This is a genomic window from Actinocatenispora rupis (genome assembly GCF_016861975.1).
Classification (GTDB): Bacteria; Actinomycetota; Actinomycetes; order Mycobacteriales; family Micromonosporaceae; genus Actinocatenispora; species Actinocatenispora rupis.
On sequence record NZ_BOMB01000012.1, the window covers coordinates 113,078 to 168,749 of the forward strand.

Below are 55,672 nucleotides of genomic sequence, written 5' to 3' on the forward strand. Positions count from 1 at the left end.
CGCCGCCTCAGTACGGTGCTGCTCGCGTGCGTACCGCTGGTGGACCTGGTGCTCCTGCTGACCACGGCGGTCGACCTGGTCGGGCGGCACGCGGTCGCCGGCGCCGGACACGGGCTCGCCGCGGTGTACCTGGGGTTCACCGTCGCGTTCGGGCACTCGATGATCCGCTGGGCCGACCAGCGCTTCGCCCACCGGTTCGCCGGCGGACCCGCACCCGTGAAACCACCCAAGTCCGGACCCCGCCGCGCCGCGTACGAGTGGCGCGAGTGGGGCAAGGCCGTACTCGCCAGCGCCATCGCCTCGGTACTCCTGCTGGGACTGGCCGCCGTGATCGGACACCGCGGCGACGCGCTGCTCACCTGGCTGCCACGCCTGGGCGTACTGCTCGCGATCTGGTTCATCTGGCCGGTCACCAGCAGCCTCGGCGCCCTCCGCCGCGAGCGCCCGCGCTCCTGAACCGCCTGCGTTGTCGAGGCGCTGGCGATCCCGCGTCGCCCGCGGCTCTGTCGCTCGCGTTGCCGAGCCGCGGACGTACCCGCGTCGCGTGTTCCCGCCTGCGTTGTTGAGCTGCTGGCGATGATCCCGCGTCGCGGGCGGCCTTGGCGTCGCTCGCGTTGCTGAACCGCGGGCGTACTCGCGTCGCGTGTTCCCGCCTGCGTTGTTGAGCTGCTGGCGATCCCCCGTCGCCGGAGTCCTGGCGTCGCTCGCGTTGCTGAACTGCCGGCCGCGGGCGTTGCTGACCCTTGCGATGCGGGGGCTTCCCGCGGCGGGCGCCCACGCCCCGCGTCGCTGAGCCGCGCGTCCCGTCGCGCGCCTCAGGCGTTGCTGCGTCGCGGACGTTGCTTAGCCACGGACGTTGCCGAGCCAGGTGCAGTGCTGAACCGCGGGCCGCGGGCGTTGCTGCGGCGCGGGTTTCCCTTGCCACGGGCGTCTGAGCCAGGTGCGGTGCTGAGCCGGCTGGCGTTGCTGGGGCGTACCGGGGCGGTCGAGGTGGTGCGGCGAGCGGGATGGCCGGGGCGGGCGGAACGTGAAGGAAACTTAGGTCGCGATGCGTGTTTGTCTGAACTTTCCTCCCATAGCGTCTTGATTGTGGTATCGATCACCTGCAAGGGTCGTATCCACAAAGGACGGTGCGACGGGCCGAGCCCACCCGTCGCGGGAGGAAAGGACGCCATCCATGACCGTGCCCAGACACGCGGTCCGGCGGGCAGTACGCGCGACGAGTGTCGCCGTCGCCGCGGTCGTCGCCACCCTGCTCGTCGGCGTCGGCACCGCGCACGCCGCAACCCCCAGCTACGTCGCCCTCGGCGACTCCTACTCCTCCGGCGTCGGTACCCGCAGCTACATCGACGACGGGACCAGCTGCCAGCGCTCCACCTACGCGTACCCGGAACTCGCGGCGTCCCGGCTCGGCGCGAACCTGACCTTCGACGCCTGCTCCGGCGCCAAGACCGCCGACGTACTCAACAACCAGCTCGGCCACCTCACCGCCGGCACGAGCCTCGTCACGATCTCCATCGGCGGCAACGACGCCGGGTTCAGCAACGTCATCACCAAGTGCGCGTACCCGTGGCCGTACAACTGCACGAACGACATCAACAACGCCATCAGCTTCATGCAGAACACGCTGCCCGGCCGGCTCGACAGCGTGTACTCCGCGATCCGCAGCCACGCACCCAACGCGCGCGTCGTGGTCGTCGGGTACCCGCGCCTGTTCAACGGCCAGACCTGCAACGCGCTCGCCCGCATCTCCGCCACCGAGGAAGGCCAGCTCAACCACGCCGCCGACGTACTCGCCGGGGTCATCTCGGCGCGCGCCTCGGCGCACAGCTTCTCGTTCGTGGACCCGCGCAGCGCGTTCTCCACCCACGAGATCTGCTCCAGCTCCGAATGGCTCAACGGACTGTCCGACCCGGTCAGCGAGTCGTACCACCCCAACCGGTCCGGCCACGTCGGGTACGCCGACCTCGTCACGCCGGCACTGTCCGCCGCACTCTCCCGGTCCTGACGTACGTGAGTTCCGGCGCCGCGGCTGGGTTGGGTCGCGGCGCCGGTGCACATCTGGGGGACTTGGAGTTAGTACGTGACGACTTTCCGGCACATTGTCCAATTGTCTCATTGTCCAATTGTTGAACTGTTGAACAATGAGACAGTTGAACAATCGGGCTCTCAGTCAGCGACTAGCCACGTTCCGCATCCACTCTGCGGCGCTCTGCCCCGCGACAGGCTGCCCCCAACCACCCCGCGATCGACACCGCACCCTCAGCGCGCCGCGGCTCGCACCCCACCCTCAGCGCGCCGCCGCCCGTACCGCCCGCGTCAGCTCCGCCAGCCGCCCAACGAGCGCAGCGGACCGCGAACGCTGCGCCGCGTACAGCACCCCGTACCCGAATGAGCTCTCCCCGGCGGCGTCGGCGTCGGCAGCGAGCCGCCGCAGCAGTTCGCGCGCGACGACGGTGTCGTGCTGGTCTCCGAGTACGTCCTGGATGGCGGCGAGTCGGCGCAGCAGTGCGGGATCCCCGGCGGTGGCCTCGACGGCGTACCGGGCTCGTTTGGTGCCCTTGCGGGCCCGGTGCAGCGCCTCGTCGTCGGTTCCGCGGCGCAACCGCCGGTCGAGTGCGGCGATCGCCCGGTCGACCCGGTGGGCCACCGCGTCGTCGTGCGGTGTACCGGACCAGGGGTCGGCGACGAACGTGTCGAGCCGGTCGACGAGCCGGGCGTACGCGGGGTCGGTCAGGGCGGCGACGGCGCGCCCGCGTCCTTCGGCGGTACCGCGGGCGAGGGTGGTGTCGATGCGGGTGCGGACGTCGGGTGGCAGCAGGTCGGCGGGTTCGGCGGCGAGGGCGGCGGCGAGCACGTCGGCGAGTACTTCGTGGTCGCGGAGGTCGGCGAGTTCGCCGGCGAAGGCGCGGAGTTCGTCGGCGAGTCCGGCGGGGGCGGCGAGCAGTGGCCGGAACGTACGCAGGGTGGCCCGCAGCCGGCGTACGGCGACGCGCAGCCGGTGCACGGAGTCGGGCGCACCTTCCGGTACCAGTGGCGCGGCGGCCCGGACGGCGTCGCGTTGGGTGCACAGGTACCGCGTGACGCGGTCGGCTGCCGTCCCCATCGCCGCCTCCCGTACCCGGGGATTCCATCGTCGCGTACGCGCGGGCGCGGGGCCAGCGCGGCGACGGCGCTCCCGGCGGGTTCCCAGGTACGTCACAGCCTCGCTCCATCCACGCTCGGTAGCGTCGGGGTCCGGACGACTCTGTCGGGGGTGTCGCGATGGGACTGCGGGAGCGACTGCGCCGGATGTTCGGCGCGCCGGCGGCCGGCGGCATCCGGACACAGGGGCAGATCCGGTCGCGGCGCGGCGGGTACCAGTCGATGTTGGACCGCGAGGCGACGGTGCGTGATCTGGACGAGCTGCGGGCGTTCGCGGCGACGCGGCTCGGGGTGGAGTTCTACCTGGAGCCGGAGACGACCGCGACGGACACCACGGTCGCCGCGGTGGCCACGGACGGTGAGTGGATCCGCCGCCGGGTCGGCTCGCCGAAGGTCGCCGGTCAGCTCGCCGACGAGCTGGGCCTCCCCCTGTACGACGCCGGTACGGTCGGCTATCCGGCTGCGATGCGGCGGTACCGCCGGACCTGACGGACGTCGCGCCGGTTACCTCCCTGGGTCGGCCCGATGTCGTTCGGTGTCGGCTTTCTCGCGCGGAGCCGGGTGGGGCCGCGCAACGACTACGATCGATGGGTATCCCACAGATCCGTTGTGGCGCCGCCGTGCCCACCCGTGCCCGGTGGCGTCCGGGCACGGCGGAGGTGATGGATGACCCGGGGCAGCGCGGAACCAGGTCCGGGCGTGGCGCAGCGGCACGCGGACCCGGTGGCGGCGGCGATCGTTCTGGCCGCGGACCCACCACCCGGCGGCCGACCGGGGGCGCTGGTCCGGGTCGGCGGCCCGACGGTCCTGGCCCGCGCCATCTCGGTACTCGGATCCGCGGGCGTGCCGCGGGTGCTGGTGACCGGCGGCCCCGCCGTACTGGATGCCGCGCGCCGGCTCGGCGCCTCGGCGTACGTGCCGGGCGGTCCGTTGCCCGCTGGACGGTACCTGCTGGTCGCGGGGGACGCGCTGTTCGACGCGGAGACCGTACGGTCGCTGGCGGACCACGGCGGCGACGTCCGCTGCACCGACGCGGCGCTGGCGGTGGTGGACGCGGCGACGGCGACGGCCGCGGCGGACGCCGGCTCGTTCGCGGGAGTACCGGAGGGGCCGCTGGCGCCGGCGGCCGGCTTCGCCACCACCCTCGCCGGGCCGGGCGACCTGCGCCGGGTACGACGCGCGCTGTGGCAGCGGTACGGGCCGAAGCCGACCGACGGGCTCGTCTGCCGCTACCTGAACCGGCCGCTGTCGCGCCCGGTGACGTTGCTGTTGACCCGGATGCGGATCGGGCCGGATGCGTTGACGCTGGCCAGTTTCCTGGTCGCGGTGGCCGGCGCGGCGGTCGTCGGGTTCGGCGGGCGGTGGTGGACGATGCTGCTCGGCGGCGTCCTGATCCAGGCCGGCAACGCGCTCGACGGGGTGGACGGCGAGGTCGCGCGGATCGGCCTGCGCTCGTCCCGGCGCGGCGCGCTGCTCGACACCACCCTCGACCGCTACGCCGACCTCGCCGTACTCGCCGGGCTCGCGCTCGCCGCCGGTGGCCGCCCCGCCGACTGGATCTGGGCGTTCGCCGCCGCCGCCGCGAGCCTGCTCATCTCGTACATCAACGCGGTGGCTCCGCGGGCGCCGCAGCGGCTGCTCCGCCGGGACGTACGGCTGCTGGTGTGTGCGCTGGCGGCGGCGCTGTCCCTGCCGCTGTGGGGTCTGGTCGTGGTCGCCGTACTCGGCAACCTGGACGCGCTGCGCGTGTTCGGCCAGGTCATCCGCCGCGCACCCGGCCCGCGCTGATTCCTGTCGTACCCGGGTGGGAGGGTGACGGCCGGTCGACGTACGGGGAGGACGCGATGGGGACGCAGCGGGACCGGGTGCTGGCGGCGTGCCTGGCGCAGCCGGAGGCGGCCGAGGGCTACCCGTTCGGCGACGAGGCGGCCGTGTTCACGGTGTGCGGCAAGATGTTCGCGCTGGTGGCGTTGGGCGGGCCGGTCGGCTCGGTCAGCCTCAAGTGCGACCCGGAGCTGGCCGTCGTGCTGCGCGAGCAGCATCCCGGTGTCACCGCCGGCTACCACCTGAACAAGCGGCACTGGAACACCGTTGTGCTCGACGACGCGGTCGCCGACGACGAGCTCGTCGAGTGGCTCGACCGGTCGTACGACCTGGTCGTGCGCGGGTTGCCGAAGGCGGACCGGCAGCGCCTCGCCGCCGGCTGACCCGCGGCACGACGCCGTACGGCGGCCCGCCGGCAGGTGCGCCGGGCGGACCGCCGGGGGCGGTCAGTGTCTGAAGACGCCGATGCCGTTGGCGACGGCGCGTTCGGCCACGCCGGCCGGGTGGTTGTTGACGACCGTCACCCCGTCGGTGCCGGGGAGTACGACGGCGCAGGTGGTGGAGCCGCCGCCGTCCAGGTTGATGCCGTCGGCGGCGCCGAGGTCGGACAGCAGGATGGCCAGTCGGGCCAGGGTGAGGCCGCTGCCGGCCTCGGCCTGCCCGTCCAGCGCCACCAGGTAGAGGCGCCGGCCGTCCGCGGAGATGCCCGCCGCCGTACGGGTCGCGGACACCTTGTCGTCGACGCCCGGGAGTACGGCGCCGTCGCGCAGGATCGGGGCGCCGCCCACCGCGACGCGGAACGGTACCCGTCCACCGGTCAGCCCGTACTGCACGCTCACCGGGTCGCCGACGTGCAGCGCGCGGAGCGTGTCGGCACCGGCCTCGCGGCCGACGAGCACGGTGGTGTCGGCCGGGATCGCGCCCGCACCGGGCGTGTCGGCGACGGCGGCGACGCGACCGTGGCGTACGGAGATCTCGGCGGTGTCGGTGGCGCAGGGGTCGCCGCGCCTGACGTCCGAGCCGCAGACGGCGCGCTGCCGGGAGACGGTGCCCCAGTCGGAGGTGAACGCGTCGATCCCGTTCTGCGCCACGGCGTACTGGTTGAGTCCGGCGAGCGGGTGGCTGTCCGCGCCGATGCGTACGGTGCCGGCCAGGGTGAGCGTGCCGAGCCGGGCGCGGCCGTCGACGCCGACGCCGATCACGTCGCGGGTGGACGTACCGGGGGCCATGGCGGGGCCGAACCGCTGCGAGTCGGGTACGGCGGCCTTGAGGGCGCGGCCGTGCGTGATCTCGGGCCCGTTGGACGAGCCGGTCGCGGCGACGCCCGGGTGCTGCGACTCGTCGATGTTGAAGAAGTCGGCGTTGACTCCGGCCACCGCGTGCGCGTCGGCAACCATGTCCGACACCTTCTCGCGGGCGGCGACGTCGGTCGGGTGCAGCAGGTCGACCGACACGTGCGGGTCGGCGAGGTCGACCGTGACCACCTCGCCGGTTGCCGTACCGGTGGCGGTGGCGACCTGCCAGTGGTCCAGTTCGACACCGGGCGCGAGCCGCGTACCCGTGGCTGGCGCGGCACCGGCGGTCGCGGCGCCGGCCGTACCGAGGAGGGTGACGGCGGTCGCCGCCAGTGCCAGCAGCAGCCGGCGGGGGGTTCTCGTCATGTTCGGTGCTCCGTCCGTCTCGTCCGCGAAGCAGCGTGCAAGTGGATCATTGGGTAGCACCGACCGGACGATGAGGTCAATACCAACAAGCGGTGACGATCCGGTGCGGCGGTACGGCCGAGGCGGGACAATATCCACGGATAACCGCAGGTCAGGAGGTTTCGTCGATGATCGGCATCCAGGACATCGCGCAGTGGAAGGGCGCCCCGGTCGTCGACCGCGACGGCGGGAAGATCGGCACGCTGGAAGCCGTCTACGTGGACGCCGCGTCCGACGAGCCGGTGTTCGGGGCGGTCAAGCTCGGCCTGCCCGGCTTCCACAAGATCGCCCTGGTACCGCTGGACGGCGCCGCGGTGGGCCGCGACGACCTGCGCGTCCCGTACGAGAAGGCGATCGTCAAGGGGTCACCGACCATCGGCGTCGGTGACGAGCTGCCGGCCGATCAGGAACCCGCGATCTACGCGCACTACCAGCTGTCGTACGTGCCGGCGCCGACCTCGTCGGGCCGCCGCCTCGCCCGCCGCTGACCCCACCCGCTTGGCCCGACCGCGGAACCCGCCCACTGGGCCCACCGCTTGGCCCGATCGCGTAACCAGCCCACTGGGCTCGACCGCGAAGCCCGATCATGGAGCCTGCCCGCCGCACCCGACCGCCGGGCCCGACCGTGGGGCCCGGTGGACGCGCCGGCGCCCGCGGTCGGTACCGCGGGCGCCGGTCGTCAGGACCCGTACGCGATGGTCGCGGACGGTCTGTGGAAGTGCTTGATCGGCTGGCCGCGCAATGCGGAGAGCATCGTCTTCGCGACCGCGATGTCGACCGAGCTGGAGATCCCGGCGCCGACCGAGTCCCACGGGTTGTCCGGGGTGCAGGCGGTGCCGGCGACGGCGATCTGCGGGGTGAACCCGACGAACGACTCGGTCGCGTTGGTCTCCGAGCTTCCGGTCTTGCCGGCGACCGGGCGGCTGCCGAACATGGCGCCGACCTCGTTCGCGGTGCCGCCGTCGCACTTGTGGTAGAAGCCCTGCGTACCGACCGGGCAGCGGGCCGCGTCGGTGGCCGCCCGCGCCACGTCGGCCCGCAGTACGCGGTGGCAGGACGGCTTCGCGGCCGGTGACGCCTTGCCGGTGGCGTCGGTGATGGACGTGGCCGGCAGCGGCTTGCAGTACATGCCCTGCGCGGCGACCGTCGCGTACGCGTTGGCGAGTTCGAGCGGGGTCACGTCGGCGACGCCGAGGGTGAACGCGCCCCAGCCGTGCGCGCGGCCCGGCTTCGACAGCGCCTCGTCGGTGGACGCCCGGAACTGGATGCCCAGCCGCTTGGCCATGTTCACGGCCTTCTCCGCGCCGATCTTCTGCTCCAGCCAGACGAAGTACGTGTTGACCGAGCGGCCGTACCCCGTCCACATCGTGCGGTAGCCGTCCATCCACGGCGGGTTGTCGTTGACCGGGCAGTAGTAGCCGCCGCAGCCGCCCGACGACACGGGATAGCCGGTGGCGAGCCGGCCGGGCGCGTTGAACCCGGTGTCCAGCGAGTAGCCGGACTCCAGCGCGGCGAGCATGGTGAACATCTTCATCGTCGACCCGGTCTGGTACCCGACGATGTCGCCGCCGCCGGCGATGAGCTGGTCGACGGTGTTGGGCCGGTTGGCCCAGCCGTTCGGGTTGCTGGCCAGGCTGTAGTTGCGGTTGACCGCCATCGCGACGACCCGCCCGGTGCCGGGTTGGACCGCGGCGATGGGCAGCGCCTTGCTGTTGTCCTTCGAGTACACGGCGGTGGAGGCGCGCTCGGCGGACCGTTGCACCCGCGGGCTGAACGACGTGACGATCTTGTACCCGCCGGTGCGGAGCTTCATCTCGCGCTCCGCGGTGTTGGCGCCGAACGCCGGCTGCTGGTCCCACCACTGCACGAACCAGTCGCAGAAGAAGCCCCAGTCGGGGTGGTTGCTCGGCACCTCGGTGCAGCCGTTCGGCACCGAGCCGGACTTGAGGCCGATCGGCGCCTTCTTCGCCGCGGCGTCCTGCGCGGGGGTCAGGTAGTGCAGCTTGCGCATGGAGTCCAGCACGTACGTCCGGCGCGCGAGCGCGGCCTTCCGCCCGTCCACGCCGCTCTCCGGGTCGAACGCGTCCGGCGACTTGACCACTCCGGCCAGCAGCGCGGCCTGCGGCAGCGTCAGCTTCTCCGGCGTCGTGTCGAAGTAGATCCGCGCCGCCGCCTTGATCCCGTACGCCTGGTGCCCGAAGTAGATGATGTTGAGGTAGCGCTCCATGATCTGGCTCTTGGTGTACTTGCGCTCCAGCGCCAGCGCGTAACGCATCTCGCGCAGCTTGCGGCCCATCGTCTGCTCGGTCGCCTGCTGCAACTGCTCCGGCGTCTGCGCTGAGTACATCAACACGTTCCGCACGTACTGCATGGTCAGGGTGGACGCGCCCTCGGAGACGCGGCCGGCCTGCCGGTTGGCGAGCAGGGACCGGACGATGCCGCGCGGGTCGACGCCGTGGTGCTGGTAGAAGCGGGTGTCCTCGGCGGCCACGATGGCGTGCTGCATGACCGTCGGGATGTGCGCGATGTCGGTCGGCATCCGGTCGTCGGCGTAGAACTGCGTCAGCAACGTCTTGCCGTCGTTGGCGTAGAGCGACGAGTTCTGCGGGGGCTCGGGGATGCTGAGCTTGTCGGGCGTCTTGCCGAACACGTCGGAGCCCGACTTGAGTGCCAGGCCGGTCAACCCGAAGCCGGGGAACGCCAGCAGCGCGACGACAACCCCGGCCAGCACACCGCACAACAGTAGGGAAGCCAGATCCGCCAGCAGGGTGTGTTGACGTCGCACCCGCACCACCTCTTCGGACTCGGGATCCGGCCGGATGATCTCCCGTCAAGAATGACACAGAAGTGGATCAGTCAGGACATCCACGCGCCGGTCATCCTTGATGATCGATGCTCGTACCGGGTCGCGTCCTCAGATCGCGGAAACTTGCCGGTTCGTCGGCCCGGCGGGCAGGGTCAACCGCGCCGTGCATACTGTTCGGCAGCGCCGCGGAGCCCCTCGGACCCCCTACCCAGCTCTGCTTGCGGCGTGTGGCGTCTGGCCCGGACGACACGTCTCGACAATCGTGCCGGAGGCCACGATGACAAGGTCGTACCCGAAACTGCTGACCGCTCCCGAGCCGCCGCCCGCGCAACGCGGCAGCGACTACGCCGAACTCTCCCGCCGGGTCCGCAGCGCGGGTCTGCTCCGCCGCCGCACCGGGTACTACGCGGTCAAGATGGCCGTCAACGCGGTCCTGTTCGCCGCCGGCTGGGTCGCGGTCTTCCTCCTGGGCAACTCCTGGTACCAGCTCATCGTCGCCGGCTTCCTCGCGGTGGTGTTCACGCAGATCGCGTTCGTCGGCCACGACGCCGGCCACCACCAGATCTTCGCGTCGCACAAGCTGAACAAGCTGGCCGGCATCATCCACGGCAACTTCGCCATCGGCCTGTCGTTCGGCTGGTGGATCAGCAAGCACAACAAGCACCACGCCAACCCCAACGACGAGGACCACGACCCGGACGTCGAGCCCGGCGCGCTCGTGTTCGTCGAACGCCACTCGGAAGGTCGCCGTGGCTTCGCCAACTGGCTGACCCGATCCCAGGCGTACCTGTTCTTTCCGATGCTGCTGCTGGAGGGCCTGAACCTGCACGTGGCCAGCATCAAGGCGTTGCTGCGTCCGTCCGGCCGGCTCAAGGCCCTGGAGGTCGCGCTGTTCGTGCTGCACGTCGCGGGGTACGTGACGGTGCTGCTGTTCGTGATGTCGCCGCTGCACGCGCTGGCCTTCGCCGCCGTCCAGCAGGGCCTGTTCGGCCTGTACATGGGGTGCAGCTTCGCGCCCAACCACAAGGGGATGCCGACGCTGCGCAAGGCCGACAAGGTCGACTTCCTGCGTCGCCAGGTGCTCACGTCGCGCAACATCCGCGGCGGCCGGCTCACCGACTTCGTCCTCGGCGGGCTCAACTACCAGATCGAGCACCACCTGTTCCCGAGCATGCCGCGGCCCAGCCTGCGGCGGTCCCAGCCGGTGATCCGCGAGTTCTGCACCGAATACGGCATCTCGTACTACGAGACCGGACTGTTCCGTTCGTACCGGGAAGCGCTGGACCACCTGCACGCCGTGGGGGCCCCACTGCGCCGACCGGTCGCCGACGCGGCCTAGCCGGACACCCGCGCCGGCCCGACGGGCAACGGGCCGGCGTACGGCGGCGCCAGCGCGGCCCGCCAACTGAGCCGGCTGGGCGCGCCAGCGGACACGAAACGGCCCCGGTCTCGGAAGACCGGGGCCGTGCCGTGTTGGTTCAGACCAGCTCAGATGCCGCGAACGCGCTCGGCCTGCGGGCCCTTCGCGCCCTGCGTCACGTCGAACTCGACGCGCTGGTTCTCCTCAAGGTTCCGGTAGCCCGAGCCCTCGATGGCAGAGAAGTGGACGAAGACGTCCGGCTCGCCGCCGTCAGGCGTGATGAAGCCGAAGCCCTTGTCCGGGTTGAACCACTTGACCGTGCCCTGTGCCATGACTCTCCTTGTGGAACGGACCGCGTCCACACCGCGTGGCCGCGTTGTTGCGGCGGGAACCATCGACCCTTCGGAGAGATCTTCCCGAAAAACGAGACGCCCCGCTGTCACAAATCCCGCGTGCGCATCCAAACGTTCGGGGAAACAGACGACTGCAACACCGGAAGAATACACGACACCGGGCCGGGCGGGGTCGACCTGCTGTGACTCGGGCAACGGCGCGTGCCGCAAGTCGGGCGGACGGCGCCGTTCCCGCCGCTACGCTCGTACGAGAGGTCGACCGGTGCGGACCGGTTCCGCCCGCCTCGCCCTCGAAGGCCGGCATGGCCGCCAACAGGTGGCCGCTCCACCAGGGCGGGTGGCGCTCGATCGCCCGCCATGCTCCCCGGGGGCCTGTCCCCCGGCCGACGCGCGGGAAGGGCGGACTGATGCCTGATGTGGAGATCGAACTCGTCGGCGGACCCCGCGACGGGGAACGCATCACCGTACCGTTGGACGGCCGGATCCCGGCCCCCCATCTGGAGATGACCACCGTCGACAGCACCGTCGACGGCCTGCCCGACATCTGGCGGCTCAACTACCGCCGCGACGACCAGCCGAGCGACGACGGCGCCCTGTGGCGCTACCGGTTTCTGTCCACCCAGAAGGGTTGAGCCCGACGGTCAGGCCGCGACCGGTTCCTCCGCGGACCGGCGCAGCCGGGCCAGCTCGGCGCCGACCACACCGAGCATCACCAGGTCCACCAGTACCGAGACGGTCGCCGCGAACTGCGTCACGTCGAACTCGAACACCCGGGTGAACAGCAGGTTCACCAGCAGCGCGCGGTGGAACCGGAGGAACCCGCGGTACCGGTCGCTGCGCAGCAGGCGCAGCCCGGAGATCACCAGTACCAGGCAGGCGATCGTGGACGCGAGGCCGAGGGCGAGCGGGATGGGGCCGGGGGGCAGGTCCCACGGGCCGGGGCCGGGCGGCGCGGTGATGCGCGTCAACAGCCGGACGCCGAACTGGGCGCCGGAGTACGCGATCTGGACGAGCAGGACGACACAGGTGATGGTGGGCAGAACCCGGGCCAGCCGACCGCGGCCGTGCACCTCCCGGCGCAGCCGTACCACCAGTCGGTGCGGGTTGACCAGGCGCAACGGGTCGAACAGCTCGACCGGGTCCGCCGGGATCGCCGCGATCAGGGCGGCGGCCTCGGTGGTACCGGCCGCGTCGCCGGCCTGGCGGAGCTGCCGGCGGGCGGCGGCCCGGCGGGACGGCGTGAACCCGCCGACGACCCCCGCGACGGCCTGGTCGACCGCGCCGGCCAGGTGTTCCGACGGGTGGTGCGGGCGCCGCCCGTGCACCGCGTGGATGACGAGCACCAGGCACGCGAGCACCACGTACATGATGGCGGTGGCGGGGCGGTAGAAGTAGTTGTTGTCGCTGGTGACGAACTTGCCGACCTCGTCGATGAACAGTCCGATGCCGATGCCGGCGAGCACCGCGGCGAGCGGCCGGATCACCGGCCCGGCGAACGACAGCAGCAGCACCAGGCCGACCATCATCAGCAGCCCGCCCCACAGCACGTGCGCGATGTGCAGCCCGCCGCCGCCGACCTGCGGGTACCCGGCGAGGGCGAGGCCACCGCGGACCAGCAGTACGGTGCTGACCGCGGCGACGAGCATCGCGGTCAGGTGCGGCGACGCGGACGGGTCCCGCGGCAGCCCGCGCACCAGCAACCAGCGCGACACGGGGTGACGGGGAAGGTTCGACAGCGCCATGCCGGACACCCTAAAGGTGCGCCGCACCGCCGCCACGCAGCCGGTACGCGGGCGTCAGCGGCGGGTGAACCAGATCATCGGGTTGTGCCGCCCCGGGTGCACCGGGTCACCGAGCCCGAGGTCGGCCCGGCACTCCTGCACCAGCCGGTACGTCTGCGGCGCCCGCTTCGCCGACGCGGTGAACCAGCCCGTGTCCGCCGCGCGCAGCCAGCGCAGCAGCACCGAGCCCTCCGAGTACGGCTTGGCGCGGCGGCCGTGGAAGACGTCGTGCACGCTGACCGGCGTACCCGGGTCGAGGGTGGGCAGCAGCGCCCGGGTGTACCAGCGGGCGAAGCGGGCCGAGTGCGCCGCGTCCAGGAACAGGTAGTCCACAGTGGACGGGAGCCGCCGGGTGCGTACGTCGCCCTGGGTGAACGTCCAGCGGTCGGCCAGCTCGTCCGGCACGTTGCGCCGCGCGTGGTCGACGATGTCGTACGTGTGCAGCGCGCCCGCGCCGTTGTCCCGCAGCGCGCGCAGCTGCCAGCTCGTCGACCAGCCGTGCAGCGACCCGATCTCGACCACCGTGGTCGGCCGCCGGTCGCGCAGCAGCAGGTACGTCACCTCCGCCTCGATGTCGTCGAGCTGCGCGCGCATCCCGGGCCGGGCGCGCAGCAGCGCGCGCTGCTCCTCCCGTACCTCGCGCAACTGCTCGTGGTGCTTGACGTACAGCTGGGTCACGTCGTCGACGGTGAGCATGGCCCGTCCTCCGGTACTCGTCGATCAGGTCGAGGCGGAAGCTACGGGCCCGGCCGGTATGTCCCCATCACACGACGGAGCCAGGTCCGACCCCCTACCAGAGGCCGACGGGAGTCGTCCCGTAGGTGGAGCGCTGATGTTGACACGACCGGCTATGTTGGCCCGAAAACATGCGGGAGGGCGTCGATGCGTTGCGAGTCTGACCTGGTATCGGTCAGCGTCCGGACCCGTCCCCCGGCGGCGGCCCGATGACCGCCCTCGCCTCCCCTCGCACCCCGGTCCTCGCCTCCGCCCGCCGCGGTTTGTCCGCCCGGGCCGGGAGTACGCCGGGGCGGTTGACGGGGTTGCTCGTCGTGGCGCTGCTGCTCGGGCTCGGCTTCGGGGTCGCCGCGGTGAGCGGGGTGCTCCAGCGGTCCGGGCTGGTCGACGACGTACGCACCCGCAGTGGCCCGCTGACCGTGCAGTCCCAGCAGCTCTACCGTGCGCTGTCGGACGCCGACGCCACCGCGGCCACCGCGTTCCTGTCCGGCGGGATCGAGACGCCGGCCGCGTCCCGGCGGTACCAGAAGGACATCGCGGCCGCGTCGAAGGCGCTGGCCACCACCGCCGGCTCGGGTGGCGCGGACGCCGACGCGGTCGAGCAGCTCACCACCCAGCTGCCCGTCTACACGGGCCTGGTCGAGACCGCCCGGGTGTACAACCGGCAGGGGTTGCCGCTCGGCGCGGCGTACCTGCGGGAGGCGTCCGGGCTGATGCGCGAGAAGCTGCTGCCCGCCGCGCAGCGGCTGTACCGGGCGGAGACCGCGCAGCTCGCCGACGACCGGGACGGCGCGGCGCTGTTCCCGTTCGTGGCGGTGCCGCTCGGGTTGCTGCTGCTCGCCGGGCTCGTGGTCGGCCAGGTCTGGCTGACCCGGCGCACCAACCGCCTGGTCAACCCGGGGCTGCTGGCCGCGTCCGTCGCCGCCGTACTCGGCCTGCTGTGGCTGACGGTCTCGTGGGGCGCGCTCGCCGCCGACCTGCGCGACGGCGAGACGCACGGTTCCGCGCAGGTGCAGACGTTCGCGCAGGCCCGGCTGCTCGCGTTGCAGGCACGGGCGGACGAGTCGCTGACCCTGGTCGCCCGCGGCAACGGCGCGTCGTTCGAGCGGGACTTCCAGCGGCGGATGACCGACCTGGTCGGCAGGGACGGCAAGGGCGGGCTGCTCGGCGCGGCGTACGACGGGGCCGACGCGGACATGCGGCGGGCGCTGGACGGCGCGGTCGCCGACGTCGCCGCGTGGCGGGGCGCGCACCGGCAGGTCCGCGCGCTCGACGACGGCGGGCGCTACCCGGAGGCGGTCGACCTGGCGATCGGCGCGGAGAAGGGCAGCGCGGCGACCGCGTTCGGTGCGCTGGACGACAGGCTCGGCGGCGCGATCGACGCGGCCAACGGCAGGTCCGGGCGCGCCGCCGACGCCGCCGACGGTACGCAGACCGGCGCGGCGGTCGGGCTCGGCCTGCTGACCGTGGTGGTCGTGGTCGGCGCCGCGGTGGGGATCCAGCGACGTGCGGCGGAGTACCGATGAACGGGCGGGTGACGGTGCGCAGGATCGTGGCGGCACTGGGCGTGGCGGCGCTGCTCGCGGCGGCGGCCGGCTGCGGGTCGACGGAGCTGCCGACGAGCCGGCAGGCGGCCGGTCCGCCGCGGCCCGCCGGCGTGCAGGACCCGGCGAAGGTACCGGCGGCGCCCGGCGACGACACGTCGTGCGGTGACCCGCTGGCCAGCTACCGGCCGGGGTCGCTGCCGTCGCCGGGACACATGCCGGCCGGCAGCACGATGGAGCGGATCCGCAAGCGCGGCCGGCTCGTCGTCGGCGTCGACCAGAACACGTACCTGTTCGGGTTCCGGGATCCGGCCACCAACAAGATCCAGGGCTTCGACGTGGACATGCTGCGCGAGGTGTCGCGCGCGATCTTCGGCGACCCGGACCGCATCCAGTACAAGACGATCACGTCGGCGCAGCGCATCCCGGTGCTGCAGAAGCACGACGTGGACCTGGTCGCGGACGTCATGACCATCAACTGCGAGCGGTGGAAGGACGTCGCGTTCTCCACCGACTACTTCGACGCCGGCCAGCGGGTACTGGTGCTGAAGGACTCCACGGCGACGAAGCTGGGCGACCTGGGCGGGCGGAAGGTGTGCGCGGCCAAGGGTTCGACGTCGATCCGGGCCATCGCGGCCGACCCGGCGAAGCCGGTGCCGGTGGCCGTCGACGACTGGACCGACTGCCTGGTGATGCTGCAGCAGCGGCAGGTCGCGGCGATCTCCACGGACAACGCGATCCTCGCCGGGCTGGCCAAGCAGGACCCGAACACCAAGGTGGTCGGCCCGCGCTTCACCAGCGAGCCGTACGGGATCGCGGCGAACTCGGCGGACACCGACCTGGTGCGGTTCGTCAACGGGGTGCTGGCGAAGATACGCGGCGACGGTACCTGGAAGTCGATCTACGACCGGTGGCTGACGGTGCTCGGGCCGGCGCCGAGCCCGCCGGCCGCGCGGTACCGGGACTGAGCCGTGCCCGTTCAGCCCATCCCGCGCGAGAGGGCCGACCAGCTGCTCGCCGACGCGGGCACCGCGTACGACAGGCTCGCCGGCACGATGTACGCGATCGACGCCCACCCGGCCGTACTGCTGCTCCGCGGCGGCACGGTGACCGGCGTGACCCGGCGCCGCCGGGACGCGCTCGAACCGCGGATCACCGTGCTGTGGGCCCATTTCAGCGCGGTCGGTGACCTGCTGGAGGCGGCCCGCGGGGTGCGCGGACGGCGCGGCCGGCTCGGCGACGACGACCTGGTGGAGCTGACCGCGCTGCTGCGCGAACCGGTCATCCCGCTGGACGCCGACGGCCTGCCCGCCGACGGTACGGGGCGGCCGGTGCACGAGCGGGTCTGCCTGGTCGACATGCTGCCCCGGCTCACCACCGAGGCGGACGCGCTGCTGGCCGAGCTGTCCACAGTGGACGCCGCGGCCGCCGCGCTGGCCACCGCGCTCGCCCCGCTGTCCGACGAACTGGGCCGGATCCGTTCCACCGCAACCGATCTGGGCGAGCCGGGGCTGGTCGCCGGCCCGGCCGCGGCGTACGAGGCGCTGCGCGACGAGATCCTGTCCGACCCGCTCGGCGCCGCACCGGACGGCACCCCACCGGCGTCGGTCACCGACCGGATCACCGCGCTGCGCACGGAACTCCACTCGGTACGGGCCGCGGTGGAACAGCTGGACGCGCTGCGCGCGGGGTACCCGGCGGAACGGGCCCGGTTGACCGACCTGCTGGCGACCGTGGCCGAGGCGGAGACGGCGGCGGGCGGGGCGTACCGGGTGGTCGCGGAGAAGATCGCGGACCCGGGGCTGCCCGCGGCGCCGGCGTCGGCGGGGCCGCTGGGATCCCGCTTCGACGAGCTGGACCGGTTGCACGCGACCCGGTCCTGGCGCCGGCTCGGCGCGGCGGCGCGCGGGCTGGAGCGCGACATCACCGAGGCGCGTACCCGGGCGGCGGAGTTGCGGGCGGCGGCCGACGGGCTGCTCGCCCGGCGGGACGAGCTGCGCGGCCGGCTCGACGCGTACCGGGCGAAGGCGGCGCGGCTGGGGTTGCTGGAGGACACCGACCTGGCCCGGCGTCACACCGCCGCGCAGACACTGCTCTACACCGCGCCGTGCGACCTGCCGGCCGCGACACGCGCGGTCTTCGCGTACCAGCAGGCGCTGTCCGCACCGAGGGAGGCCACATGACCGGAACACCCTGCCAGCGCGGCGGCTGCCCGGGGCGGTACGACGCGGACGGCTACTGCGACCAGTGCGGGCACAAGGCGCCCGCGGTGCCGGCCGCCGGACCGGTGAGCGTGGCGACGGGGCCGATGACCGCCGGGTTCTCCGGGCGTACCGGGGCGGGGTTGGGTGGCACGGCGTCCGGCCTGACCGGCACCCGGAGTACGCGGAGCCGGGCGTCGGCGCGGGGTCGGCTCGGCGCCGGGCTGGTGGACGTGCCGCCGGTGCCGCTGCGCAACCCGACGACCGCGGTGATGAGCGACCCGCAGGTACCGGAGCCCCGGCGGTACTGCGGGAAGTGCGACGAGCCGGTGGGGCGCGGGCGGGACGGGCAGCCGGGCCGGCCGGAGGGGTTCTGCCCGCACTGCGGGACGCAGTTCTCGTTCGTGCCGCGGCTGGCGACCGGCGACCTCGTCGACGGGCGGTACGAGATCCTCGGCTGCCTGGCGTACGGCGGGCTGGGGTGGATCTACCTGGCCCGGGACCGGCACGTCAGCGAGGGCGGCGCGGACCGCTGGGTGGTGTTGAAGGGCCTGATCAACACCGGCGACCCGCACGCGATGGAGTCGGCGATGGCGGAGCGCCGGTTCCTGGTCGAGGTCGACCACCCGAACATCGTGAAGATCCACGACTTCGCCCGGCATCCGGACCCGAAGACCGGCGAGCTGGTCGGCTACATCGTCATGGAGTACGTGGGGGGACAGTCGCTGAAGGATTTGGCGCTGGCGCACCGCGGGCCGACCGGGCAGCGCGAGCCGCTGCCGCTGCCGCAGGTCCTGGCGTACGCGCTGGAGGTGCTGCCGGCGATGGGCTACCTGCACGACCGCGGGCTGGTGTTCTGCGACTTCAAGCCGGACAACGTGATCCAGGCCGAGGAGCAGCTCAAGCTGATCGACCTGGGCGCGGTGCGCCGGATCGACGACCAGACCGGCGCGATCTACGGCACCCCCGGCTACCAGGCGGCGGACGTGGCGACCCGCGGCCCGTCGATCGAGTCCGACCTGTACACGGTGGGTCGGGCGATGGCGGTGCTGAGCTTCCAGTTCACCGGCTTCTCGTCGAAGTACGCGGACTCGATGCCGGCGCCGGCGGACGTGGACCTGTTCGTCCGGGAGCCCTCGTACCACCGGCTGTTGACGCGGGTGACGCACCCGGATCCGTTGCGGCGCTTCGCATCCGCGAGCGAGATGGCCGACCAAGTGCTCGGCGTGCTGCGCGAGGTACTGTCGGCGGCCGACGGGGTGCCGCGGCCGTCGATGTCGGCACTGTTCACCGCCGAGCGGCGGGCGTTCGGGACGGCGGCGGGTGCGGTGCCGGACGACGGGCGCACCCTGTCGCCGCGCGAGGTGGTGACCGCGCTGCCGCTGCCGCTGGTCGACCCGACCGACCCGGCGGCCGGCTTCCTCGCCACGTTGAGCGCGGCGAACCCGGCCGAGGTCGTGGCCACCCTGCGCGCCGCGCCGAACCGTACCGCGGAGGTGACGTACCGGCTGGTCCGGGCGCTGGCGGAGGCGGGTGACGCGGCGGAGGCGCACACCGAGCTGGGCACTCTCGCGCCGGCCGACGCGGACTGGCGGCACGGCTGGCACAGCGGGCTGATCGGTCTGGTCGCGGGCCGGCCGCAGGAGGCGCTGGCGGCGTTCGCGTCGGTGGCGGAGGCGCTGCCGGGTGAGCCGGCCGCGCAGCTCGCGGAGGGTGTCGCGGCCGAACTGGCCGGGAACGCCGACCTCGCCATCGCCCGGTACGCGCGGGTCTGGCGCGTCGACCACGGGTACGTGAGCACCGCGTTCGGGCTGGCCCGGCTGCTGCTCGCGCGGCACGACCGGGCCGGCGCGATCGGCGTACTCGACGAGGTGCCCGACTCGTCGAGCCAGCACGTACCGGCGCAGATCGCGGCCGTGCGGGCCCGGATCGGCGACGCCGGCGCGGTGTCCGAGGCCGACCTGGTGGACGCCTCGACCCGGCTGGAGCGGCTGCGCCTCGACCCGGGCCGGCACGCGCACCTGTCGGTGGAACTGTTCACCGCCGCGCTGCGCTGGCTCGGCGTACCGCTGGAGGCGCGCGGGGCGACCGGCGCGCCGCCGCGGACCGGTACGGGCCGGCTGCTCGGCCGCCAGCTCACCGAGCGCGAGCTGCGGCTCGGGCTGGAGACCGGCTACCGTGCCCTGGCCACGCAGGAACGTGACGCGTTCGCCCGCTACGCGCTGGTCGATCGCGCCAACGCGGTGCGACCGCGCACCCTGGTATAGGAGAGCGACGTGCCGACCACCCCCGACCACCCGCTGCGAGGACCCCTGCCGGACATCCGCCCGACCACCCCTCCCCCGCCACTGCCGACCGGGTTCCGCGCCGGTCTCCGGCCCCTCGTCTAGGAGTACTGACGTGCCCACCAACCCGGCGACCGTGCGTACGGTCGACTGCCCGCGCTGCGGCGCGCCGGCGCTGTCCTCGTTCCGGTTCTGCGAGGCGTGCGGCGCCGCCCTGCGCGACGACGCGCCGCCCGCCCGGCGCGGCACCGACTGGGTGTCCTCGACCGCGCCGCCGGAGGAGTGCCCGGCCTGCGGCGGCACCGCGTTCAGCCCCGAGGGGTACTGCGAGGGCTGCGGCCAGCGCGGCCCCACCGGCCCGGACCGCTCGGCGTACGACCTGGGTCTGCTGGCCGGGGTGAGCGACATCGGCCACCGGCACCAGCGCAACGAGGACGCCATGGCCCTCGGCGTACTGCCGGGCACGGCGCTCGCGGTGGTGTGCGACGGGGTGTCGTCGTCGTCGCGCGGTGACGCCGCCTCGCACGCCGCGGTGGACGCCGCGCTGCCGGTGCTGCGCGACGCGGTACGGGACGGGGCGGGCGCGCAGAAGGCGATCGAGCTGTCCGCCGAGGCCGCCCGGGTCGCCGTCGCCGCCGCGGCCGGCCCGGAGACCGGCAACCCGCCGAGCTGCACGTACGTGGCGGCCGTGGTGACCGCGGGGACGGTGACCGTCGGCTGGATCGGTGACAGCCGCGCCTACTGGCTGCCGTACGGGGCGGCCCCGGTGTGCCTCACCACCGACGACTCGCTGGCCAACGAGCTGATCGCGGCGGGCACCCCGCCGGCGGACGCGTACGCGGCGCCGCACGCCGGGGCGCTCGTCCGCTGGCTGGGCGTGGACGCCGACGACGGCCCGCCGAAGGTCGTGACGATCGCGCCGGAGACGCCGGGCCGCCTGATCGTGTGCAGCGACGGCCTCTCCCGGTACCGGTCGGCGCCGGCGGAGCTGGCCGCGTCGACCCCGCCCGGCGCGCCGCTGCCGGTGGCGCACCACCTGACGAAGCTCGCGCTGGACGCCGGCGGCGTCGACAACATCACCGTCGTCGTCGTGCCGTACCCGCCGGCGCAGTCCGGTACGACCCCGCAGCCCGACGCGCGCCCGGCCGAGCCGCGCTGACCCACCGAGATCGAGGGGACCGCAGATGACGCAGCCCGCGTTCACCGCCGACGTCTACCAGAACCAGTACCTCGCGGCCGGCGCCACCACCGTGGACGCCATGGTCACCGTGACCGCGACCGGCGACGGGACCGGCGCCGTACCGGCGGGTGGTGCGCCGAGTGCCGCCGAGGTCATCATGATCGACTGCTCGGGGTCGATGGGATACCCGCGCAGCCGCATGACGGAGGCGATCAAGGCGACCGGCGTCGCGATCGACACCCTGCGCGACGGGGTGCTGTTCGCGGTGGTCGCCGGCCGCAGCATGGCCACCCAGGTGTTCCCGGGCAACGGGATGGTGGCCGCGTCCCCGGAGACGCGGGCGGCGGCGAAGCAGGCGGTCGGCCGGCTCACGCCGGAGGGCGGCACCGCGATCGGCTCCTGGCTGAGCCTGGCCAACCGGCTGTTCGCCGGGGTGGACGCGCAGGTCAAGCACGCGATCATGCTGACCGACGGGCGTAACCAGCACGAGAGCCACGAGACCCTGATGCAGGTGCTGCGTACCTGCGAGGGGAAGTTCACCTGCGACAGCCGGGGCGTCGGCGGCGACTGGGTGGCCGACGAGCTGCGCGCCGTCGCCTCCGGCCTGCTCGGTACGGCGGACGGGTTGGAGGATCCGGCAGAGCTGCCGGCCGCGTTCCGGTCGATGACCGAGTCGGCGATGGGCAAGGCCGTCGCGGACGTACGGCTCCGGCTGTGGACCCCGGCCTCGTCCACCATCCGCTTCGTCAAGCAGGTGTACCCGCAGGTCGAGGACCTGACCGCGCGCCGGGTGGACGTCAGCCCGCGGATCGGCGAGTACCCGACGGGGTCGTGGGGTGCGGAGAGCCGCGACTACCACGTCTCGGTACAGGTGGCGCAGGGTTCGGTCGGCGAGGAGCTGCTGGCCGCGCGGGTCAGCCTGGTCGACGGCGACACGGTACTGACCCAGTCGCTGGTGCTGGCCAACTGGACCGACGACGAGGCGCTGTCCACGCAGATCAACGACCGGGTCGCGCACTACACCGGGCAGGCCGAGCTGGCGTCGGCGATCCAGGAGGGTCTGGCGGCGCGCGAGGCCGGCGACGAGGACACGGCGACGGCGAAGCTGGGCCGCGCGGTGCAGCTCGCCACCGAGTCCGGGCACGAGCAGACCGCCAAGCTGCTGAACCGGGTGGTCGACGTCGTCGACGCCCCCACCGGTACGGTCCGGCTGCGGCGCGACGCGTCGAACGTGGACGCCGAGCTGACCAACGTACGGTCGGTCAAGACGATCCGCGTCAAGAAGTCCTGACGGCGCGCGAGAGGGGTTTGAGCGAGATGCCCATCTGTCCGAAGGGACACACGTCCACCGCCGCGGACTACTGCGACGACTGCGGCGCCCCGATCGGCGGTGCCGCGGCGCCGGCCGCGACGCCCGTGCCGGAGCCGGCCGCCCCGGCCGGCGGCGGGCCACAGACCTGCCCGCAGTGCGGGACGGCGCGGACCGGCCGGTTCTGCGAGGTCGACGGGTACGACTTCGTCGCCGCCGACCTCGGCGGCGGACCGTCCACAGTGGACCCCGCCGACGAGGCCACCGGTACGCCGGGGCCCGACGGCCCCGAGCCCGAGTCCGCTGGGCCCGACCCGGACGACGCGGGATCCGACCCCGACCCGGGTACGGGCAGCGACGAGGCGGCGGCCACGCCCGCGGCGGGTACCGGGTGGCAGGTCGCGGTGACCGCGGACCACGAGTACCACAAGCGGGTGCTGTCGATGGGCGGGCCGGACGCCGACGCGATGGTCTTCCCGCAGTTCTTCCCGGAGCGGCGGTTCCGGCTCACCGGCGGCCAGGTGCTGATCGGGCGGCACAGCCGGTCCCGCGGGATCGATCCGCAGATCGACCTGTCCGGACCGCCGGAGGACCCGGGCGTGTCGCACTCGCACGCGCTGCTGGTCGCCGGCGAGGACGGCTGGTCGGTGGTCGACCTCGACTCGGCGAACGGCACGTACCTCAACGACGGCGCCGACCCGATCGAGGCGAACGTACCGGTGCCGCTGCACGACGGCGACCGGGTACACGTGGGTGCCTGGACGACGCTGACCGTCGCCGCGTCGTGACGGCGCTGGCCGGGCGGTACCCGCGGCTGTTCGCGCCGACGCACTGGGCGTGGGGCGGTATCGACGCCGCGTTCACGGTCACGCCGATGCCCGACGAGCTGGTCACGAACGTGCACCTCGTCGGGTTCGTCGGCGCGGACGTGGTGATCTGCCGGGACGCGCCGGGCCACTGGTTCCTGCCCGGCGGTACCCGGGAGGCCGGTGAGACGGTCGACGCGTGCCTGGCGCGCGAGCTGGTCGAGGAGGCGGGCGCCGAGCTGGCCGGACCGGTGCGGATCCTCGGCGCGCACGACTGCCACGACCCGAAACCCGAGCCGTACCGGCCGCACCAGCCGCATCCGCGCAAGGCGTGGCTGTGGTGCGCCGCCGACGTACGGCTGGTGGGTCCGCCGACGGTGCCCGACCACGACGCCGAACCGGTCGAGGAGGTGCGCGCGGCCCCGCTCGCCGAGGCCGCCGCGCTGCTCGCCCCGGGCGGCGACTGGCTGCCGGACCTGCTCGCCCTCGCCGCCGACACCCGCCCCTGACGTCCGCGCCCCGCAGCGGCGACCGCGTCAGGTACGCGGGTAGGTGCGGCCCTTCCACGCCGCGTTCCGGCCCCGGGCGTACTGGAGCGCGGAGTCGACGGTCATCGCGCCGTACAGGGTGGCGATGAGCGGGAGCAGCACGGCGAGCGGCGCTGGCTGCCGGTAGTACCGCAGCATGGGCAGGAAGAGTGCGGCGGACAGCAACCAGCCGGCGCCACCGAGTACGAGGGTGGCGGTGGAGGCGGTGACGAGCCCGGCGACCACCGCGGCCGGCGGTACGAGGAACAGCAGGGCGAGCCCGAGCACCGTGCCGGCGAGCAGCGGTACCGAGTAGTGCAGTTGCGGGAAGGCGCTGCGGGACACCATCCGCCACAGCGGCCCGAGCCCCGGGTACGGCCGGACACTGTGCACCAGATCGCCCAGCCCGAGCCAGATCCGCCCGCCCGCGCGCTTGACGGCGCGGCCGAGGGCGACGTCGTCGATGACCGCGTCGCGTACCGCGGGGATGCCGCCGGCCGCGTCGAGCGCGGCGCGCCGGACGAGGACGCAGCCACCGGCCGCGGCGGCGGTCCGGGCACCCGGCCGGTTCACCCAGCGGAACGGGTAGAGCAGGGCGAAGAAGTACACGAAGGCGGGGACGACGAGGCGTTCCCAGCCGGTCTCGACGCGCAGCCTCGCCATCTGCGACACCAGGTCGCGGCTGCCGGCGGCGGTGACCAGGGCGCGCAGCGAGCCGGGCCGGTGCGCAATGTCCGCGTCGGTGAACAGGAACAGCTCGGCGTCACCCGCCGCGCGTACGCCGGCGTGCAGCGCCCACAGCTTGCCGGTCCAGCCGGGCGGTGGCTCCCCCGGTTCGACGACGGTGAGCGGCAGCGGCGCACCGGCGGCCAGCGTACGGGCGACATCCGCGGTCCCGTCGGTCGAGCCGTCGTCGACGAGCACCACCCGCGCCACCCCCGGGTACTCCTGGTGCACGAGCGCCGGCACGGTCGCGGCGAGCACGGCGGCCTCGTCCCGCGCCGGTACGACGACGGCGAGGTCCGGCCAGCGTTCCGGCGGCGTCGCGGCGGGCAGCCGCTGGTCGGTACGCCAGTATCCGCCGCGCGCGACGGCGAGCCAGACCCACGCCGCGAGCGCCACCACGGTCACCACCAGCAGTATCACCGCCCGCACGGTACGCATCCGCGCCGCTCGCCGCTCGTTGGACACCGTGATCATCTTCACGGAAGGGTGGTACGCGATGCGCCGCCGCTGTCTTGTCCTGCTGGCCGCCGTCCTGGCCACCGTCCTCGCCGTCGTGTTCACCGCGACGCCCGCCGCCGCCACCGGCGCCCAGCCGCGCGTCGTGTCCGACCGGCCGGCGAGCTGGACCCCGCACGTCCTCGACGGCACCGTGTACGCGATCGCCGTGGTCGGCACCGAGGTCGTCGTCGGCGGCGACTTCACCCGCGTCGCCACCGCCGACCGGTCGACGACGCTGAGCCGGCACGGGCTGTTCGCGTTCCGGCTCGGTACCGGGGAGATCTCGTCGTCGTTCACGCCGACCCCGGACGGCACCGTCCGCGCGCTCGCCGCCGGCCCCGACAACACCGTGTACGCCGGCGGCGACTTCAGCACGGTCGGCGGCGCCGGTCACCGCGGCATCGCCCAACTCGCCGTCCCCTCCGGTACTCCCATCGCGGCGTTCACGTCGCCCGGCGTGGACGGCGGCGACGTCACGGCCGTCGCCGTCCACGGCAGCGCCCTGTACGTCGGCGGCTCGTTCACCGGCGTCGACGGTACGGCGCGGCCGGCGCTCGCGAAGCTGTCCGGAACCAGCGGCGCGCTCGACACGAACTTCAACGCCGGGCTCGCGCAGCAGCGCTCCGGCCGGCTGCGGCTGGAAAAGCTCGCCATCACCAACGACGGCGCCACCCTCGCCGCCGCCGGCACGTTCACCCGCGCCGGCGGCGCCGACCGCAACCAGCTCGCCCTGCTGTCCGCGGCCAGCGGCGCCGCCCGCAACTGGTACACCACCGCGTACGTGCCCGACTGCCACGCCGGCTACAACACGTACCTGCGCGGCGTCGACTTCGCGCCCGACGGGTCGTACCTCGTGGTCGTGACCACCGGGCACCAGGCCGGCGACAAGGCCATGTGCAACTCCGCCGCCCGCTTCGACACCGGCGGCACCGGCGCGCACGACGCCGTCTGGGTCAACCGCACCGGCGGGAACTCCCTGTTCGCCGTCGCCGTCACCGGCGCCGCCGTGTACGTCGGCGGCCACGAACAGTGGCTCGACAACCCGCACGGCGACAAGTCCGCCGGCCCCGGCGCCGTCTCCCGACCCGGCATCGGCGCCATCGACCCCACCACCGGCAAGGCCCTGGCCTGGAACCCCACCCGCAGCCGCGGCGTCGGCGTCCAGTCCATGGTCACCTACCCCGCCGGATCCGGGTACCCGGGCGGGCTGCTCGTCGGCAGCGACACCGACCAGCTCGGCCACGAGTACCACGGGCGGATCGGCGCCTTCCCCCTCTGACCCCGCGCGACCGCAAACCCAAGCGCCGCAACACAACCAGCCCCCGCCGGCCCACCCCGCCAGATCGGGTACGGGCCGGCGGGGCGCGGCGCGACACGGGCGGATCGGTGTGAGGCGGGTCGGGCGGCGCGGGAGGCGCGGCGCGGGAGGCGGGGCAACGGCGCACGGAGCGAAGCAGCGCGGCACGGGGCAGGGCGGCTTGGGGCGGGACGGCATGGGGCGGGACGGCGCGCGGAGGGCGGGCGGCGACGTCGGCTACCTCCCGACATCCGCACACGCGTCCTGAACCGACCGCGCGCCTTGGCTCGACCGGACAGACGGAGCAACGCGGACCGCCCCCTGCCTGACCATGACCAGGACTTCGAACACGATCATCAGCGCAGATTGTCCAATTGTCTCATTGTTCAATTGTTGAACAATCGAGCGGGCGCTCGCCGAAGTTGATCATGGTGGCGATCCTGCCGTCCGCCAGCCCCGGATCCCGGGCAACGTTGCACCCCACTCGTCGCCAGCCCACTCGTCCGGAAACCACGGCGCAGCAACGCACACCATCGTCCGGCCGGGCTACGACTCCCGGAAAACGTTGCGCAGCAACCCAAACCGCCGCGACCATGCCCAGCTGGGATCGCTGCCGCCACACGGCGACCGATCGGCACCTGCCCCGGCCACGGACACGGACACAGGCACGGGTACGGGCACGGACCCGGGCACAGGCACACGCACACGCACACGCACAGGCACGGGCACGGGCACGGACGAAACGTTGCGACAGTGCTTTCGCCGCACCCCGTCGACCCCGCTCGGCCCGACCGGAGGGCGGCGCCCCACGGCAACGCAACCGAGACCGTCCCGACCCAGTACGACAGGGGAACGTTGCTGTGTAAGGGAACTGGTCAGGGGCGTAGGGCGGACAGGATGAGGTCGAGGGTACGTTCGCGCAGCGGATCGTCGTCGAGGTACGTGACGGCGTGGGTGGCGGCGACGAGTAGCGCGAAGACCTGGCGTACCTCGATGTCGGTGCGGGCGGTGCCGGCGCGCTGGGCCTGATCGAGGAGGGTACCGACGGTGTTCGTGAGGCGCCCGCGGGCGGGGGCGACGGCGTCGCTGACGTCGACGCCGGCCCGTTGGAGCGCCTCGGCGAACGCCGTCTTGAGGCTCGACGCGGCCACCGCGGAGCGCATCAGCCGGTAGAGCCCGTCGCCGGATTCCCCTTGCGCGGCAAGGGTTTCGGCTTCGTCGGCGAGGGCGTCGAGGCGGGCGGCGAGTACGGCGGAGAGCAGGGCTTCCTTGGTCGGGAAGTGGCGGAACACGGTGCCGACGCCGACTCCGGCGTGCCGGGCGATCTGTTCGGTGGAGGCGCCGAGTCCGTGTTCGGCGAACACGGCGTGGGCCGAGTCGAGTACGCGGGCGCGGTTGCGGGTGGCGTCGGCGCGCGGCGTCATGCGGGCACCCCCTGGACAACCGGAGTGATCAGTCCGTATTCTCTAATCGGAGTCACGGCTCCGTATTCTAGTCTCCGCACTCCGGGAGTTCACCATGTCCGCACCCGCCACCCCGCGCCAGGTCTTCGAACGGCTCCTGCACGGCATCACCCACCACGACTTCGACGACCTCTGGCAGCTGTACGCCGAGGACTGCGTCGTCGAGGTCCCCTTCCAGCGCCCCGAACCCGCCAGGTACGAGGGGATCGCCACCATGCGCGAGCACTTCGCCAACCCGGCGACCCGCAGCATCGAGATCACCGCCGAGGACGTCGAGGTGCACGAGACCGCCGACCCGGAGGTGATCGTCGGCGAGTGGGTCTACCGGTTCACCGCCGGCGACCGCACCGCCGTGGCCCGCAACATCCAGGTCATGCGGGTACGCGACGGCAAGATCCAGTGGTCCCGCGACTTCCACGACCACACCGCCGTCGCCGCCCTCCTGGCCGCCTGACCAGCACGATCACCGCCCGACGGTACGCCGGGCCCGGCGTCACCGCGCCGGGCCCACGGTCACCGCGGCCCCGCGGCACGACCAGCGACCAGCGATGCGGCTCAGCGCCTGCGGCCAGCAACCAGCACCACGGGCCAGGGCCAACGACCAACGACCAACGACCAACGACCAACGACCAACGACCAACGACCAAACGAAACAGTGTCACGGCTCAGCGCCAATGGCCGGCGGCCGTGTGCCAGCGGCCTATGACCAGCGACCAGCACCACCGGCCAAGGCCGAGGGCCAGCGGCCGCACGACACGAGGCGGCGCGGGGCGGGCGGCACGGGGCGGCGCAGCGCGGCCCGGCGCGGAACGGAGCGACACGGGCGGATCGGCGCCTTTCCCGTCTGACCGGCGCCCGCAAACCCAAGCGCCGCAACACAACCAGCGCCCGTCGATCCGCACCCGTCGGGTACGGAACCCACGCGTACCGCGGCGGGAACGTGACCGGCGGCGGGTGCGACCCGGCCGTCAGTCCTCGATGCGGAAGCCGATCTTCATGCCGACCTGGTAGTGGGCGACCGCGCCGTCCTCGATCTGGCCGCGTACCTGGGTGACCTCGAACCAGCTGACGTGCCGCAGCGTGGTCGAGGCGCGCCGGATGCCGTTGTTGATGGCGTCGTTGATCGACTCGGTCGACGTACCCACGATCTCGGACACCCGGTATGTGTGATTCGCCATGCCCCACGATGGCACGGCAGGGCGCCCGACGCGGCCGGAACCGCGCAGCTGCCCCGTTTCCGGGTACGTCAGCGCAACCCGAGCGCGTCGCGTACGTCGGGGAGCGCGGCGAGCAGTCGCGGGTCGCCGGGGCGTGGCGTGATCAGTGACAGCTTCAGCGGCGTACGGAACGGCAGCGGCTCGATCCGTTCGTCGGGGCGCGGGTCGGCCGCGACGGCGGAGCGGGGCAGGACGGCGAGGTGGCCGCTGCGGCGCGCCATGCCGAGGGTGGTGGCGAGCGTCGCGCCGAGCCGTACGTCGGCGCCGAGCCGTTCGAGCCGTCGCCGTACCTCGGCGAGCCGCAGATCGTACGTGGCGAGCACGACGTGGCGGCCGCGCAACGGCTGGCGGCCGGCGCGTACCGCGGGGACGCCGGGGACGCGGAGGAACACCAGCTCGTCGGCGCCGACGGGGTGCGCGCGCAGGCCGCGGGGCAGCGCGATCTGGTCGGCGATGGCGACGAACGCGGCGTCCATCGTGCCCTCCGCGACCCATTCGACGAGCAGGTCGCCGTGGTCGACGCGCTGGTCGACGGCCACGTCCGGCAGCGCGTCGAGTACCGGGAAGAGGGAGGCGGCGAGGCTGGCGAACGTGCCGACGACCAGCGGCCGGCCGGCGCCTGCCGTCCGCGTGTCGGCGAAGACCCGGTCGAGGTGGCCGAGGATGTGCGCGGCCTGCCGGGACAGTTCCGCGCCGGCCGCGGTCGGTCGCGCGCCGGTGGTGTCCCGCTCGAACAGGCGTGTCCCGACGCCGCGTTCCAGCCGGGACAGCCGGGCGCTGGCGGCGGGCTGGCTGACCCGCAGCGCGCGGGCGGCGGCGCCGATCGACCCGGTACGCGCGATCTCCGCGACCAGCTGCAGGTCATCGACTCCGGGACGGGTGGCCATAACGCGATTCTATGAGCCGCGCACCGTTTCCCGCGGCTACCGCCCCCGCCGGTACGGCCCGACGATGGTGCCCGTGCGTACCAGACGAGACGTAGCGATCATGTTGTCCACCACGTTCGTGGTGTGGTGGGGGCAGCGGATGACCGCGGTGGCGATGCCGCTGGTCGCCCTCGCCGCCACGCACTCCCCGTGGGCCACCGGCCTGGTCGGCGGGATGGCCGGCCTGCCGCTGGTCACCTCGCCGTGGTGGGCGCGCCGCGGCTGGCAGCGCCTCATGTCCGGCCGCGCCGTCGCCCTGGTACTCGTCGCCCAGGTGCTCGGCCTGCTGATCGTCCCCGGTACGGCACTGGCCGGTCCGGTACGGTGGCCCGCGCTCGCCGCGACCGGGCTGGTGTCGGGTGCGGCGAGCGCCCTCGCCGGCCCGGCGCAGCGCGGCCTGCTCGCCGAGATCGCCGAGCCGCTCGGCCCGTACGCCGCGGCCCGCGCGCTGGCGTGGCAGGACTTCGCGCACCGCGCGTCGATGATCGTCGCCCCCGCCCTCGGCGCCGTCGCCGTCACCGCGTGGGGTCCGGTACCGCTGCTGTGGTGCGAGGCGGCCGGCGTGTCCGTCGGCGCCATCCTGATCGCGACCGTACGCGGGCGGGTCCGGCACGTCCCCGGAGCCGCGAAGGCCGAGCCCGGGCCGACGATGCGCGCGGTGCTGCGCCGGTATCCGTCGATCGCGGTGGCGGTCGCCATGGACGGGATCGGCGGCCTGGTGTGGTTCGCGTTCACGCTGGGCCTCGCCGTACGCGGGGCCGAGTCGCACCAGCCGGGCGCGCTGATCGCCGCCGGCATGACCGGGTACGGCGTGACCTCGGTGATCGCCGCCCTCGTCTGCCCGCGGCTGCTGCACCGGCTCCCGTGGCTCGCGACCACCGCCACCGCGTACGTGGTGCTCGGGTCGACGTTCGCGGCGCTCGCCGTCTGCGGCCCGTCCGTACCGGTGGTGGCGGCGGTCGCCGCGGTCGGCGGCTGCCTCACCCCGTTCGGGAACGCCGCGCTGGACGCGCTGATCAGCGCGCGTACCTCGGGTGCGGAGCGGCGGACCGCGTTCGCCGCGTCGGCGTTCGTCCACGACGGGGCGGTGTCCGTGGGACTCGTCGCCGGCGGCACCGTCATCGGCCTGGCCGGATCGACCGCCACCCTCGCCGTCGCCGGCGTACTCCAGGTCGCGGCCGGTCTCGCCGGCCTCGGCTGGCGCCTGCACCGCCGTACGAGCCGGCGGCGCGTCGCCCCGGTGCTGCCGTGAGCGGCCCGGGAGTACCCGGGGATCGGCTCAACGGCAACGATCCCGAGCGGGACCGGTCAGAGGACGGCGCCGTCGGTGTGCAGCCACTCGGCCCACGCCTCGGCCACGTCGACCGCGCAGCCCAGCAGCTCGTCCAGCAGCGCCTCGTGCACGCCGGGGACCAGCGGCACCTGCATCTCCGCGTACAGCGGGAGTCGGCCCGAGTCGGTCGGCTCCCCCAGGTACGCCTTGAGGAAGCGCCGGTCGTGGTTCCACGCGTTGACCGCCGGGTACGCCCGGTCGGCGAAGTCGGCGGGAACGGTGCCGTGCGCGCGGGCCCGCACCATGAGGATGTCCCGGTCGGGGCCCTCCAGCGCGAACATCACCGCGTGCCGCTCCCACATCGCGACCAGGTTGCCGGATGCGGGATCGGTCAGGAAGTAGACGTCGATGCGGCGCAGCGCGTCGGCCAGCCGCGGCGCGGTGACCGGGCTCGGGCCGGCGCTCGCCGCCTTGAGCAGCGGCATCAGGTCGTGCGTGCCGGTACGCACGGCCGGGATCGGCGGGTTCATCGTGGCCGCCTCGACGTCGGCGAATCCGTCGAATCCGCCGGCGTTGCGGCTGGTGTTCGTACGACCGGCGTCGTTGTTCCGGCCGTCCTGGCTCCTGCGCCACCAAGGCATCGCGTCGTCCCCTGCTCGCTGTCGGGAGGTCTCGACCGCGGGCACACACCCGCCTGAGCGCCCGGAGGAGTGAGCCGCGGCTGACGCCGGCTCACCACCCGTCTGCTACCGGGCGCGGTCGATGTGGTTGTGGGTGAGCCGACCGGTGGGACGCCGGTGTGGGGGGCTCCGAGCCGACGGTACCGGCGTCGGAGGGCAACGGCGATCGTGCTGTTGGCCACATCACCCGTCACCGAGTGTGATGTCAGCCGCCGTTCAGGGGATCAAGGGTCAGCCCGGCGGCGCTCCGGTACCAGGCGGTCCCGAACCGGCCGTGCGCGGCCAACCAGGGACCGACCGTACTGAAACGGACGGGGTCCGGGCCGACGAAACCCATGCGTACCAGGGCGGTGACGACACGGGTCGGTACCGCGATGTCCGGTTCACCCGGGGTGTGCAGGGTCAGCGCCACGTGGTCCAGCAGCGCGTCGCGCAGCCGCCGCTCCCCCACGCCGCGGCCGGTCGACTGGCGCAACGTGGCCGCCGCCGCGTCGGCGATCCGACGGACCTCGGCGGCGGGCACCTCGTCGCGGACCGCGCCCGCCGGCGGGGGCAGCGCGCCCCGCCAGTCGGCGTCCCGGCGCGCCGGAAGCGGGCCGTCCGGCAGCGCCGCGAGCAGCTGCCCGGCCCGTACGGTGGCGTCGTCGGTGAACTCGCCGCGGACCGTGCGGGACACGAGTACGTCGAAGGGCAGGCGCGCCCACAGCGTCACCAGGTCGGGGCGCCCGTCGACCGGGCGCAGCCGGACCAGCGCGGCGGGGTCGAGCCGGACCAGCCGGGCCAGGAACGCGCCGGTGTCGGCCACCGAGTCCGGATGGATCACGCGTCGTCCCGCCAGCGGTTCAGGAACTCCCGCTCGGCCGTACTCAGCCGGCGCGGGTGCCCGCCGTCCAGGTCGTACGGCGCGAGCACGGACGTGGCGCGGCTCGCCAGCCGCCCGTCGTCGAACAGCTCGTACGACACGCGGAACGACGCGTTGCGGATGTCGGCGATCCACAGCTCGATGCGTACCGGGTCGCCGAAGTCGACCTGGCGCAGGTAGTCCACCTCGTGCCGGACGATGACCGTGCCGGCCTCCAGCGTGGTGATGCCCTCCCGCCGCGCGGCCAGGAACATCACCGCCGCGCGCGCCTCCTCGTACAGGGTGAGGAAGCGGGCGTTGTTGACGTGCCGGTACGCGTCCAGGTCGGACCAGCGGATCGGGCAGTCGTACTCGAATCGCGCCACGCATCGCCTCCCGTGCCGGGCGCCCGCCGCCGGTCCGCGGACCGCGACGGCGCCGCGTCCCTCACGCCTCCAGGTACGACGACCAGAAGGCGCGCTCGTCGTCGCCCAGCGGCCGCGGCTTGGCGTCGACGTACGAGTAGGCGACGAGGATGCACTCGCAGCGCGCGACCGGGGTGTCCCCGTCGGACAGCGTCGCCTCCAGCGTCCACGACGTCGTGCCGACCCGCGACACCCACGTCTCCGCCCGCAGCGACAGGCCCGGCCGGTACAGCACGGGCGCGAGGTAGTCGACGGCGACCCGGGCCGCGATGCAGCCCCGGTCGTCCGGCGAACCCGGCATCCCGCCCGGGGACTCGGCCAGCAGCGCCATCCGCCCGTCCTCGAACAGCGACAGGTAGCGGGCGTGGTTGACGTGCCCCAGCGTGTCGGCGTCGACCCAGCGCAGCTGGACGTGGTGCGTCGCGCGCATCAGTCGCGGGTCAGCTTCCGGTACGTGACCCGGTGCGGGCGGGCGGCGTCCGGTCCGAGGCGCTCGATCTTGTTCTTCTCGTACGACTCGAAGTTGCCCTCGAACCAGAACCAGCGCGGCATGCCGTCGTCGTCCAGGCCCTCCCAGGCCAGGATGTGCGTGGCGATGCGGTCGAGGAACATCCGGTCGTGGCTGGTGATCACGGCGCAGCCGGGGAAGTCGAGCAGCGCGTTCTCCAGGCTGCCGAGGGTCTCGACGTCCAGGTCGTTCGTCGGCTCGTCGAGCAGCAGCAGGTTGCCGCCCTGCTTGAGGGTCAGCGCCAGGTTCAGCCGGTTACGCTCGCCGCCGGACAGTACGCCGGCCTGCTTCTGCTGGTCCGGACCCTTGAACCCGAAGGCCGCCACGTACGCCCGGGACGGCATCTCGACCTTGCCGACCATCAGGTGGTCCAGCCCGTCGGACACGACCTCCCACAGCGGCGTCTTCGGGTCGATGCCCGACCGCCCCTGGTCCACGTACGACACCTGGACGGTCTCGCCGATCCGGATCGACCCGGAGTCCGGCTGCTCGTCGCCCACCAGCATCTTGAACAGCGTGGTCTTGCCGACGCCGTTCGGGCCGATGACGCCGACCAGCCCGTTCTGCGGCAGGGAGAACGACAGGCCGTTGAACAGCGTGCGGAAGCCCTGCTCCGGGTCCTTGAAGCCCTTGTGCAGGTCGTCGACCTCGACCACGACGGTGCCCAGCCGCGGGCCCGGCGGGATCTGGATCTCCTCGAAGTCGAGCTTGCGGGTCTTCTCCGCCTCCGCCGCCATCTCCTCGTACCGGCCGAGCCGGGCGCGGCTCTTGGTCTGCCGGGCCTTCGCGTTGGACCGGACCCACTCCAGCTCGTCGGACAGCCGCTTGCGCAGCTTGGCGTCCTTGCGCCCCTCGACCGACAGCCGCGCCGCCTTCTTCTCCAGGTACGTCGAGTAGTTGCCCTCGTACCCGTGGACGTGGCCGCGGTCGACCTCGGCGATCCACTGCGCGACGTGGTCCAGGAAGTACCGGTCGTGCGTGACGGCGATGACGGCCCCGGGGTACTTCTCCAGGTGCTGCTCCAGCCACTGCACGCTCTCCGCGTCCAGGTGGTTGGTGGGCTCGTCGAGCAGCAGCAGGTCGGGCTGCTCCAGCAGGAGCTTGCACAGCGCGACGCGCCGGCGCTCACCACCGGACAGGTCGGTGACGGGCGAGTCGGCCGGCGGGCAGCGCAGCGCGTCCATCGCCTGCTCCAGCCGGGAGTCGATCTCCCACGCGTCGGCGTGGTCGAGCTCCTCCTGCAGCTGGCCCATCTCGGCCATCAGCTCGTCGGTGTAGTTCGTCGCCATCTCCTCGGCGATGGCGTTGAACCGGGCCAGCTTCGCCTTCGTACCGGCGACGGCCTCCTCGATGTTGCCGAGGACGGTCTTCGACTCGTCGAGCGGCGGTTCCTGCATCAGCATGCCGACCGTGGCGTCCGGCGCGAGCTGCGCGTCGCCGTTGCTGAGCGGCTCCAGCCCGGCCATCACCTTCAGCAGGGTGGACTTGCCGGCGCCGTTCGGACCGACGACGCCGATCTTGGCGCCGGGCAGGAAGCTCAGGGTGACGTCATCGAGGATGACCTTGTCACCGTGGGCCTTGCGGGCCTTACGCAGGACGTAGATGTACTGGGCCACGGTGGCCACAACCTCCGCACGAGAACTCTGGACTCAGCAACTCCGAACTCAGCGACTCCGAGCCCGGCGACCGGCCCGACGCGTACGCCGACCCACGACCCGTAATCGTCTCAGGTCGCCCGTTATTCCGTGTAGCCGGGATGGCGCCTCGCGGCGAGCTGCCGGCACCGTACGACGAGATGACGACGAGGTAACGACGGTTGCCCGCGCGTTACGGCTCCGATGGGATGTGTATCACCCCGAACGCGGGCCCTGGACGGTTGACTCGACCGGGGCGAACTGTACGCGTTCGTCTCAAGTCAGAAGGAGCAGCCAAGAATGCGCATCAAGCGTTCGATGGCACGCCGCGCCGTCGCAGTACTCGGCGCGCTCGCCCTCGCCGGCGGCGTCGCCGCCTGCGGGAGTTCGGACAACAACTCCTCGGCCGGGTCCAAGCCGGGCAAGCTCGACGGCGTCGGCCCGATCACGCTCGCCACCGGCAAGGACACCACCGGCACGCTGAACTCGATCCTCGACGAGTGGAACAAGGCGCACCCGGACCAGAAGGTGACGCTGACCGAGCTCCCCGAGGACGCCGACCAGCAGCTCCAGCAGATGGTGCAGAACGCGAAGACGAAGTCCGACGCGTTCACCGTGCTGAACCTGGACGTGGTGTGGACCAGCGAGTTCGCCGCGAACGGCTGGGTCGAGCAGCTGCCCGAGGACCAGTTCCCGATGGACCGGTACCTGCCGCCGGTCATCAAGACCGCGCAGTACTTCAAGAAGCTGTACGCGGCGCCGTACGCGTCCGACGGCGGCATGCTCTACTCCCGCTCCGACCTGCTGAAGCAGGCCGGCATCGCGAAGCCGCCGACCACGTGGGCGGAGATGACCGCCGACTGCAAGAAGGTACTCAAGCTGCCGGCCGGCAAGGGCATGTCCTGCTACGGCGGCCAGCTCGACAAGTACGAGGGCCTGACGGTCAACTTCTCCGAGGCCGTGAACTCGGCCGGCGGCCAGGTCGTCGGCTCGGACGGCAAGCCGAACGTGAACACCCCGGACGCCAAGAAGGGTCTGGACTTCCTCGTCAACGGCGTGAAGGACGGCACGATCCCGAAGGACGCGCTGACCTGGAAGGAAGAGGAGTCGCGCCGCGGCTTCGAGGGCGGCCACGTGGTGTTCCTGCGGAACTGGCCGTACATCTACGCGCTGATGGGCGACAAGAAGGACAGCGCCAACAAGGTCGCCGGCAAGTACGAGGTGTCCCCGCTGCCGGGCCTGTCGGGCATCGGCAAGTCGAGCCTCGGTGGCCACAACCTGGCGATCAGCAAGTTCGGCAAGAACAAGAAGACCGCGCTGGACTTCATCAAGTGGTTCACCAGCGAGAAGAACGAGCGGGTCTGGCTGACCAAGAACTCGCAGGCCCCCGTGTACGGCTCGCTGTACGACGACCCGGCGCTGCAGAAGCAGTTCCCGTACCTGCCGACGCTGAAGAAGTCGATCGAGAACGCCGAGCCCCGGCCGGCGATCGTGAACTACGGCGACGCGACGGCGGCGATCGAGGAGCAGGCGTACGCCGCGATCAGCGGTAGCAAGACGAGTGACCAGGCGCTGAAGGACCTGCAGGCGAACCTGGCGAAGATCGTCAAGAACCAGTAGCGGGTGGCCGGCCGGTTCCCTGCCCGGCCGGTACCTCTCCCGACGCCGGGCCCGGCATCCCCCCGCCGGGCCCGGCCCCCCTTTCTTGCCCGAGCTCCCACTCGGAAGGCACACATGACCACCACGGTCCAGGCGCCGAGGAAACCGGCGACAGCCGGGCGCGCCCGCAAGAACCGCCGGAACGCCGGCACCGGCCGGTTCGCCGCGCTGCTGCTGTCCCCCACCGTGCTGGTACTCGCGCTCGTCATCGGGTACCCGATCGTCTCCGCGGTCCGGCTGTCGTTCCTCGTGACGCACAACGGCATCAACCCCACCACCGGCATGGTGGAGAACACGACGCACGTCGGCGTGGACAACTACGCCGCGATCTTCTCCGGCGACACGGCCAGCCAGTTCTGGAACGCGTTCTGGAACACCACGACGTTCACCGTCGCCGGCGTGTTCGTCGAGACCGTCCTCGGCGTACTGATGGCGCTGATCATGAACCGGGCGTTCCGCGGCCGCGGCCTGGTCCGGGCCAGCGTGCTCGTCCCGTGGGCGATCCCCACCGCGATCTCCGGCCTGCTCTGGAAGTGGATCTTCCAGTCCGAGGGCATCGCGAACACGCTGCTGCACACGCACATCCTGTGGACCACCGAGGGCTTCCACGCCTGGGTCGCGGTACTGGTCGCGGACGTGTGGAAGACCGCGCCGTTCATCGGCCTGCTCGCGCTCGCCGGCCTCCAGATGATCCCCGGCGACGTGTACGAGGCGGCCAAGGTCGACGGTTCCGGCCCGTGGCGTACGTTCTGGCGGATCACGCTGCCGCTGGCGCGCCCGGCGCTGGTCGTCGCGGTGCTGTTCCGGATGCTCGACGCGCTGCGCATGTTCGACCTGCCGTTCGTCCTGATCGGCGCGCACAAACACTCGGTCGAGACGCTCTCCACCTTCGCCTGGTACGAGGCGTCGAACCTGCGGTACGGCTCGGCCGCCGCGTACTCGACGGTGCTGTTCCTGTACATCGCGCTCGTCGCGTTCGTGTTCGTCAAGGTCCTCGGCGCCGACCTCGTCGGCCGGGGCGTCTCCGGGAGGAAGTCATGAGCGCGGTCACGGCCACCACCCCCGGCAAGCGGGGCGCGCCGCGCGTGAAGACCAGCCCCTTCTCGTACGTCGGGATCGCGCTGATCGTCGTCTACTGCCTGGCGCCGTTCTACTGGATGGTCGTGTCGGCGCTGCGCCGGCCGGCCGACCAGTTCTCGAACAAGCTGATCCCGTGGCCGATGTCGCTGGACAACTTCGTCTCGGCGTTCAAGCCGGCGAACGGGTTCACCCGGGCGCTGCTCAACTCGCTGATCGTCGCCGGTACGACGACGGTGCTGACGCTGATCATCGGCATCACCGCGGCGTACGTGCTGGCGCGGCTGGAGTTCCGGTTCAAGAACGTGATCCTGGCGGCGATCATCGCCACCTCGATGTTCCCCGGCATCTCCCTGCTGGTACCGCTGCTGGAGCTGTTCGTGTCGATCGACTGGATCAACACGTACCAGGCGATGATCGCGCCGAGCATGAGCTTCGCGCTGCCGCTGGCGGTGTTCAACCTGACGGCGTTCTTCAAGCAGATGCCGTTCGCGTTGGAGGAGGCGGCGCAGATCGACGGCGCGTCGCCGATGCAGGCGTTCCGCAAGGTGATCCTGCCGCTGGCCGCGCCGGGCGTGTTCACCACCGCGATCCTGACGTTCATCGCGGCGTGGAACGAGTTCATCATCGCGCTGTCGGTGACCAACAAGCAGTCGATGCGCACCGCGCCGGTCATCACCTCGCTGTTCACCGGCCAGTACGGCTACGACCAGCCGTTCGGTACGCAGATGGCGGCCGGCGTCGTGGTGACCGTGCCGCTGGTGATCCTGGTGCTGTTCTTCCAGCGCCGCATCGTCGAGGGGCTGACCGCCGGTGGCGTGAAGTAGCCCCGACCTCCGCCGACCGGGCGGTACCGCGCGCGTGTCGCGAGCGGTGCCGCCCGGTCGCTTTTGCCCCACCGACTCACCGAATGTGACGAGTACCGCGCGATCAGTGCCGTTCCAGAGATCGCCGACCGCCGATCTTCAGTACGCTCGTACCACACGGCCCGCCGCCCCCGGGCCGGGCGTACGACGAGGAGGACGACGGCGTGACGACGCGCAGCCCGTTCGTGGTGGTGGCCAACCGACTCCCGGTCGACGAGGTGAAGCTGCCCGCCGGCGGACGCGAGTGGCGGCGCAGTCCCGGCGGCCTCGTCACCGCACTGCACCCGATCATGCGCGCCGAGCACGGCACCTGGATCGGCTGGGCCGGCGGCAGCGGACCGGCGGCCGACCCGTTCGAGCTGGACGGGATGCGGCTGCACCCGGTCAGCCTGTCCGACGACGAGATCGAGAAGTACTACGAGGGCTTCTCCAACTCCTCGCTCTGGCCGCTCTACCACGACGCCGTCGAACCCCCCGTGTACAAGCGGGACTGGTGGGACAGCTACCGCGAGGTGAACGAGCGCTTCGCCGCGGCCGCCGCGGAGGTGGCCGCACCCGGCGCCGTGGTGTGGGTGCAGGACTACCAGCTGCAGCTCGTCCCCGCCCTGCTCCGCGAACTGCGCCCGGACCTGCGGATCGGCTTCTTCCTGCACATCCCGTTCCCGCCGGTCGAGCTGTACATGCAGCTGCCGCGGCGGGTGGAGATCCTGCGCGGGCTGCTCGGCGCGGACCTCGTCGGCTTCCAGCGGCCGCTCGCCGCGCAGAACTTCCTGCGCCTCACCCGGCACCTGCTGGGCCTGCACCCGAAGGGCCTGGAGGTCGAGATCGACGGCCGTACGGTCCGGGCGGCGGCGTTCCCCATCTCCATCGACGTCGGCGAGATCGAACGGCTCGCCGCCAGCGAACCCGTCCGCGCCCGCGCCGCCGAGATCCGCCACGAGCTCGGCGACCCGAAGCACGTGATCCTCGGCGTCGACCGGCTCGACTACACCAAGGGCATCGACCGGCGGCTCACCGCGTTCGAGGAACTGCTGGAGGAGGGGCGCCTCGCCGTACCGGACGCGGTGATGGTGCAGGTCGCCACGCCCAGCCGGGAACGCGTCGAGCACTACCAGACCCTGCGCGACGCGGTCGAGCTGCAGGTCGGGCGGATCAACGGCGACCACGCCCGGGTCGGCGTACCGGCGGTGCACTACCTGCACCAGTCCGTCGACCGCGCCGAACTCACCGCCCTGTACTGCGCGGCCGACGTGATGATGGTGACCCCGCTGCGCGACGGCATGAACCTCGTCGCCAAGGAGTACGTGGCGGCGCGGGTGGACCTGGGCGGCACGCTGATCCTCAGCGAGTTCGCCGGGGCCGCGTCCGACCTGCACCAGGCGTACCTGGTGAACCCGCACGACGCCGACGGGCTCAAGGAGGGTCTGCTGCGGGCCCTGGCCGAGGACCCGACCGAGGCGGCGCGCCGGATGCGGGCGATGCGCCGCTACCTGCGCGGCCACGACGTGGACCGGTGGGCCCGCTCGTTCCTGACCACGCTCGGCGTACCGGAGGCGACCGACGCGCTCGCCGCGGTCATCAACCCGGACGGGCCGGCGAAGCCCCGGCCGAAGCGACCGCGCCGCACCGACCAGCACTGACCCGCTACTGCGCGGGCGCCACGGCGCGCCGCACGAGCAGGCCGCGGAGCCGGGCCACGCCGTACAGCAGGAAGCCGACGGCGGTGAGGGCGACGAGGAACGAGCCGACGACCGTGGGGAAGTCGGGGGCGGCGGGGTCGAGGAACCCGTACAACCGCTGCCCGTACGCGACGTAGAAGCCCAGGTACGCCAGCGGCGGCAGCAGCCAGGTCAGCGGGTACCACCACCTCGTGCGGGCCTGGCTGGAGCCGACGGCGACCCAGTCGACCACGACCAGGACCGGCGTGAGGAAGTGCGCGAGCTGGTCGCGCAGGTGGCTCAGGTCGCCGCCGAGCATCGTCAGGTACGTGACGCAGATGAGGATCATCAGCAGCGCCGTCGCGCCGCGCACCCAGCGCCGCTCCGGCTCGAACCGGCCGGTCACCAGCGGATAGCCGGCGAGCACGAGGAACACCACGCCGGTCGCCAGGTTCCCCTGGTTCGTCAGGTACGCGAAGTCGGCGAAGCCGCCGCCGGTCGCGAGGATCAGCCCGAGCCCGGTGAACGCGCTCGCGGCGACGGCCAACCGCCAGATGCTGACCCCGATCAGCGCTGCCCGGCTCTGCGACATGTGGTGCGCTCCTCCCGGTTCCGGTGCGCGCCGATCGTGCCAGACGAGCGCAAGGCGGCGCGTGCCGTACCGGAGGGGCGGCGGCCTCAGCGGGTGAGGCCGGAGGCCATGACGGCGCCGACCAGGCACGCCACGACCATCAGAGATCCGATCACCACGAACATCACGCGCACCGAACCGGCGCCGTGACGCGCCGGCCGGGCGTCCTGTTCGGACGGCCCGGCCGGTTCCTCCTGTCCCATCATCGGATCAGCATGACCGATGCGGGCATCCGCGCGCCACAGCGATATCGGCCGGTCAGGGGACCGGAGTGAAGTCGCGGCTGGCGATGAACGGCGGCCGGCGGTCCGGCGCCGCGAACGGGTCGACCGGCGTGTTGTCCACGCTGTTGAACACCACGAAGATGTTCGACCGCGGCCACGGCGTGATGTTGCCGTTGGAGCCGTGCATGCAGTTGCAGTCGAACATGACCGCCGACCCCGCCCGGCCGGTGAACTGCTCGATGCCGTGCTTGTTCGCCAGCAGCCGCAGGCTGTCCTGGTCGGGCGTGCCGATCTCCTGTTCCTTCAACGACTGCTTGTAGTGCTCGGCCGGCGTCTCGCCCACGCACGACACGAACGTACGGTGCGAGCCAGGCATGATCATCAGGCAGCCGTTCTGCGCGTAGTTCTCGGTCAGCGCGATCGAGATGCTGCACGCGCGCATCGCCGGCATGCCGTCCTCGGCGTGCCACGTCTCGAAGTCCGAGTGCCAGTAGAACGAGCCGCCGCCGAAGCCCGGCTTGTAGTTGATCCGGCTCTGGTGCACGTACACGTCGGTGCCGAGGATCTGGCGGGCGCGGCCGACGACCCGCTCGTCGGCCACGAGCCGGGCCACCAGCTCGCTGATCTTGTGTACCTCGAAGATCGAGCGGACCTCGTTCGACGACTTCTCCACCACGGTGCGCTCGTCCGCGCGTACCGCCGGGTCGGCCGCCAGCCGGTCCAGCTCGGCGGAGTACGTGGCGACCTCGGCGTCGGTGAGCAGCTGGTCGACACCGAGGAAACCGTTGCGGTCGTACGATTCCAGCGTCTCGGCGTCGATCGGTCCGGCCGCCGCGGTGGACCACACGACCGGGTCGCGGCGGAAGATCAGGCTCGGGGTGGGCCGCTTCCGGGTCGGGTACTCGTCGGGCACCGTCGTGGGCAGCGTGGCGGTCATGCCGAAACCTCCTCGTCCTCGGCGATCAGCGGATAGACGCCGTCGGCGTCATGTACTTCCCGGCCGGTCACCGGCGGGTTGAACACGCAAATCGTACGTACGTCGGTAATCGGGCGCATGACGTGATGTTCGTGCCCGTCGAGCAGGTACATGGTGCCCGGGGTGATGTGGTGGACCTCGCCGGTCTCGGCGTTGGTCAGCTCGGCCTCGCCCTCGACGCACAGCACCGCCTCGATGTGGTTCGCGTACCACATGTGGGTCTCGGTGCCGGCGTACATGACGGTCTCGTGCAGGGAGAAGCCGACCCTCTCCTTGGCGAGGACGAGACGCTTGCTGCGCCACGTCTTCGTCTCGACGTCCCGGTCGGTGCCGGTCACGTCGGCCAGGGAACGGACGATCATGGTTGTCCTCCAGGATGTTCAGCGTGCGGCGGCGACCGCGTCGGCCAGGATCGACAGGCCCTCGGCGAGTTCGTCGTGGCCGATCGTCAGGGCGGGCATCAGCTTCGCCACCTCGCCCTCGCTGCCGGCCGTCTCCACCAGCAGGCCGCGGTCGAACGCGGCGGTCGCCACCTTCGGCGCGATGGACGGGTCCTCGAACGCCAACCCCCACGCCAACCCACGCCCGCGTACGGACGCGCCCAGGTCGGCGTGCTTCGCGGCGATCGACGTCAACGCGTCCCGTACGACATCGCCCTTGGTCGCGGTCTGGGCCGGCAGTAGGTCGTCGGCCCAGAACAGTTCCAGCGCGCGGGTCGCCGTGACGAACGCCGGGTTGTTGCCCCGGAACGTGCCGTTGTGCTCGCCCGGCTCCCACACGTCCAGCTCCGGCCGGAGCAGCGTGAGCGCCAGCGGCATGCCGTACCCGCCGATGGACTTCGACAGGCACACGATGTCGGGCGTGATGCCGGCGATCTCGAAGCTGAAGAACGGCCCCGTACGCCCGCAGCCCATCTGCACGTCGTCGACGATCAGCAGGATGCCGTGCCGGTGACACAGGTCGGCCAGCGCGCGCAGCCACTCCGCCCGCGCCACGTTGATGCCGCCCTCGCCCTGCACCGTCTCGACGATCACCGCCGCCGGCGTGTTCAACCCGCTGCCGCTGTCGTCGAGCAGCCGTTCGAACCACAGGAAGTCCGGCACCTGGTCGTCCAGGTAGTGGTCGAACGGCATCGGTGTCGCGTGTACCAAGGGAATCCCGGCACCGCCGCGTTTCATCGAGTTGCCCGTCACCGACAGCGAGCCGAGGGTCATCCCGTGGAACGCGTTGGTGAAGCTGACGACCGACTCGCGTCCGGTCACCTTCCGCGCCAGCTTCAGCGCCGACTCGACCGCGTTGGTACCGGTCGGGCCCGGGAACTGCACCTTGTAGTCCATGCCGCGCGGCGCCAGCACGTACTCCCGCATCGCGGCGAGCAGGTCCCGTTTCGCCACGGTCTGCATGTCCAGCCCGTGCGTCACCGAGTCCCGCTCCAGGTACGCCAGCAGCGCACGTTTCAGTTCCGGATGGTTGTGTCCGTAGTTGAGCGCTCCCGCGCCCGCGAAGAAATCGATGTACGAACGACCGTTCTCGTCGTACATCCGGCTGCCGACGGCACGGTCGAATACGACCGGCCAGGTCCGGCAGTAGCTGCGTACTTCGGATTCGATTTCGGCGAAGAGATTCATCATCCTCCGTCAAGTGTTCAGTTGTCGTCCCGGCGCGGGAATCGCCATCGGTCAGTCGGTCGCCGTCGGTAGCGGACCGATCCGGTAGAGCACCTCCTCCGCGTGCGAGTCGCCGGGAAACCGTTCTTCGGTAAACAGGGATTGGGTCGTCAGCGAGGCGCCCCGCCCTCGGGCGAAACCAGCGAACAGACGCGCCGAGGGCACGTTGTCGGGTGTGACCGTGGCTTCCACGTACGCCACGGTGTGCTGCCTCGCGACCTGGTCGACCAGCGCGTCCAAGGCGCGCCTGGCCAGCCCGCGGCGCCGGTGTGCGGCATCCACCGCCACCTGCCAGACGAACAGCGTGTCCGGCGCGCCGGGGCGCAGGTACCCGGTGACGAACGTGACCACCGGGTCGCCCGCACAGCCGACCACGCTGGTGTCCGCGAAATCGCGGCACCAGAGCAGATAGCTGTACGGGGAATTGACGTCGAGCGTGCCGGAATCGGCCGCCAGCCGCCACATCCGCGCGCCGTCCGCGATGTCGGGTGCGCGGAACATGACCGGTGCGCCGATTTCCGACCGCCCGTTCGGCGTTCCCGCCACGGTGTCGGAGAAATCCTTCGGCTGCCCAGTCATGATTTGGACCTTAGCGGCACCCCACCGGAGGCTCAACCGGAAGTGCACAGACCGCGGCCGGATTCCCAGTAGCCACAACGTATTCAGGAAAACTGTGGCATAATCCACAGAAATCAGAACGAAACAAACCCTGGCCATCCGGCACCGACTTCGGTAAGGTGCGCGCCCCGCGCCTCCCCGCCTCGCGCGGTACGCCCCCGACGCGTGCGCGGCGCCGGGTTCCCTGTCACCGCACCGTTTCCGGACACGCGGGCCGTCGCGGAGCGTGGCATTCCCCGGCGCCGCGGCACTTCCGCGCCGCGACACCGCCCAACCGCGCCGCGTCACCCGGCACCGCAACGCTTTCCGCCGTCGCGGCGTCTCCCACCAACGGCGTTCCCCGTCGCCGCAACGCTTTCCGGCGACGCCGCGTCGTGGAGGTTCCCCAACGCGGCCGGGTCTCCAGCACCGGAGCACAACGTTTCCCGGCACCGCCGCGTCGATCCAGGCGCGCGTTTCCTTGTGTCGCAACGACTCCGGCGTCTCTGACCACGGCAATGCACGTCAGGTACTTGTGTCGCAACGACTCCCGCGCCCCTGACGATGGCCACGCGCGCCAGAGTCCTTGCGTCGCAATGGTTCCGGCACCCCGGACGATGGCGACGCGTGTCAGGGCAGGGCGGTGACGACATCCCCGAGTACGACGATGGCGGGGGCGGTGATGCCGGCGGCGGTGGCGATGTCGGCGATGGTGTCGAGCGTGCCGGTGACCGTACGTTGGTGCGCGGTGCCGCCCTCCTGGACGACCGCGGCCGGGGTGTCGGCGGGGCGGCCGAGGCGTACCAGGGTGGCGGAGATGGCGGGCAGGGTACGGACGGCCATGAGCAGTACGACGGTGCCGCGCAGCCGGGCGAGCGCGGCCCAGTCGACGAGCGAGTCCGGATGGTCCGGCGGCACGTGGCCGGAGACGATGACGAGTTCGTGCGTGACACCACGGTGGGTGACGGGGATGCCGGCCAGCCCCGGTACGGAGATCGCGCTGGTCACCCCCGGCACCACCTCCACCGGTACGCCGGCGGCAAGGCACGCGTCGGCCTCCTCGCCGCCGCGGCCGAACACGAACGGGTCGCCGCCCTTGAGGCGCACCACGTACCGGCCGGCCAGGGCGTGCTCGACGATCGTGGCGTTGATGGCCTCCTGCGCGAGCTGCCGGCCGTGCGGGATCTTGGCCGCGTCGACGACCTCGACGTCCGGGCGCAGCCCGTCGAGCAGCAGCTGCGGCGCGAGCCGGTCGACCACGACGACGTCGGCCCGGCCGAGCAGCCGCCGGCCACGTACGGTGATGAGCTCGGGGTCGCCGGGGCCGGCGCCGACCAGCGCGACCCCGGGTACGGGGCGGGGATCGGCGGGGCGCAACACGCCGGGCCGGTCCGGTGGCGGATCGGCGTGGCGGTCGCGGTCGGGGCGGCGGAACCGCGGCGCGTCGAGGTCGCCGTCGGCGAGCCCCGCGGCGATCCGGTCCCGCAGCCAGGCGGCGCGTCGCGGGTCGCCGCCACCGAGTACGGCGACGGTCACCTCGTCGTGCCGGGCGACGGCGGGCGTCCACGCGGTCGCCGCGTCCGCATCGTCGGCCCGTACGCAGAAGGTGCGGGCGGACTCGGCGGCGCGGGACGCATCGGCGTTCGCGGCGGGGTCGTCGGTGGCGGCCACAACCAGCCACGCACCGTCCACATCGGACGGTACGAAAGCCCTTCGCTCCCAACGGATCCGGCCGGCCGTCGCCAGATCCTCCAGAGCCGGCGTGACCTCCGGCGCGACCAGTACCACGTCCGCGCCGGCGTCCAGGAGCACCGGCACCCGGCGCTGCGCGACCGTACCGCCGCCGGTGACCAGGACGCGCCGCCCGGCCAGCCGCAGCCCGAGCGGGTACAGGGCGCTCATCGGGCCACCGCCAGTACGCCGGAGAGCGCGGCGACGAAGCGGTCGGTCGTCGCCCGGTCCCGCACTGCGATCCGCAGCCAGTCCGGCCCCAGCCCCGGGAACGTGTCGCCGCGGCGCACCGCGTACCCGGCGTCGCGCAGGGCGAGCCGCACCCGGTCCGCGCCCGGCAGCCGTACCAGCACGAAGCACGACGCCGGCGTGCCCGCCACCGGCACACCCACCGCCGCCAACCGCTCCACCAGGTACTCCCGGTCCCCCGCCAGTTCCACCGCGATCCCGTACTCGGCGGCCACCGCGCGCGGCGTACCGAGTACCTCCGCGGCGGCGAGCGCCGGGGCCGACACCGGCCAGAGCGGCTGCGCGGCGGCACACCGGGCGACCAGGGCCGCGTCGCCCAGCAGGTACCCGACGCGCAGGCCGGCGAGCCCCCACGTCTTGGTGAAGCTGCGCACCACGACCAGCCCCGGCAGGTCCCGCCGCGCCGACAGCGAGGCCGGCTCGCCCGGCACGGTGTCCGCGAACGCCTCGTCGACCACCACCGTGCGCCCCGGCCGGCACAGCGCCGCCAGCGACTCCGCCGGATGCAGTACCGAGGTGGGGTTGGTGGGGTTGCCGACCATCACCAGGTCCGCGTCGTCCGGCACCAGGGCGGCGTCCAGCACGAACGGCTCCGGGAGTACGACCCGGTCGACGGTGTGGCCGGCGGCCAGCAACGCAGCCTCCGGCTCGGTGAACTGCGGGTGCACCACGACCGCGCGGCGGGGCCGCAGCACCCGGGCGAGGAGGACGAACGCCTCCGCGGCACCGGCGGTGAGCAGGACCTCGTCGGCCGGGCGGCGATGGCGGGCGGCCACCGACGCGCGCGCCGCCGACGGATCCGGGTAGCGGGACAGATCGGCCACCGCACCGGAAATCGCCGCGCGGAGCCAGTCCGGGCCCGGCCCCGACCGTACGTTCACGGCCAGGTCGACCAGCCCCGGTGTCGCCTCGACGTCACCGTGATGGTGCAGCCCGGCCGTCGTGACTACGCTTCCCGGAGGCCCACCACCGCAGATGTCCATGCCGTCATTCTCACAACCACACGAACGGCCGAGTGCCCACGGGGCTCGCCTGTCCTAGTGTGCCCGCTGGACCGTGACACCACCGGTACGAGTCGTGCCCAGCGCGGTACGGGGAGGATTCAGCGTTGACGTCTCCGCAGAACACACCGCCGGAGAACCCCAGCGCCGCGGCACGATCGCGCGGCCGGCACCGGTCGGAGCCGGTCGCGCCACCGCAGTACCCCGCTCCGCCCCAGTTCCAGGGGCCGCCGCAGTCCGGGCCGCAAGGCCAGCCGCCGCAGTACCCGGGGCAGCCGGGGCAGCCGCCGTACCAGGGGCAGCCCGGGTCGCCGCAGTACCCGGGGCCGGCGCCGCAGCCCGGGCCGCCGCCGCGGGATGCCGACCGTTTCAACGGTTTCGTCCCCACCGGCAGCGCACCGACCCCGCCCGCCGACAGCGGCTACCGGTCCCTCGCCGACCTGTCCGCCGAGCGCCCCACGCCCGCCCCGGCCACCGCGCCGGACCCGTTGCGCGGCCTGCGGCACACCGCGGAACCGGCGCCGACCAGCCGGTGGACGCGTCGCCGGGTCACCATCCTCGGCATCGTCGGCGCCGTCGTACTCGCCGTCCTGATCAGCGGCGGCTACGCCGGATACCGCTACCTCGGCCCCTACTACGGCCTCGGGTACGTCGCGGGCCGCTCCACCACCGTCGACGGCCTCACCCTCACCACCGACTCGGTGAAGTGCGGGCTGGACACCGCGCCGTTCGGCAACAGCGGCACCCCGCGCGGCCTCTACTGCGCGATCGTCGTCGACGCCCGCAACCACGGCGACTCCACCGCGTCCATCGACCTGCGTACCTGGACCGCGGACCTCGACGTCGGCCTCACCGGCGTCGCGCCGGTCTCCGACTGGCTCGCCCTGCGCAACGAGATCGTCGAACCGGGCAGCAGCGCCACCTTCCGCCTGGCGTACGACATTCCGCGCGGGGCGCGGCTGACGAAGCTGCACCTGGCCATCGACGACAAGTCCGGCGTCATCGCCACCACCTGACCGCTTCGGCGGTCAGCTGCACGGGTCAGCTGGCGCCGCGGAGGTCCGGCGCGATCGGATGTTCAGCCCGCGTCCCGCCACGCTGGCGCGCACGTCCGAACTGCAGGACGCGGCGGTCAGCTGGCGCCGCGGAGGTCGGCCGGGACCAGCGACCAGACGCTCAGGTCGACCCGGCCGGACTCGACCGTCCCGGCGTTGCGCAGCAGCCCCTCGTACACGAAGCCGGCCTTCTCGGCGACCCGACGGGACGCCACGTTACCCGCGGCGACGCGCAGTTCGAGCCGCTGGAAGCCGTGCTCCAGGATCAGGTCCACGGCGAGCGCGTCGGCCGCCTCCGCCGTGTACCCGAAGCCGCGGGCGTCCGGGGCCACCGCGTACGAGATCTCGGTGCTCATGGTGGCCCAGTCGGTGCGCTTGGTCCACACGACGCCGAGCAGCCGGTCGTCGTCCCGGTGGACGATGCCGTAGTGGTCACCGTCGCCGCTGGTACGGCGCTCGGCGGCCATCCACGTGCACCACATCTTCGCGTCCGACTCCGTGTACGGAGTGGGCAGCGACATCCACCGGCGCGTCTGCCGGTCGTCGAACACCGCCGCCACTCCCACGGTGTCGTCGGCGGTCAGCGGCCGGATCACCAGCCGTGGCGTCACCACCGTCAACTCCGGGAACCGGGCAGGCGCAGCCGTCTGCGCGGTCATGGAACTGCCTCCGTCATACCGCCCCCGCGGGACCAAAGCACGTCAACAGTACTCACGCATCGTGCGGACCACAAAGCGCCCGGGAGATCACCCGATCGCCGCGACGAACCGGCTGGCCATCTCGGGATAACCGGCCCAGTGTACGTTCAGGAACGAGGCGTGGACCCGGCGCCAGATGAAGCCCTCCGGACGGCCGCCCTGCCACTGCCAGGCGGCGTTGTCGCCGGCCCGCGGCGAGACCATCGTCCGGTGGTGCTTGTGCCCCAGCACCCGCGAACCCACCTTCACCGTCGAACTCGACGCCCGCGCCGTCGCCTCCCGGTATCCCAGGACGAGCATGTTGGTGGTCTGCGCGGACGCGTCGAACACGCCGCACATCTCGCGGCCGTCCAGATCCTTCACCAACCAGAGCAGACCGGCGTTCTCGGCGTAGATCGGGCCGTTGGCGCGGGCCAGCGCCACCACCTCGTCGCGCAGTATCCGGTTGGCGGACAGCTCGTCGGCGAACGCCTCCGGGAAGCCGCCGCCCACCACCATCGCCCGGGTGCCCTCCGGCAGCCGCTCGTCGCGCAGCGGATCGAACGTGACGACCCGGGCGCCCGCCGCCGTCAGCAGCTCCGCCGTCTCCGGGTACGAGTACGCGTACTCTCCGGCGCCGGCGAGCGCCACCACCGGCGGCTCACCCGGCAGCGACTCCGTCGCGTACCCGGTGGCGTCGGAGGGGGCGGGCGAGGTCGGCGCGTCGGACCGGCCGCCCACCGCCTGCTCCGGCGACCAGCGGTCCGCCGTCAGCGGCGGCGCCGACCGGGCCAACGCCAGGATCCGGTCCAGGTCCAGGCGGTCCATCATCCGCTCACCCAGCCGGCGTACGGCGCGGACGGCGTCGACGGCGCGGTCGACCACCGGCACCAAGCCGTGCTGGCGGGGCGGCAGCGGGCTGAGATCGTTGCGGCGCAACGCACCCAGCACCGGCACGCCGATCTCCTCCAGCGCCGCGCGCAGGATCTGCTCGTGCCGGTCGGACGACACCCGCGTCAGGACGACGCCGCCCAGCCACAACAGCTCGTCGTACGCCCGGAAGCCGTGCACCAGGGCGGCGACCGACTGGCCCATCGCCGCGGCGTCGACCACCAGCACCACCGGCGCCCGCAGCATCCCGGCCACCTGCGCCGTGTTCTCCTCGTCGGAACGCCCGGAAAGCCCGTCGAACAGGCCCATCGTGCCCTCGACGACCGAGACGTCCGCACCGGCCGCGCCGTGCAGGAACAGGCCCGGCAGCGTGCCGCCGCCGACCAGCCGCGGGTCCAGGTTGCGCCCGGCGCGGCCGCTCGCCAGCCCGAGATAGCCGGCGTCGACGTAGTCCGGACCGATCTTGAATCCGCCGATCGTGAGGCCGCGGGCGGCCAGCGCCGCGATCAGTCCGACGGCGACCGCGGTCTTGCCGTGCCCGGACGAGGGCGCGGCCACCACGAGACGGGGCGTTCCGGTCATGTCACCGGCTCCGCGGTGACGGCTACGTCGGTGCGCATGAGGGGCTCCTACCTCGGCGAAAGGGGCAATGATCCACCGACAGTCTGCGGAACCCGCGCAACCCCGGCCGCACCGCCCCCACCGCCACGCGCGCCGGCGGGTCGGTAGCGTGGAGCCGTGCCCGACCCAGGCCAGGCCCGGCCCAACGTACTCGGTGTGCTCCGCACGCCGCGGTGGCTGCTGTTCGGCCTGATCGCCATCGGCCTCGCCGTCACGATGATCTTCCTCGGCATCTGGCAACTGCACCGGTACGAGCTGCGCAGCGGCATCAACGCGCGCATCGACGCGCACGCCAAGGCCGCTCCCGTACCGGCGGAACGGGTGCTGCCGGTGGGTCGCGCACCCGCCGACGCCGACGAGTACACGCGGGTCACCGTGACCGGGCGGTACGACGCGGCCCGCACGATGCTGGTGCGCGCCCGCACCGTCAACGGCAACGTCGGGTACGAGGTGGTCACGCCGCTGCGGCGGGCCGACGGCACCGCCGTGCTGGTGGACCGCGGCTGGCTGCCCCCGGGCGGCAGCGACACCGTGTCCGAGCCGAAGGTCCCGGCCGCGCCGACCGGCCAGGTCACCGTCGTCGGTCAGGTACGGCTGCCGGAGAGCGGCGCCGGACCCGTCGCCTGGCGCAACGGGCACGTCGAGGTGCGCCGCATCGACCCGCGGAAGCTCGCCACCGCCCTCCCCTACCCCGCCACCGGCGGGTACGTCACGCTCACCCACCAGACACCCGCCGCCGCCGGCACCTTCGTCGCGATCCCGATCGACCACGAGAACGCCGCGATGAACCTGTCGTACATCGTGCAGTGGTGGCTTTTCTCCGGGATTGCGCTCGTGGGCTACGGGCTGCTGATCCGGTGGGAGTCCCGCAAGCGGGTCGGCCTGTCCGTCCCCGGCAGCCCGCGTACGCCCCGCCCGCAGGCCCGCCCCCGCACCGACCGCCTCTCCGACGACCGCCTCTCCGACGACCGGGTACCGGAGCGTCGGGCGCCGCGCTCGGACGACCGCGTCCCCGAAGACCGGGTACCTGAGGACCGAGTGTCTGACGACAGGGTTCCCGAGGACCGCGTTCTTGAGGACCGCGTTCCCGAGGACCGGGTGCCTGAGAACCGGGTGTCCGAAAGTCGGCGGGTGTCTGACGACCGCGTGCCCGAGGATCGGGTGCCAGACCGGGTGCCCGAGGATCGGGTGCCGGACCGACCGTAACGGTCAGGTGGCGTTGGCGCGCAGCCGGTCGGCGAGCGCGCAGACCTCGGCGGCGAGTTCGGTGGGGTGCTCGATGCGGAACGGCCAGCCGAGGCCGGCGAGCATCTGCGCGGCACCGTCCAGATGTTCGGCGCGGGTGACCAGGCGTACTCCGTCGGGCAGTTCGGTCAGCGTGCCCACGGACGGCGGGATCCGGTGCCGGGCCTCGGCGAGGCTGGTACGCAGCACCACCGACACCTCGTACTTCCACGGCACGGCGGCGAGGCCGGCCAGTACGGTCGCGGTGGGTTCGAAGCCCTCGGGGATCTCGAACGTGCCGGTGCCCGCGGCGACGGCGGTGATCCGGTCGACCCGGAAGGTACGCACGGCGGCGCGGTCGTGGTCGAATCCCGTGACGTACCAGCGGCCGGCGTGGAACACCAACCCGTACGGGTCGAGCCGGCGCTCGCTGACCCGGCCCTGCCACGACGTGTACCCGATGGTGACGGGGTGCCGGGCGCGGGCGGACTCGGCCAGGTCCGCGACGGCCGCCAGCCCGGTCGGCGGCGCGGTACGCCGGGGCGCGGTGAGCTCGACGGTGGCGAGCAGCGAGTCGACGCGGCGGGCGAGCGCGGCCGGGAGTACGCGGCGGAGCTTGGCGGCGGCGCCCTCGGCGGCCACCCCCTCGCCCGCGGTGAGACCGGTCCGCTCGCCCGCGACCAGGCCCAACGCCAGCGCGACGGCCTCGTCGTCGGTCAGCATCAGCGGCGGCAGCCGGTAGCCGGGCGCGAGCCGGTAGCCGCCGTACCGGCCGCGGCGCGACTCGACGGGGACGCCGAGGTCGGCGAGATGCCCGACGTAGCGCCGGACGGTGCGCTCGTCGACGCCGAGCCGGCGGGCCAGCTCGCCGACGGTGAACGCGGCGCCGGTCTGCAGGATCTCCAGCAGCGCCAGGACTCGTGTGGTGGGGCGGGTCACCGCTCTCCCTCAACCGGGCGGGAACTGTCCGGTATTCACCGTAGCGTGGCCGGCATGACGACGTTCGTACTCGTACCGGGGTTCTGGCTCGGCGGCTGGGCCTGGCGACCGGTCACCGACACACTCCGCGCCCACGGCCACGACGTGTACCCGCTCAGCCTCACCGGCCTCGGGGACCGCGCCCACCTCGCCCGCACCGACACCGACCTCGACACCCACGTCACCGACGTGCTCAACCTGCTCACCTACGAGGACCTGCACGACGTCGTACTCGTCGGCCACAGCTACGCCGGGTCCGTCGTCACCGTCGCCGCCGACCGGATGCCCGAGCGCGTCAGCCGCCTCGTGTACGTCGACACCGGCCCGCTCCCGGACGGCGCCACCCAGCAGGACTTCGCCGCCGACCAGGCCGCGACCCCCGACGCCGACGGGCTGCTGCCGCCCCCGGACTGGGCCGCCCTCGCCGCCGACGTGTCCACAGTGGACGATGCCGCGGTCGCCCGGCTGACCGCGCTCTCGGTCGGCCACCCGGCCGCCACCGCCACCACTCCGATCCGGCTCACCGGAGCCTGGGAACCCTTGCCACGCCTGGGAATCCTGTCCAGCTTCACCGCCGACCAGGTACGCGCCATGGCCGCGAACGTACCGCTCATGCGCCACATGGCCGGCGAACGCTGGCAGTACGAGGAGCTGCCGACCTGGCACTGGCCCATGATCAGCCGCCCCGCCGACCTCGCCCGCATCCTCCACGAAAGCACCCGCTGAGCGGTCAGCCGTCAACCGGCGGGCGCCGTCGCCCGCCGGTATCGGAGGGATCCTGCACGGCACCAACCGCTCAGTGGGGCGGCCGTCAGCCGCCGGGCACACCGCCGGGCTCGCCGTCGCCTCCCGCCGCGCGCCAGATCGCGCGCACCGTGTCGATCGTGTCCGCCTCCGCCGCCGACTTGTCCTCCCGGTACCGCAGGACGCGGGCGAACCGCAGCGCCATGCCCGCCGGGTACCGGGGACTGGTCTGCACGCCGTCGAACGCGATCTCGACCACCAGCTCCGGCCGCACGTACACGACGTGGGCGTCGCGGCGGACGGCGAGCTGCTGCAACCGCTCCGTCTGCCACGCCAGCATCGCGTCGGTCAGACCCTTGAACGTCTTGCCCAGCATCACGAACCCGTCCGGCCCGGCCGCGCCCAGGTGCAGGTTCGACAGCAGGCCGCGGCGCCGGCCGTGCCCCCACTCCACCGCCAGTACCACCAGGTCGAGGGTGTGGCGCGGCTTGACCTTGAGCCAACTCCCGCCTCGCCGGCCCGCCTCGTACGCCGCGGTCGGCGACTTGATCACCACGCCCTCGTGCCCCGCCGCCAGCACCGCGGCGAACCGCTCCGCCGCCGCCTCCGCCGTCCCCACCATCCGACGACCGACCCGCTGATCCCCCGGTACGACCCGGTCCAGCTCCGCCCAGCGTCGCGCCGCCGGCTCGTCGAGCACGTCCGCGCCGTCGATGTGCAGCAGATCGAAGAAGTACGGCCGGAGCGGCAGCACCTCGGCGCCCGGCGACCGGCGCCCCACCCGGCTCGCCGTCACCTGGAACGGCACCGGCCGGCCAGACTCCGTCAGCGCCAACGCTTCCCCGTCGAGTACGGCCGAGTCGACGGGGAGCGCGCGGACCGCGGCGACCAGCTCCGGCACCCGGGAGGTGATGTCGTCCAGGCTGCGGGTGAAGATCGCGACGTCGGCACCGTCGCGGTGCGCCTGCACGCGCACGCCGTCGAGCTTGTCGTCCACCGCCACCTCGGCGCCGTCGGCCGCCAGCCGGCCCACCGCGTCGCCGATGTCCGTCGCGGGCTGCGCCAGCATCGGCGACAGCGGCCGACCCACCGCCAGCCGGAACTCCGCCAACTCGGCCGCACCACCGCGCAACGCCGCCGCCGCGACCGCCCGCAGATCACCCGACAGCAGCACCGCGCGGCGCACCGTCGTACCCGCCACGTCCGCCGCCCGCGCCACCGCATCGGTCATCACGCCGGCCAGCGCACCCTGGCGTACCTCACCGGTGATCAGGCCGGCCAGAAGCCGCCGCTCGTCCTCGGTCGCCGCGCCGAACAGCTCCGCCACCAGCGCCCGCCGGCGACCCGCCGACCCCGCGCCCCGCTGCTCACCGATCCGTTCCAACGTCGCGTCCACCGCCGCGACCGACAACGTCGGCTCGGTCGCTGCCGCCGGCAGCTCCCGCAGACCCGCCCAGCCCACACCGATCTGCCGCTGCCGCAACTCACCCGACAGGTACGCCACGCCAGCCGCCACCTCGTCCGGCTCCAACCGGCGCAGACAGTCTGCCAACAGATCGATCTTGGCAAGCCGCGACCGGGTCGCGGCCACCCCGGCCGAGACCGCCGCGAGATCGGCGAACAGCACGCCCCCATCCTGCCCGCTCGGTACGACAGTCCGGCCAGGTTCGCCGGTGGTCATCGATGGGACGGCCGCGTGGCGCATGCCGGGGCAGCTGCCGGTCGGCGCTACTGCCCGAGCGCAGAGGGCGGTTTCACTGCCGCTCTCAGACCGCGTTGACGGCCGCGCATCACCGGGGTTGCGGCCCTACGGTCCTTGCGGCCCTTCGGTCGTAGCTGGGTTGCTGCCCTTCGGTCGTGGCCGGGACTGCTGCCGCTCGGTCGTGCCTGGCGTTGCTGCCCTTCGGTCGTGTCTGGAGGTCGTGGCCGGGGTTGCTGCCGTTCAGTTGTGCCTGTGTCGCTGCCGTGCCGTTGTGCCTGGGGTTGCTGCCGTTTGGTGGCGGCCACGCGGTCGCGGTTACTCCCGATGGCCCGTGTGGTGGCCTGCGCGTGCCTGGTTTGTTCAGCCGCTGGTCGCCGGATGGGCTCAGGCCGCAGCTGCCC

The 55,672-nt window shown here is 72.7% G+C and carries 53 protein-coding genes (1 of these 53 only partly in view); 26 read left to right on the plus strand and 27 right to left on the minus strand.

Going from position 1 to position 55,672, the window contains the following annotated elements; all coding sequences use genetic code 11:
- Both Aru02nite_RS10895 and Aru02nite_RS10900 read left to right on the plus strand, forming a co-directional pair.
- On the plus strand, nt 1-456 hold the 3' portion of the coding sequence (locus Aru02nite_RS10895) for a hypothetical protein (RefSeq protein ID WP_203657555.1). Its footprint begins 87 nt before the window's first position; the window shows 456 of its 543 coding nt (coding positions 88-543); the start codon falls outside the window, past its left edge; it ends in the stop codon at nt 454-456.
- Between the two features lie 721 nt (nt 457-1,177).
- Nucleotides 1,178-2,008, plus strand: a complete 831-nt coding sequence (locus tag Aru02nite_RS10900) for an SGNH/GDSL hydrolase family protein (RefSeq protein ID WP_203657309.1) — start codon at nt 1,178-1,180, stop codon at nt 2,006-2,008.
- Nucleotides 2,009-2,290: 282 nt separating this feature from the next.
- Here the strand turns inward: Aru02nite_RS10900 and Aru02nite_RS10905 are convergent, their stop codons facing one another.
- Nucleotides 2,291-3,106: a CHAD domain-containing protein gene (locus Aru02nite_RS10905; RefSeq protein ID WP_203657311.1), complete on the minus strand. Its 816-nt coding sequence runs from the start codon at nt 3,104-3,106 to the stop codon at nt 2,291-2,293.
- A gap of 260 nt (nt 3,107-3,366) precedes the next feature.
- Between Aru02nite_RS10905 and Aru02nite_RS10910 the strand changes: the two genes are divergently transcribed.
- From Aru02nite_RS10910 to Aru02nite_RS10920, 3 genes are all read left to right on the plus strand, one after another.
- Nucleotides 3,367-3,633, plus strand: coding sequence for a hypothetical protein (locus Aru02nite_RS10910; RefSeq protein WP_203657556.1), 267 nt, complete (start codon nt 3,367-3,369; stop codon nt 3,631-3,633).
- A gap of 177 nt (nt 3,634-3,810) precedes the next feature.
- Complete coding sequence (locus tag Aru02nite_RS10915; protein WP_203657313.1) at nt 3,811-4,932, plus strand: CDP-alcohol phosphatidyltransferase family protein; 1,122 nt, start codon at nt 3,811-3,813, stop codon at nt 4,930-4,932.
- Between the two features lie 56 nt (nt 4,933-4,988).
- Nucleotides 4,989-5,351: an MmcQ/YjbR family DNA-binding protein gene (locus Aru02nite_RS10920; RefSeq protein WP_203657315.1), complete on the plus strand. Its 363-nt coding sequence runs from the start codon at nt 4,989-4,991 to the stop codon at nt 5,349-5,351.
- 63 nt (nt 5,352-5,414) lie between these two features.
- On the opposite strand, the gene Aru02nite_RS10925 is transcribed toward Aru02nite_RS10920, so the two are convergent.
- A complete protein-coding gene (locus Aru02nite_RS10925; RefSeq protein ID WP_203657317.1) occupies nt 5,415-6,629 on the minus strand; it encodes a phosphodiester glycosidase family protein in 1,215 nt (404 codons plus the stop codon).
- A gap of 167 nt (nt 6,630-6,796) precedes the next feature.
- Between Aru02nite_RS10925 and Aru02nite_RS10930 the strand changes: the two genes are divergently transcribed.
- A complete protein-coding gene (locus tag Aru02nite_RS10930; RefSeq protein WP_203657319.1) occupies nt 6,797-7,156 on the plus strand; it encodes a PRC-barrel domain-containing protein in 360 nt (119 codons plus the stop codon).
- A 191-nt stretch (nt 7,157-7,347) separates the two neighbouring features.
- Here Aru02nite_RS10930 and Aru02nite_RS10935 read toward each other — a convergent pair whose 3' ends face one another.
- Nucleotides 7,348-9,453, minus strand: a complete 2,106-nt coding sequence (locus Aru02nite_RS10935; protein ID WP_203657326.1) for a transglycosylase domain-containing protein — start codon at nt 9,451-9,453, stop codon at nt 7,348-7,350.
- 298 nt (nt 9,454-9,751) lie between these two features.
- Between Aru02nite_RS10935 and Aru02nite_RS10940 the strand changes: the two genes are divergently transcribed.
- A complete protein-coding gene (locus tag Aru02nite_RS10940; RefSeq protein ID WP_203657327.1) occupies nt 9,752-10,813 on the plus strand; it encodes a fatty acid desaturase family protein in 1,062 nt (353 codons plus the stop codon).
- A 149-nt stretch (nt 10,814-10,962) separates the two neighbouring features.
- Here Aru02nite_RS10940 and Aru02nite_RS10945 read toward each other — a convergent pair whose 3' ends face one another.
- Nucleotides 10,963-11,166: a cold-shock protein gene (locus tag Aru02nite_RS10945; RefSeq protein WP_030444326.1), complete on the minus strand. Its 204-nt coding sequence runs from the start codon at nt 11,164-11,166 to the stop codon at nt 10,963-10,965.
- Nucleotides 11,167-11,594: 428 nt separating this feature from the next.
- On the opposite strand from Aru02nite_RS10945, the gene Aru02nite_RS10950 reads away from it, so the two are divergent.
- Nucleotides 11,595-11,819, plus strand: coding sequence for a DUF8847 domain-containing protein (locus tag Aru02nite_RS10950; RefSeq protein WP_203657328.1), 225 nt, complete (start codon nt 11,595-11,597; stop codon nt 11,817-11,819).
- A 9-nt stretch (nt 11,820-11,828) separates the two neighbouring features.
- Here Aru02nite_RS10950 and Aru02nite_RS10955 read toward each other — a convergent pair whose 3' ends face one another.
- Together Aru02nite_RS10955 and Aru02nite_RS10960 are read right to left on the minus strand one after the other, a co-directional pair.
- The gene (locus Aru02nite_RS10955; RefSeq protein ID WP_203657329.1) at nt 11,829-12,929 is read right to left on the minus strand and encodes a hypothetical protein; all 1,101 of its coding nucleotides are present in this window, start codon (nt 12,927-12,929) and stop codon (nt 11,829-11,831) included.
- A 54-nt stretch (nt 12,930-12,983) separates the two neighbouring features.
- On the minus strand, nt 12,984-13,664 hold the full coding sequence (locus Aru02nite_RS10960; RefSeq protein WP_203657330.1) for a class I SAM-dependent methyltransferase: 681 nt from the start codon (nt 13,662-13,664) through the stop codon (nt 12,984-12,986).
- A gap of 335 nt (nt 13,665-13,999) precedes the next feature.
- On the opposite strand from Aru02nite_RS10960, the gene Aru02nite_RS10965 reads away from it, so the two are divergent.
- The 8 genes from Aru02nite_RS10965 (at nt 14,000) to Aru02nite_RS11000 (ending at nt 23,537) form a co-directional block, all read left to right on the plus strand.
- The gene (locus tag Aru02nite_RS10965; RefSeq protein ID WP_203657331.1) at nt 14,000-15,229 is read left to right on the plus strand and encodes a GlnX family signal transduction membrane protein; all 1,230 of its coding nucleotides are present in this window, start codon (nt 14,000-14,002) and stop codon (nt 15,227-15,229) included.
- Nucleotides 15,226-16,215 (plus strand): glutamate ABC transporter substrate-binding protein, encoded by a 990-nt coding sequence (locus Aru02nite_RS10970; RefSeq protein WP_203657332.1) that lies wholly within the window; start codon nt 15,226-15,228, stop codon nt 16,213-16,215. The genes Aru02nite_RS10965 and Aru02nite_RS10970 overlap by 4 nt, the downstream gene beginning before the upstream one ends.
- Nucleotides 16,216-16,218: 3 nt before the next feature.
- Nucleotides 16,219-17,430 carry a hypothetical protein gene (locus Aru02nite_RS10975; RefSeq protein WP_203657333.1) on the plus strand — a complete coding sequence of 404 codons (1,212 nt, stop codon included), beginning with the start codon at nt 16,219-16,221 and terminating at the stop codon, nt 17,428-17,430.
- Nucleotides 17,427-19,715, plus strand: coding sequence for a serine/threonine-protein kinase (locus Aru02nite_RS10980; protein WP_239076606.1), 2,289 nt, complete (start codon nt 17,427-17,429; stop codon nt 19,713-19,715). The genes Aru02nite_RS10975 and Aru02nite_RS10980 overlap by 4 nt, the downstream gene beginning before the upstream one ends.
- Before the next feature lie 133 nt (nt 19,716-19,848).
- The gene (locus Aru02nite_RS10985; RefSeq protein ID WP_203657334.1) at nt 19,849-20,892 is read left to right on the plus strand and encodes a PP2C family protein-serine/threonine phosphatase; all 1,044 of its coding nucleotides are present in this window, start codon (nt 19,849-19,851) and stop codon (nt 20,890-20,892) included.
- A 25-nt stretch (nt 20,893-20,917) separates the two neighbouring features.
- A complete protein-coding gene (locus tag Aru02nite_RS10990; protein ID WP_203657335.1) occupies nt 20,918-22,204 on the plus strand; it encodes a VWA domain-containing protein in 1,287 nt (428 codons plus the stop codon).
- 26 nt (nt 22,205-22,230) lie between these two features.
- A complete protein-coding gene (locus Aru02nite_RS10995; RefSeq protein ID WP_203657336.1) occupies nt 22,231-23,010 on the plus strand; it encodes an FHA domain-containing protein in 780 nt (259 codons plus the stop codon).
- Nucleotides 23,007-23,537, plus strand: a complete 531-nt coding sequence (locus Aru02nite_RS11000; protein ID WP_275408613.1) for an NUDIX domain-containing protein — start codon at nt 23,007-23,009, stop codon at nt 23,535-23,537. Before Aru02nite_RS10995 ends, Aru02nite_RS11000 begins: the two co-directional genes overlap by 4 nt.
- A gap of 27 nt (nt 23,538-23,564) precedes the next feature.
- On the opposite strand, the gene Aru02nite_RS11005 is transcribed toward Aru02nite_RS11000, so the two are convergent.
- A complete protein-coding gene (locus tag Aru02nite_RS11005) occupies nt 23,565-24,755 on the minus strand; it encodes a glycosyltransferase (RefSeq protein ID WP_239076627.1) in 1,191 nt (396 codons plus the stop codon).
- Nucleotides 24,756-24,777: 22 nt separating this feature from the next.
- Between Aru02nite_RS11005 and Aru02nite_RS11010 the strand changes: the two genes are divergently transcribed.
- The gene (locus Aru02nite_RS11010; RefSeq protein WP_203657337.1) at nt 24,778-26,058 is read left to right on the plus strand and encodes a PKD domain containing protein; all 1,281 of its coding nucleotides are present in this window, start codon (nt 24,778-24,780) and stop codon (nt 26,056-26,058) included.
- A gap of 893 nt (nt 26,059-26,951) precedes the next feature.
- Here the strand turns inward: Aru02nite_RS11010 and Aru02nite_RS11015 are convergent.
- Nucleotides 26,952-27,500 carry a TetR/AcrR family transcriptional regulator gene (locus tag Aru02nite_RS11015; protein ID WP_203657338.1) on the minus strand — a complete coding sequence of 183 codons (549 nt, stop codon included), beginning with the start codon at nt 27,498-27,500 and terminating at the stop codon, nt 26,952-26,954.
- 94 nt (nt 27,501-27,594) lie between these two features.
- Here Aru02nite_RS11015 and Aru02nite_RS11020 point away from each other — a divergent pair, with 94 nt between their 5' ends.
- Nucleotides 27,595-27,993: a nuclear transport factor 2 family protein gene (locus Aru02nite_RS11020; protein ID WP_203657339.1), complete on the plus strand. Its 399-nt coding sequence runs from the start codon at nt 27,595-27,597 to the stop codon at nt 27,991-27,993.
- Nucleotides 27,994-28,507: 514 nt separating this feature from the next.
- Here the strand turns inward: Aru02nite_RS11020 and Aru02nite_RS11025 are convergent.
- Together Aru02nite_RS11025 and Aru02nite_RS11030 are read right to left on the minus strand one after the other, a co-directional pair.
- The gene (locus tag Aru02nite_RS11025; RefSeq protein WP_203657340.1) at nt 28,508-28,717 is read right to left on the minus strand and encodes a dodecin; all 210 of its coding nucleotides are present in this window, start codon (nt 28,715-28,717) and stop codon (nt 28,508-28,510) included.
- A gap of 68 nt (nt 28,718-28,785) precedes the next feature.
- The gene (locus Aru02nite_RS11030) at nt 28,786-29,643 is read right to left on the minus strand and encodes a LysR family transcriptional regulator (RefSeq protein WP_203657341.1); all 858 of its coding nucleotides are present in this window, start codon (nt 29,641-29,643) and stop codon (nt 28,786-28,788) included.
- A gap of 73 nt (nt 29,644-29,716) precedes the next feature.
- On the opposite strand from Aru02nite_RS11030, the gene Aru02nite_RS11035 reads away from it, so the two are divergent.
- Entirely contained in the window at nt 29,717-30,934 is a 1,218-nt protein-coding gene (locus tag Aru02nite_RS11035) for an MFS transporter (RefSeq protein ID WP_239076607.1), read from the plus strand.
- 56 nt (nt 30,935-30,990) lie between these two features.
- On the opposite strand, the gene Aru02nite_RS11040 is transcribed toward Aru02nite_RS11035, so the two are convergent.
- The 5 genes from Aru02nite_RS11040 to ettA form a co-directional block, all read right to left on the minus strand.
- A complete protein-coding gene (locus Aru02nite_RS11040; protein WP_239076608.1) occupies nt 30,991-31,596 on the minus strand; it encodes a type III secretion system chaperone family protein in 606 nt (201 codons plus the stop codon).
- 244 nt (nt 31,597-31,840) lie between these two features.
- On the minus strand, nt 31,841-32,458 hold the full coding sequence (locus Aru02nite_RS11045; RefSeq protein WP_203657343.1) for a DUF8185 domain-containing protein: 618 nt from the start codon (nt 32,456-32,458) through the stop codon (nt 31,841-31,843).
- Nucleotides 32,455-32,862, minus strand: a complete 408-nt coding sequence (locus Aru02nite_RS11050) for an acyl-CoA thioesterase (protein ID WP_203657344.1) — start codon at nt 32,860-32,862, stop codon at nt 32,455-32,457. Before Aru02nite_RS11050 ends, Aru02nite_RS11045 begins: the two co-directional genes overlap by 4 nt.
- Before the next feature lie 61 nt (nt 32,863-32,923).
- Nucleotides 32,924-33,331: an acyl-CoA thioesterase gene (locus tag Aru02nite_RS11055; RefSeq protein WP_203657345.1), complete on the minus strand. Its 408-nt coding sequence runs from the start codon at nt 33,329-33,331 to the stop codon at nt 32,924-32,926.
- Complete coding sequence (gene ettA / locus Aru02nite_RS11060; RefSeq protein WP_203657346.1) at nt 33,331-35,025, minus strand: energy-dependent translational throttle protein EttA; 1,695 nt, start codon at nt 35,023-35,025, stop codon at nt 33,331-33,333. The genes Aru02nite_RS11055 and ettA overlap by 1 nt, the downstream gene beginning before the upstream one ends.
- Before the next feature lie 318 nt (nt 35,026-35,343).
- Between ettA and Aru02nite_RS11065 the strand changes: the two genes are divergently transcribed.
- The 4 genes from Aru02nite_RS11065 to Aru02nite_RS11080 all read left to right on the plus strand — a co-directional run bounded on the left by Aru02nite_RS11065 (nt 35,344) and on the right by Aru02nite_RS11080 (nt 40,285).
- Nucleotides 35,344-36,663 carry an ABC transporter substrate-binding protein gene (locus Aru02nite_RS11065; protein ID WP_203657347.1) on the plus strand — a complete coding sequence of 440 codons (1,320 nt, stop codon included), beginning with the start codon at nt 35,344-35,346 and terminating at the stop codon, nt 36,661-36,663.
- Nucleotides 36,664-36,777: 114 nt separating this feature from the next.
- Nucleotides 36,778-37,743 (plus strand): carbohydrate ABC transporter permease, encoded by a 966-nt coding sequence (locus Aru02nite_RS11070; RefSeq protein ID WP_203657348.1) that lies wholly within the window; start codon nt 36,778-36,780, stop codon nt 37,741-37,743.
- On the plus strand, nt 37,740-38,606 hold the full coding sequence (locus Aru02nite_RS11075) for a carbohydrate ABC transporter permease (RefSeq protein WP_203657349.1): 867 nt from the start codon (nt 37,740-37,742) through the stop codon (nt 38,604-38,606). Before Aru02nite_RS11070 ends, Aru02nite_RS11075 begins: the two co-directional genes overlap by 4 nt.
- A gap of 203 nt (nt 38,607-38,809) precedes the next feature.
- Nucleotides 38,810-40,285 (plus strand): alpha,alpha-trehalose-phosphate synthase (UDP-forming), encoded by a 1,476-nt coding sequence (locus Aru02nite_RS11080; protein ID WP_203657350.1) that lies wholly within the window; start codon nt 38,810-38,812, stop codon nt 40,283-40,285.
- 4 nt (nt 40,286-40,289) lie between these two features.
- Here Aru02nite_RS11080 and Aru02nite_RS11085 read toward each other — a convergent pair whose 3' ends face one another.
- The 8 genes from Aru02nite_RS11085 to cobC form a co-directional block, all read right to left on the minus strand.
- Entirely contained in the window at nt 40,290-40,895 is a 606-nt protein-coding gene (locus tag Aru02nite_RS11085) for a Pr6Pr family membrane protein (RefSeq protein ID WP_203657351.1), read from the minus strand.
- An 86-nt stretch (nt 40,896-40,981) separates the two neighbouring features.
- Nucleotides 40,982-41,140 carry a hypothetical protein gene (locus tag Aru02nite_RS11090; protein WP_203657352.1) on the minus strand — a complete coding sequence of 53 codons (159 nt, stop codon included), beginning with the start codon at nt 41,138-41,140 and terminating at the stop codon, nt 40,982-40,984.
- 52 nt (nt 41,141-41,192) lie between these two features.
- Complete coding sequence (gene thpD, locus Aru02nite_RS11095; RefSeq protein WP_203657353.1) at nt 41,193-42,095, minus strand: ectoine hydroxylase; 903 nt, start codon at nt 42,093-42,095, stop codon at nt 41,193-41,195.
- Nucleotides 42,092-42,496, minus strand: coding sequence for an ectoine synthase (locus tag Aru02nite_RS11100; RefSeq protein ID WP_203657354.1), 405 nt, complete (start codon nt 42,494-42,496; stop codon nt 42,092-42,094). Before Aru02nite_RS11100 ends, thpD begins: the two co-directional genes overlap by 4 nt.
- 18 nt (nt 42,497-42,514) lie before the next feature.
- Nucleotides 42,515-43,762, minus strand: a complete 1,248-nt coding sequence (ectB, locus tag Aru02nite_RS11105; protein ID WP_203657355.1) for a diaminobutyrate--2-oxoglutarate transaminase — start codon at nt 43,760-43,762, stop codon at nt 42,515-42,517.
- 51 nt (nt 43,763-43,813) lie between these two features.
- Nucleotides 43,814-44,380, minus strand: a complete 567-nt coding sequence (gene ectA / locus Aru02nite_RS11110) for a diaminobutyrate acetyltransferase (protein ID WP_239076609.1) — start codon at nt 44,378-44,380, stop codon at nt 43,814-43,816.
- 648 nt (nt 44,381-45,028) lie between these two features.
- On the minus strand, nt 45,029-46,300 hold the full coding sequence (gene cobA / locus Aru02nite_RS11115) for a uroporphyrinogen-III C-methyltransferase (protein ID WP_203657356.1): 1,272 nt from the start codon (nt 46,298-46,300) through the stop codon (nt 45,029-45,031).
- Nucleotides 46,297-47,361, minus strand: coding sequence for an Rv2231c family histidinol phosphate aminotransferase CobC (gene cobC, locus Aru02nite_RS11120; protein ID WP_203657357.1), 1,065 nt, complete (start codon nt 47,359-47,361; stop codon nt 46,297-46,299). The genes cobA and cobC overlap by 4 nt, the downstream gene beginning before the upstream one ends.
- Nucleotides 47,362-47,486: 125 nt before the next feature.
- On the opposite strand from cobC, the gene Aru02nite_RS11125 reads away from it, so the two are divergent.
- Nucleotides 47,487-48,395: a hypothetical protein gene (locus tag Aru02nite_RS11125; RefSeq protein ID WP_203657358.1), complete on the plus strand. Its 909-nt coding sequence runs from the start codon at nt 47,487-47,489 to the stop codon at nt 48,393-48,395.
- A 116-nt stretch (nt 48,396-48,511) separates the two neighbouring features.
- Here Aru02nite_RS11125 and Aru02nite_RS11130 read toward each other — a convergent pair whose 3' ends face one another.
- Both Aru02nite_RS11130 and Aru02nite_RS11135 read right to left on the minus strand, forming a co-directional pair.
- Nucleotides 48,512-49,093, minus strand: a complete 582-nt coding sequence (locus Aru02nite_RS11130; protein ID WP_203657359.1) for a GNAT family N-acetyltransferase — start codon at nt 49,091-49,093, stop codon at nt 48,512-48,514.
- An 87-nt stretch (nt 49,094-49,180) separates the two neighbouring features.
- On the minus strand, nt 49,181-50,584 hold the full coding sequence (locus Aru02nite_RS11135; protein WP_203657360.1) for a cobyrinic acid a,c-diamide synthase CobB: 1,404 nt from the start codon (nt 50,582-50,584) through the stop codon (nt 49,181-49,183).
- Nucleotides 50,585-50,740: 156 nt separating this feature from the next.
- Between Aru02nite_RS11135 and Aru02nite_RS11140 the strand changes: the two genes are divergently transcribed.
- A complete protein-coding gene (locus Aru02nite_RS11140) occupies nt 50,741-51,829 on the plus strand; it encodes an SURF1 family cytochrome oxidase biogenesis protein (protein ID WP_239076610.1) in 1,089 nt (362 codons plus the stop codon).
- Between the two features lie 3 nt (nt 51,830-51,832).
- On the opposite strand, the gene Aru02nite_RS11145 is transcribed toward Aru02nite_RS11140, so the two are convergent.
- Entirely contained in the window at nt 51,833-52,786 is a 954-nt protein-coding gene (locus Aru02nite_RS11145; RefSeq protein WP_203657361.1) for a helix-turn-helix transcriptional regulator, read from the minus strand.
- 54 nt (nt 52,787-52,840) lie between these two features.
- On the opposite strand from Aru02nite_RS11145, the gene Aru02nite_RS11150 reads away from it, so the two are divergent.
- Nucleotides 52,841-53,551 (plus strand): alpha/beta fold hydrolase, encoded by a 711-nt coding sequence (locus tag Aru02nite_RS11150; RefSeq protein ID WP_203657362.1) that lies wholly within the window; start codon nt 52,841-52,843, stop codon nt 53,549-53,551.
- Nucleotides 53,552-53,636: 85 nt separating this feature from the next.
- Here the strand turns inward: Aru02nite_RS11150 and Aru02nite_RS11155 are convergent, their stop codons facing one another.
- On the minus strand, nt 53,637-55,250 hold the full coding sequence (locus Aru02nite_RS11155) for an ATP-dependent DNA ligase (protein WP_373324859.1): 1,614 nt from the start codon (nt 55,248-55,250) through the stop codon (nt 53,637-53,639).
- Nucleotides 55,251-55,672: the final 422 nt, after the last annotated feature.

Excerpts from the sequence above, each read along its gene's own strand:
- Aru02nite_RS10910 (WP_203657556.1), top strand. The coding sequence starts at position 3,367 with ATGTTGGACCGCGAGGCGACGGTGCGTGATCTGGACGAGCTGCGGGCG.
- Aru02nite_RS11020 (WP_203657339.1), top strand. The coding sequence starts at position 27,595 with ATGTCCGCACCCGCCACCCCGCGCCAGGTCTTCGAACGGCTCCTGCAC.
- ectA (WP_239076609.1), bottom strand. The coding sequence starts at position 44,380 with ATGACTGGGCAGCCGAAGGATTTCTCCGACACCGTGGCGGGAACGCCG.
- Aru02nite_RS10950 (WP_203657328.1), top strand. The coding sequence starts at position 11,595 with ATGCCTGATGTGGAGATCGAACTCGTCGGCGGACCCCGCGACGGGGAA.
- Aru02nite_RS11030 (WP_203657341.1), bottom strand. The coding sequence starts at position 29,643 with ATGGCCACCCGTCCCGGAGTCGATGACCTGCAGCTGGTCGCGGAGATC.
- Aru02nite_RS11075 (WP_203657349.1), top strand. The coding sequence starts at position 37,740 with ATGAGCGCGGTCACGGCCACCACCCCCGGCAAGCGGGGCGCGCCGCGC.
- Aru02nite_RS11010 (WP_203657337.1), top strand. The coding sequence starts at position 24,778 with ATGCGCCGCCGCTGTCTTGTCCTGCTGGCCGCCGTCCTGGCCACCGTC.
- Aru02nite_RS10970 (WP_203657332.1), top strand. The coding sequence starts at position 15,226 with ATGAACGGGCGGGTGACGGTGCGCAGGATCGTGGCGGCACTGGGCGTG.
- Aru02nite_RS11055 (WP_203657345.1), bottom strand. The coding sequence starts at position 33,331 with ATGCGCGCGACGCACCACGTCCAGCTGCGCTGGGTCGACGCCGACACG.
- Aru02nite_RS10945 (WP_030444326.1), bottom strand. The coding sequence starts at position 11,166 with ATGGCACAGGGCACGGTCAAGTGGTTCAACCCGGACAAGGGCTTCGGC.
- Aru02nite_RS11155 (WP_373324859.1), bottom strand. The coding sequence starts at position 55,250 with ATGACCACCGGCGAACCTGGCCGGACTGTCGTACCGAGCGGGCAGGAT.
- Aru02nite_RS10905 (WP_203657311.1), bottom strand. The coding sequence starts at position 3,106 with ATGGGGACGGCAGCCGACCGCGTCACGCGGTACCTGTGCACCCAACGC.
- cobA (WP_203657356.1), bottom strand. The coding sequence starts at position 46,300 with ATGAGCGCCCTGTACCCGCTCGGGCTGCGGCTGGCCGGGCGGCGCGTC.
- Aru02nite_RS11135 (WP_203657360.1), bottom strand. The coding sequence starts at position 50,584 with ATGACCGGAACGCCCCGTCTCGTGGTGGCCGCGCCCTCGTCCGGGCAC.
- Aru02nite_RS11150 (WP_203657362.1), top strand. The coding sequence starts at position 52,841 with ATGACGACGTTCGTACTCGTACCGGGGTTCTGGCTCGGCGGCTGGGCC.
- Aru02nite_RS11065 (WP_203657347.1), top strand. The coding sequence starts at position 35,344 with ATGCGCATCAAGCGTTCGATGGCACGCCGCGCCGTCGCAGTACTCGGC.
- Aru02nite_RS10995 (WP_203657336.1), top strand. The coding sequence starts at position 22,231 with ATGCCCATCTGTCCGAAGGGACACACGTCCACCGCCGCGGACTACTGC.
- Aru02nite_RS11015 (WP_203657338.1), bottom strand. The coding sequence starts at position 27,500 with ATGACGCCGCGCGCCGACGCCACCCGCAACCGCGCCCGCGTACTCGAC.
- Aru02nite_RS11040 (WP_239076608.1), bottom strand. The coding sequence starts at position 31,596 with ATGCCTTGGTGGCGCAGGAGCCAGGACGGCCGGAACAACGACGCCGGT.
- Aru02nite_RS10925 (WP_203657317.1), bottom strand. The coding sequence starts at position 6,629 with ATGACGAGAACCCCCCGCCGGCTGCTGCTGGCACTGGCGGCGACCGCC.
- Aru02nite_RS11085 (WP_203657351.1), bottom strand. The coding sequence starts at position 40,895 with ATGTCGCAGAGCCGGGCAGCGCTGATCGGGGTCAGCATCTGGCGGTTG.
- Aru02nite_RS10900 (WP_203657309.1), top strand. The coding sequence starts at position 1,178 with ATGACCGTGCCCAGACACGCGGTCCGGCGGGCAGTACGCGCGACGAGT.
- Aru02nite_RS10940 (WP_203657327.1), top strand. The coding sequence starts at position 9,752 with ATGACAAGGTCGTACCCGAAACTGCTGACCGCTCCCGAGCCGCCGCCC.
- Aru02nite_RS11025 (WP_203657340.1), bottom strand. The coding sequence starts at position 28,717 with ATGGCGAATCACACATACCGGGTGTCCGAGATCGTGGGTACGTCGACC.
- Aru02nite_RS11100 (WP_203657354.1), bottom strand. The coding sequence starts at position 42,496 with ATGATCGTCCGTTCCCTGGCCGACGTGACCGGCACCGACCGGGACGTC.
- Aru02nite_RS11070 (WP_203657348.1), top strand. The coding sequence starts at position 36,778 with ATGACCACCACGGTCCAGGCGCCGAGGAAACCGGCGACAGCCGGGCGC.
- ectB (WP_203657355.1), bottom strand. The coding sequence starts at position 43,762 with ATGAATCTCTTCGCCGAAATCGAATCCGAAGTACGCAGCTACTGCCGG.
- Aru02nite_RS10990 (WP_203657335.1), top strand. The coding sequence starts at position 20,918 with ATGACGCAGCCCGCGTTCACCGCCGACGTCTACCAGAACCAGTACCTC.
- Aru02nite_RS11090 (WP_203657352.1), bottom strand. The coding sequence starts at position 41,140 with ATGATGGGACAGGAGGAACCGGCCGGGCCGTCCGAACAGGACGCCCGG.
- Aru02nite_RS10955 (WP_203657329.1), bottom strand. The coding sequence starts at position 12,929 with ATGGCGCTGTCGAACCTTCCCCGTCACCCCGTGTCGCGCTGGTTGCTG.
- Aru02nite_RS11005 (WP_239076627.1), bottom strand. The coding sequence starts at position 24,755 with ATGATCACGGTGTCCAACGAGCGGCGAGCGGCGCGGATGCGTACCGTG.
- thpD (WP_203657353.1), bottom strand. The coding sequence starts at position 42,095 with ATGACCGCCACGCTGCCCACGACGGTGCCCGACGAGTACCCGACCCGG.
- Aru02nite_RS11130 (WP_203657359.1), bottom strand. The coding sequence starts at position 49,093 with ATGACCGCGCAGACGGCTGCGCCTGCCCGGTTCCCGGAGTTGACGGTG.
- cobC (WP_203657357.1), bottom strand. The coding sequence starts at position 47,361 with ATGGACATCTGCGGTGGTGGGCCTCCGGGAAGCGTAGTCACGACGGCC.
- Aru02nite_RS10930 (WP_203657319.1), top strand. The coding sequence starts at position 6,797 with ATGATCGGCATCCAGGACATCGCGCAGTGGAAGGGCGCCCCGGTCGTC.
- Aru02nite_RS10915 (WP_203657313.1), top strand. The coding sequence starts at position 3,811 with ATGACCCGGGGCAGCGCGGAACCAGGTCCGGGCGTGGCGCAGCGGCAC.
- Aru02nite_RS10960 (WP_203657330.1), bottom strand. The coding sequence starts at position 13,664 with ATGCTCACCGTCGACGACGTGACCCAGCTGTACGTCAAGCACCACGAG.
- Aru02nite_RS10980 (WP_239076606.1), top strand. The coding sequence starts at position 17,427 with ATGACCGGAACACCCTGCCAGCGCGGCGGCTGCCCGGGGCGGTACGAC.
- Aru02nite_RS10920 (WP_203657315.1), top strand. The coding sequence starts at position 4,989 with ATGGGGACGCAGCGGGACCGGGTGCTGGCGGCGTGCCTGGCGCAGCCG.